46 protein-coding genes (1 of these 46 only partly in view) are annotated in these 49,074 nt (G+C 68.4%); 20 read left to right on the forward strand and 26 right to left on the reverse strand.

What is annotated here, in order from left to right:
- From AC1Q6E_RS18885 to AC1Q6E_RS18900, 4 genes are all read right to left on the reverse strand, one after another.
- On the reverse strand, positions 1–313 hold the 5' portion of the coding sequence (locus AC1Q6E_RS18885; protein WP_152798159.1) for an SPOR domain-containing protein. It extends 473 nt beyond the left edge of the window; only the first 313 of its 786 coding nucleotides appear in the window; it begins with the start codon at positions 311–313; the stop codon falls past the left edge of the window.
- A gap of 60 nt (positions 314–373) precedes the next feature.
- Positions 374–1,699: a bifunctional tetrahydrofolate synthase/dihydrofolate synthase gene (gene folC / locus AC1Q6E_RS18890; RefSeq protein WP_152798160.1), complete on the reverse strand. Its 1,326-nt coding sequence runs from the start codon at positions 1,697–1,699 to the stop codon at positions 374–376.
- Between the two features lie 85 nt (positions 1,700–1,784).
- Positions 1,785–2,552, reverse strand: coding sequence for a type I methionyl aminopeptidase (map, locus tag AC1Q6E_RS18895; RefSeq protein WP_152798161.1), 768 nt, complete (start codon positions 2,550–2,552; stop codon positions 1,785–1,787).
- 26 nt (positions 2,553–2,578) lie between these two features.
- A complete protein-coding gene (locus AC1Q6E_RS18900; RefSeq protein WP_492573281.1) occupies positions 2,579–4,429 on the reverse strand; it encodes a DUF2207 domain-containing protein in 1,851 nt (616 codons plus the stop codon).
- 355 nt (positions 4,430–4,784) lie between these two features.
- On the opposite strand from AC1Q6E_RS18900, the gene AC1Q6E_RS18905 reads away from it, so the two are divergent.
- Both AC1Q6E_RS18905 and AC1Q6E_RS18910 read left to right on the forward strand, forming a co-directional pair.
- Complete coding sequence (locus tag AC1Q6E_RS18905) at positions 4,785–5,912, forward strand: FAD-dependent monooxygenase (protein ID WP_152798163.1); 1,128 nt, start codon at positions 4,785–4,787, stop codon at positions 5,910–5,912.
- A gap of 6 nt (positions 5,913–5,918) precedes the next feature.
- Entirely contained in the window at positions 5,919–6,728 is an 810-nt protein-coding gene (locus AC1Q6E_RS18910; RefSeq protein WP_492573282.1) for an IclR family transcriptional regulator, read from the forward strand.
- Between the two features lie 5 nt (positions 6,729–6,733).
- On the opposite strand, the gene AC1Q6E_RS18915 is transcribed toward AC1Q6E_RS18910, so the two are convergent.
- Positions 6,734–7,447, reverse strand: a complete 714-nt coding sequence (locus AC1Q6E_RS18915) for a GntR family transcriptional regulator (RefSeq protein WP_152798165.1) — start codon at positions 7,445–7,447, stop codon at positions 6,734–6,736.
- Between the two features lie 145 nt (positions 7,448–7,592).
- Here AC1Q6E_RS18915 and AC1Q6E_RS18920 point away from each other — a divergent pair, with 145 nt between their 5' ends.
- The 3 genes from AC1Q6E_RS18920 to AC1Q6E_RS18930 are packed head-to-tail and all read left to right on the forward strand — an operon-like array spanning position 7,593 to position 9,947.
- Entirely contained in the window at positions 7,593–8,045 is a 453-nt protein-coding gene (locus AC1Q6E_RS18920; protein WP_492573283.1) for a carboxymuconolactone decarboxylase family protein, read from the forward strand.
- Between the two features lie 16 nt (positions 8,046–8,061).
- The gene (locus AC1Q6E_RS18925; RefSeq protein ID WP_492573284.1) at positions 8,062–8,943 is read left to right on the forward strand and encodes an amidohydrolase family protein; all 882 of its coding nucleotides are present in this window, start codon (positions 8,062–8,064) and stop codon (positions 8,941–8,943) included.
- A gap of 41 nt (positions 8,944–8,984) precedes the next feature.
- Positions 8,985–9,947 carry a tripartite tricarboxylate transporter substrate binding protein gene (locus AC1Q6E_RS18930; RefSeq protein WP_152798168.1) on the forward strand — a complete coding sequence of 321 codons (963 nt, stop codon included), beginning with the start codon at positions 8,985–8,987 and terminating at the stop codon, positions 9,945–9,947.
- Positions 9,948–10,232: 285 nt separating this feature from the next.
- Here the strand turns inward: AC1Q6E_RS18930 and AC1Q6E_RS18935 are convergent, their stop codons facing one another.
- Together AC1Q6E_RS18935 and gor are read right to left on the reverse strand one after the other, a co-directional pair.
- Positions 10,233–11,087 carry a beta-keto acid cleavage family enzyme gene (locus AC1Q6E_RS18935; protein WP_296554582.1) on the reverse strand — a complete coding sequence of 285 codons (855 nt, stop codon included), beginning with the start codon at positions 11,085–11,087 and terminating at the stop codon, positions 10,233–10,235.
- Between the two features lie 11 nt (positions 11,088–11,098).
- Positions 11,099–12,454 carry a glutathione-disulfide reductase gene (gene gor, locus AC1Q6E_RS18940; protein WP_492573285.1) on the reverse strand — a complete coding sequence of 452 codons (1,356 nt, stop codon included), beginning with the start codon at positions 12,452–12,454 and terminating at the stop codon, positions 11,099–11,101.
- Positions 12,455–12,529: 75 nt separating this feature from the next.
- Here gor and AC1Q6E_RS18945 point away from each other — a divergent pair, with 75 nt between their 5' ends.
- From AC1Q6E_RS18945 to AC1Q6E_RS18960, 4 genes are all read left to right on the forward strand, one after another.
- Entirely contained in the window at positions 12,530–13,162 is a 633-nt protein-coding gene (locus tag AC1Q6E_RS18945; RefSeq protein WP_296554580.1) for a class I SAM-dependent DNA methyltransferase, read from the forward strand.
- Positions 13,163–13,196: 34 nt separating this feature from the next.
- Positions 13,197–14,330, forward strand: coding sequence for a methyltransferase (locus AC1Q6E_RS18950; protein ID WP_492573286.1), 1,134 nt, complete (start codon positions 13,197–13,199; stop codon positions 14,328–14,330).
- Between the two features lie 20 nt (positions 14,331–14,350).
- Positions 14,351–14,653 (forward strand): Dabb family protein, encoded by a 303-nt coding sequence (locus AC1Q6E_RS18955; protein WP_152799571.1) that lies wholly within the window; start codon positions 14,351–14,353, stop codon positions 14,651–14,653.
- Positions 14,654–14,896: 243 nt separating this feature from the next.
- Positions 14,897–16,117, forward strand: coding sequence for a vWA domain-containing protein (locus AC1Q6E_RS18960; protein WP_296554579.1), 1,221 nt, complete (start codon positions 14,897–14,899; stop codon positions 16,115–16,117).
- A gap of 187 nt (positions 16,118–16,304) precedes the next feature.
- Here AC1Q6E_RS18960 and AC1Q6E_RS18965 read toward each other — a convergent pair whose 3' ends face one another.
- On the reverse strand, positions 16,305–17,132 hold the full coding sequence (locus AC1Q6E_RS18965) for an IclR family transcriptional regulator (RefSeq protein ID WP_296554578.1): 828 nt from the start codon (positions 17,130–17,132) through the stop codon (positions 16,305–16,307).
- A 118-nt stretch (positions 17,133–17,250) separates the two neighbouring features.
- Between AC1Q6E_RS18965 and hmgA the strand changes: the two genes are divergently transcribed.
- The 3 genes from hmgA to AC1Q6E_RS18980 all read left to right on the forward strand — a co-directional run bounded on the left by hmgA (position 17,251) and on the right by AC1Q6E_RS18980 (position 20,917).
- A complete protein-coding gene (gene hmgA, locus AC1Q6E_RS18970) occupies positions 17,251–18,582 on the forward strand; it encodes a homogentisate 1,2-dioxygenase (protein ID WP_152799566.1) in 1,332 nt (443 codons plus the stop codon).
- Positions 18,579–19,871 carry a fumarylacetoacetase gene (gene fahA, locus AC1Q6E_RS18975; protein WP_296554577.1) on the forward strand — a complete coding sequence of 431 codons (1,293 nt, stop codon included), beginning with the start codon at positions 18,579–18,581 and terminating at the stop codon, positions 19,869–19,871. The genes hmgA and fahA overlap by 4 nt, the downstream gene beginning before the upstream one ends.
- A gap of 71 nt (positions 19,872–19,942) precedes the next feature.
- Positions 19,943–20,917, forward strand: a complete 975-nt coding sequence (locus AC1Q6E_RS18980) for a Bug family tripartite tricarboxylate transporter substrate binding protein (RefSeq protein WP_152799562.1) — start codon at positions 19,943–19,945, stop codon at positions 20,915–20,917.
- Positions 20,918–21,204: 287 nt separating this feature from the next.
- On the opposite strand, the gene AC1Q6E_RS18985 is transcribed toward AC1Q6E_RS18980, so the two are convergent.
- From AC1Q6E_RS18985 to AC1Q6E_RS19020, 8 genes are all read right to left on the reverse strand, one after another.
- Positions 21,205–22,785 (reverse strand): sulfatase family protein, encoded by a 1,581-nt coding sequence (locus AC1Q6E_RS18985; protein WP_492573287.1) that lies wholly within the window; start codon positions 22,783–22,785, stop codon positions 21,205–21,207.
- A gap of 32 nt (positions 22,786–22,817) precedes the next feature.
- On the reverse strand, positions 22,818–23,789 hold the full coding sequence (locus AC1Q6E_RS18990; RefSeq protein WP_296554575.1) for a Bug family tripartite tricarboxylate transporter substrate binding protein: 972 nt from the start codon (positions 23,787–23,789) through the stop codon (positions 22,818–22,820).
- A gap of 93 nt (positions 23,790–23,882) precedes the next feature.
- Positions 23,883–24,809, reverse strand: a complete 927-nt coding sequence (locus AC1Q6E_RS18995) for a LysR family transcriptional regulator (RefSeq protein WP_152799558.1) — start codon at positions 24,807–24,809, stop codon at positions 23,883–23,885.
- A gap of 58 nt (positions 24,810–24,867) precedes the next feature.
- Positions 24,868–25,887, reverse strand: coding sequence for a 2Fe-2S iron-sulfur cluster-binding protein (locus AC1Q6E_RS19000; protein ID WP_152835715.1), 1,020 nt, complete (start codon positions 25,885–25,887; stop codon positions 24,868–24,870).
- Positions 25,888–25,910: 23 nt separating this feature from the next.
- A complete protein-coding gene (locus tag AC1Q6E_RS19005) occupies positions 25,911–26,918 on the reverse strand; it encodes a PdxA family dehydrogenase (RefSeq protein WP_152799832.1) in 1,008 nt (335 codons plus the stop codon).
- Entirely contained in the window at positions 26,915–27,388 is a 474-nt protein-coding gene (locus AC1Q6E_RS19010) for an aromatic-ring-hydroxylating dioxygenase subunit beta (RefSeq protein WP_492573288.1), read from the reverse strand. The genes AC1Q6E_RS19005 and AC1Q6E_RS19010 overlap by 4 nt, the downstream gene beginning before the upstream one ends.
- A gap of 3 nt (positions 27,389–27,391) precedes the next feature.
- A complete protein-coding gene (locus AC1Q6E_RS19015; RefSeq protein WP_152799829.1) occupies positions 27,392–28,633 on the reverse strand; it encodes an aromatic ring-hydroxylating dioxygenase subunit alpha in 1,242 nt (413 codons plus the stop codon).
- Between the two features lie 23 nt (positions 28,634–28,656).
- Complete coding sequence (locus tag AC1Q6E_RS19020; protein ID WP_152799827.1) at positions 28,657–29,631, reverse strand: Bug family tripartite tricarboxylate transporter substrate binding protein; 975 nt, start codon at positions 29,629–29,631, stop codon at positions 28,657–28,659.
- A gap of 116 nt (positions 29,632–29,747) precedes the next feature.
- Between AC1Q6E_RS19020 and AC1Q6E_RS19025 the strand changes: the two genes are divergently transcribed.
- Positions 29,748–30,527, forward strand: coding sequence for an IclR family transcriptional regulator domain-containing protein (locus AC1Q6E_RS19025; RefSeq protein WP_492573289.1), 780 nt, complete (start codon positions 29,748–29,750; stop codon positions 30,525–30,527).
- Between the two features lie 7 nt (positions 30,528–30,534).
- Here the strand turns inward: AC1Q6E_RS19025 and AC1Q6E_RS19030 are convergent, their stop codons facing one another.
- Positions 30,535–31,698 (reverse strand): GGDEF domain-containing protein, encoded by a 1,164-nt coding sequence (locus AC1Q6E_RS19030; RefSeq protein WP_152799823.1) that lies wholly within the window; start codon positions 31,696–31,698, stop codon positions 30,535–30,537.
- Positions 31,674–33,509 carry a putative bifunctional diguanylate cyclase/phosphodiesterase gene (locus AC1Q6E_RS19035; protein WP_152799821.1) on the reverse strand — a complete coding sequence of 612 codons (1,836 nt, stop codon included), beginning with the start codon at positions 33,507–33,509 and terminating at the stop codon, positions 31,674–31,676. Before AC1Q6E_RS19035 ends, AC1Q6E_RS19030 begins: the two co-directional genes overlap by 25 nt.
- Positions 33,510–33,746: 237 nt before the next feature.
- Here AC1Q6E_RS19035 and AC1Q6E_RS19040 point away from each other — a divergent pair, with 237 nt between their 5' ends.
- Together AC1Q6E_RS19040 and AC1Q6E_RS19045 are read left to right on the forward strand one after the other, a co-directional pair.
- Positions 33,747–34,709 (forward strand): Bug family tripartite tricarboxylate transporter substrate binding protein, encoded by a 963-nt coding sequence (locus AC1Q6E_RS19040; RefSeq protein ID WP_152799819.1) that lies wholly within the window; start codon positions 33,747–33,749, stop codon positions 34,707–34,709.
- A gap of 127 nt (positions 34,710–34,836) precedes the next feature.
- Positions 34,837–35,310, forward strand: a complete 474-nt coding sequence (locus AC1Q6E_RS19045) for an RcnB family protein (RefSeq protein WP_492573290.1) — start codon at positions 34,837–34,839, stop codon at positions 35,308–35,310.
- A gap of 47 nt (positions 35,311–35,357) precedes the next feature.
- Here the strand turns inward: AC1Q6E_RS19045 and AC1Q6E_RS19050 are convergent, their stop codons facing one another.
- Genes AC1Q6E_RS19050 through AC1Q6E_RS19065 form a run of 4 tightly spaced genes read right to left on the reverse strand, consistent with a single transcriptional unit; the run spans position 35,358 to position 39,880 of the window.
- A complete protein-coding gene (locus AC1Q6E_RS19050) occupies positions 35,358–36,344 on the reverse strand; it encodes a tripartite tricarboxylate transporter substrate binding protein (RefSeq protein WP_152799816.1) in 987 nt (328 codons plus the stop codon).
- A gap of 23 nt (positions 36,345–36,367) precedes the next feature.
- Positions 36,368–37,375, reverse strand: a complete 1,008-nt coding sequence (locus AC1Q6E_RS19055; RefSeq protein ID WP_492573291.1) for a dipeptidase — start codon at positions 37,373–37,375, stop codon at positions 36,368–36,370.
- A 19-nt stretch (positions 37,376–37,394) separates the two neighbouring features.
- Complete coding sequence (locus tag AC1Q6E_RS19060) at positions 37,395–38,141, reverse strand: hypothetical protein (RefSeq protein WP_296555109.1); 747 nt, start codon at positions 38,139–38,141, stop codon at positions 37,395–37,397.
- Complete coding sequence (locus AC1Q6E_RS19065; protein WP_152799810.1) at positions 38,138–39,880, reverse strand: hypothetical protein; 1,743 nt, start codon at positions 39,878–39,880, stop codon at positions 38,138–38,140. The genes AC1Q6E_RS19060 and AC1Q6E_RS19065 overlap by 4 nt, the downstream gene beginning before the upstream one ends.
- 162 nt (positions 39,881–40,042) lie before the next feature.
- On the opposite strand from AC1Q6E_RS19065, the gene AC1Q6E_RS19070 reads away from it, so the two are divergent.
- On the forward strand, positions 40,043–40,774 hold the full coding sequence (locus AC1Q6E_RS19070) for an IclR family transcriptional regulator (protein ID WP_152799808.1): 732 nt from the start codon (positions 40,043–40,045) through the stop codon (positions 40,772–40,774).
- Between the two features lie 8 nt (positions 40,775–40,782).
- Here AC1Q6E_RS19070 and AC1Q6E_RS19075 read toward each other — a convergent pair whose 3' ends face one another.
- From AC1Q6E_RS19075 to AC1Q6E_RS19085, 3 genes are all read right to left on the reverse strand, one after another.
- A complete protein-coding gene (locus AC1Q6E_RS19075; protein WP_152799806.1) occupies positions 40,783–41,754 on the reverse strand; it encodes a Bug family tripartite tricarboxylate transporter substrate binding protein in 972 nt (323 codons plus the stop codon).
- A gap of 10 nt (positions 41,755–41,764) precedes the next feature.
- Complete coding sequence (locus AC1Q6E_RS19080) at positions 41,765–42,796, reverse strand: TauD/TfdA family dioxygenase (RefSeq protein ID WP_152799804.1); 1,032 nt, start codon at positions 42,794–42,796, stop codon at positions 41,765–41,767.
- Between the two features lie 97 nt (positions 42,797–42,893).
- Entirely contained in the window at positions 42,894–43,640 is a 747-nt protein-coding gene (locus AC1Q6E_RS19085; RefSeq protein ID WP_296555114.1) for a GntR family transcriptional regulator, read from the reverse strand.
- Between the two features lie 287 nt (positions 43,641–43,927).
- Here AC1Q6E_RS19085 and AC1Q6E_RS19090 point away from each other — a divergent pair, with 287 nt between their 5' ends.
- Genes AC1Q6E_RS19090 through AC1Q6E_RS19100 form a run of 3 tightly spaced genes read left to right on the forward strand, consistent with a single transcriptional unit; the run spans position 43,928 to position 46,417 of the window.
- Positions 43,928–44,956 (forward strand): CDP-6-deoxy-delta-3,4-glucoseen reductase, encoded by a 1,029-nt coding sequence (locus AC1Q6E_RS19090; protein WP_152799800.1) that lies wholly within the window; start codon positions 43,928–43,930, stop codon positions 44,954–44,956.
- Between the two features lie 34 nt (positions 44,957–44,990).
- Entirely contained in the window at positions 44,991–45,524 is a 534-nt protein-coding gene (locus AC1Q6E_RS19095) for a VOC family protein (RefSeq protein ID WP_152799798.1), read from the forward strand.
- Positions 45,521–46,417 carry a fumarylacetoacetate hydrolase family protein gene (locus tag AC1Q6E_RS19100; RefSeq protein WP_492573292.1) on the forward strand — a complete coding sequence of 299 codons (897 nt, stop codon included), beginning with the start codon at positions 45,521–45,523 and terminating at the stop codon, positions 46,415–46,417. The genes AC1Q6E_RS19095 and AC1Q6E_RS19100 overlap by 4 nt, the downstream gene beginning before the upstream one ends.
- Positions 46,418–46,440: 23 nt before the next feature.
- Here AC1Q6E_RS19100 and AC1Q6E_RS19105 read toward each other — a convergent pair whose 3' ends face one another.
- On the reverse strand, positions 46,441–47,346 hold the full coding sequence (locus AC1Q6E_RS19105; protein ID WP_296555117.1) for a LysR family transcriptional regulator: 906 nt from the start codon (positions 47,344–47,346) through the stop codon (positions 46,441–46,443).
- 172 nt (positions 47,347–47,518) lie between these two features.
- Here AC1Q6E_RS19105 and AC1Q6E_RS19110 point away from each other — a divergent pair, with 172 nt between their 5' ends.
- The gene (locus AC1Q6E_RS19110; RefSeq protein ID WP_152799792.1) at positions 47,519–48,697 is read left to right on the forward strand and encodes an ABC transporter substrate-binding protein; all 1,179 of its coding nucleotides are present in this window, start codon (positions 47,519–47,521) and stop codon (positions 48,695–48,697) included.
- Positions 48,698–49,074: the final 377 nt, after the last annotated feature.

Below are 49,074 nucleotides of genomic sequence, written 5' to 3' on the forward strand. Positions count from 1 at the left end.
GCGCTTCGCTTGCGGGCGGCGTGGCCGGCGCCTCGACCGCCGGCGGCCTGGCCACCGGCTCGGGCGCTGCCAGGCTGCGATCGGGAATCTGGATGGGGATGTCGTCCGGCAGCATGGGCGGCTCGGAATCGAGCACCATGGGCAACACGACGACCGCGGCCAGGACCAGGGCAATGGCGCCTACCAGGCGGCGCCTGGCGCGGCGGCGCGCTTCCTGGGCGGGATCCTGCGATTCGGCCCCGGCTGCATAGCCGGCGCGACTGGATTTGGCCGTGGCCGTGGCGTCCTTCTTCTTGCGCTCGAGCAATCCCATTGATACGTCCGGCTGAAACAGGCGGCAGGGTCCTGCGCCGCCCCCTGCGGGGGCCCCGGCTCAGTCCGCGCGGGCGGGCCTGGCCGTACGCATCGACGCCAACACGCCTGCCACGGTAAGGAAAGATCCGAAGACCAGGATTCTATCACCCTCGCCCATCCTTTCCCGCGCCGCCGCAAAGGCTGCCGCGGGGTCGGCACAGGCCTGGACCGAGGAATCCTTGTCTTCCCTGGCGCCCCGCGCGCGCAGGCGCGCGGCCAGTTCCTCGCCGCTCAATCCGCGGGGTCCCGGCAGGCCGGCGCAATACCAGTGGTCGATACGGTCGCCCAGCCTGGCGATGACACCATCGATGTCCTTGTCGTTCAGCATCCCGAACACCGCGTAGGTGTAGGGATAGAAACCCATGTTGTCGAGGTTGTCGGCCAGCACGGCGGCGGCGTGGGGATTGTGCGCGACGTCCAGGATCACCGTCGGCTGCCCGGGCAGGATCTGGAAGCGGCCCGGCAACTGCACCTGCAACAGCCCCAGGCGCACCGCCTGCTGCGGAACGGGCAGCCGGTCGCGCAGGGCCTCGAGCGCGGCCAGCGCCGCCGAGGCGTTCAGCAACTGATTGGCGCCCCGCAGCGCCGGATAGGCCAGCGCGTTGCGGCGCTGGCTGCGGCCGCCGTAGTTCCACTGCTGCTTGTCGCCCGCGTAGTTGTAGTCCCGCCCGAAGCGCCAGAGATCGGCCCCGATGCTTTCGGCGTAGTCCACCAGCGATTGGGGCGGCATGGGGTCGGCGCAGATGGCGGGCTTGCCGGGGCGGTAGATGTGGGCCTTCTCCCAACCGATCTTCTCGCGATCGTCGCCCAGCCACTCGACGTGGTCCAGGTCCACGCTGGTCACGATGGCGCAGTCCGCGTCGACGATGTTGACCGCGTCCAGGCGGCCGCCCAGCCCCACTTCCAGGATGACCGCGTCCAGCCCCGCCTGGGCGAACAACCGCAGGATGGCGAGCGTGGTCAGTTCGAAATAGGTCAGCGAGGTCTCGCCTCGGGCCGCGTCCACCGCGGCGAACTGTTCGGCCAGCGCGGCATCGCTGGCGGGCTCGCCGTTCACGCGCGCCCGTTCGTTGAAGTCCAGCAGGTGCGGCGAAGTGTAGAGCCCGACCTTGTAGCCGGCGCTCAACAACATGGCTTCTAGCATGGCGCAGGTGGAGCCCTTGCCGTTGGTGCCTCCCACCACGATGGTGACCGCGCCCAGGTCGAGCCCCAGGCGCCCGGCCACCTCGCGCACGCGGTCCAGGCCCATGTCTATCGGCCGGCTGTGGATGGATTCGAGATAGGCCAGCCATTGCGCCAGGGGGCTGTGGGCGTCGGGACGGGGAACGGAAGCGGAAAACGGCATGGATACGACCGGCAGGACAAGAGAATGGCTAGGGTCTGTTGATACCAGCAAGCGCCTCGCACAGGCCCTAGGGAAACGGAAGCTTTCAGCGGCGGTTCGGCCACGCGGTCAGGATATCGTAGCCGTCATCGGTCACGGCCACCATGTGCTCCCACTGGGCGGACCACGAGCCGTCCACCGTCACCACGGTCCAGTCGTCGTCCAGCACCTGCACCTCCTGGCGCCCGGCGTTGAGCATGGGCTCGATGGTGAACACCATGCCTTTCTTCAAGCGCAGGCCGCTGTTGGGCCGGCCGTAGTGCAGCACCTGCGGCGCCTCGTGGTACTTGCGGCCGATGCCGTGCCCGCAGAAATCGCGCACCACCGAGAACCCGGCGTCCTCGGCGTGGCTCTGGATGGCCGCGCCCACGTCGCCCAGGGTCGCGCCCGGCCGCACCGCGGCAATGCCGCGCAGCATGCTTTCCAGCGTGACGTCGACCAGGCGCTCGGCCTCCCGCGACGGCTTGCCGGCGTAGAACATCCGGCTCGTGTCGCCATGCCAGCCGTCCCGGATCACCGTGACGTCGATGTTGATGATGTCGCCGTCGCGCAGCACGTCCTCGGGCTTGGGAATGCCGTGGCAGACCACGCCGTTGATGGACGTGCACAGCGTCTTGGGAAAGCCGTGGTAGCCGACGTTGGCCGGAATGGCCTTCTGGACCTGGGTGATGTATTCGTAGCAGCGGCGGTCGAGCTCTTCGGTCGAGACGCCGGGCTGGACATACTCGCCTATCATCTCCAGGACCTCGGCCGCCATGCCGCCCGCCACGCGCATCGCTTCGATTTCTTGCGGGGACTTCAGGGTGATTGCCATGCGGGGAACTCCGTGTTTGCCCGATTTTAGCGCCGACCGTCGGCGCTCTCCTCCGCGTCCTCGCCAAGGGCGGAGCGCGGCGCGCGGACCGGCGACGCCTGGACCGTCCAACGGTCCAGCGCGCGCATCGCCGCGCGCGGCCGGACGAGCGGATCGTGGACGCCGCCATAGCGGGCCTGCATGTCCATCCTCGCCGCCGAGGCGGCGCCGCGCGCCTGCGCGGCGTGCGCGGCCGCCCAGCGGCGATCCACGCCCAGGGCCAGGGCATGCGGCAGATAGCGTTCGTAGCGCGCCAGCGCGCCGTCGGCATCGGCCGGCGCCGTGGCGGGCGGATGGCCCAGAAAGCGCCGGAAACCGTCTATCCTGGCACGCAGCGCGCGCCCCTGCGCGGTATAGCCGCGCAGGCCGAGGAAGCCCGCGCACACCACGGCCAGCGAGACCAGCGGCGCCAGCGCGATCGACAACAGCGCGACCGACTCCACGTGGGTGGCCAGCACCGCGAGCCCGCCGGCCAGGCACAGCAGCGCCAGCACGCTCAGCACCGCGCGGCTGGCCAGGCTGGTCGCCCCCGCCCGCCACTGCGCATAGACCGCGAACCAGGCCGGCACCGCGGGCAGCGGCAACAGGATGCCCCAGGCGCCCCACGACAGCGGGCTGCCTTCGCGGATGATGGCGAGCCCGACCAGGGCCACCGTCATGACGGTCCAGATGTAGGCCCCCTTGCGCGCACGGTCGCCGTAGGACACGAACAGCGAGCGCGCATAGGCCTCGTCCAGCCATTCGCGCTGGCCGCCCTGCGCCTCGTCGTAGCAGCGCCGGTACAACCCGTCCAGGCGCAGCAGCGTGCGGCCGCCCGCGAAGAAGCGCCCCAGCATGCCGTTCAACAGCGGGTCGTGGCGGCCGTCGCCGCCGGTCTGGTTGGGCAGGCGTTCGAGATAGCGTCCGTCGGCGCGCTCCAGCACCCGCACCGAGCGCCGGGACAGCAACTCCATCATGCCGGACAGGAAGACCCAGCGGTCGTAGCCCTTGCGATAGACGTAGCGCAGCGCGGGCGCGGACAAGCCCTCCGGCGGCTCGGTCTGCGGCGCCTTCTCGCGCCTGCCGAGCCCGCGCGCCTGCGCGCCTGCGATCAGGTAGTACAACAACAGCAGCCCGACGCCCACGCTCGCGACCCAGAATTCGGCATGGTCCTGCACGCCATACCACCAGGCCTTGAGCGGCCCGGGCCGCCGCACCTCGCCCGCCGGCCATCCCAGTTCGATCGCCATGTTCTCGCCCGGCGCCAGCACGCGGGAGGAAACGAACACCACGCGCCCGGCCTCTTTTTCCTGCACCCGCCCCGGCGCGTCCGCGCCCTCGCCCGCCACCGCGGCCTGCCGGACCGGCTCCTCCGACGGCAGCACGACACGCACGCGCACCCGATCGATGGGCAGGGACCAATCCCGGCCCGTCACATCCCAGGCGAGCCTGTCCTCGCCGCCGGCCGCCTGCAGTTGCCGGGTGACCCGATAAACCAATGTGTATTGATATTCGCCGGGACGGAACACCACGTCCGGCCGGCCGGTGGAGATTCTCACCCCATCCCGCAGGCGCACCGAGGCAAAGGGCTCGGCCCGGCCGTCGCGCCGCACCGAAACGACGTCCAGCCCGGCCGCCGACCGGCTGCCGTCGGCGCGCCGGTACAGGCGCGCGAAATCACGCTGGAGGCCGTGCTTGATCTGCCTGCCTTCGGAGCGCACACGCAGGTTCTCGGTCACCAGGAGGTCGCCGCTGCGCTCGACCTTGATGTCGCTGAAGAATTCGAGGATGCGTTCGTCCGCGCGCGCCGGCCCGGCCAGAAGCAACAACCAGCACGCGGCCAGCAGCCAGCGTCTCATGCCCGGCCCCGTCACTGGCCGGATCGAGGATGCAGCCCTCGCGGCGCCGAGCCACAGGCCGGCCCGGCAGCGGCCCTTGCACGAAAAATGACGACTTGGGCCGCCTCGGCCCGGGAATGCAATCCGCTCTCAGACATGACACCAGCCTTGTTTTGGCAGGACTGTACCATCGACCGCCCGTGCGGACGCCCGAGCCCGTCTCAAGTTGTTTCCCCGTCACAGCACCGCTGTCCGGCGACTTTCCCGCCGCCGCGCGCGGTGCGTTTTTCCCCATTGACATTCCCTGGCCGTCTCAATAAAATTTTTGAACTTGTTGTTCATATTTGTACATTCAGCACGGCACAGGAGAAGTCCCATGGCATCGCCCCTCATCGGCATCAGCGGCGCAGGCATAGGCGGGCTGGCAGCGGCGATCGCCCTGCGCAAGCTCGGCCTGGAATCGGTGGTTTTCGAACAGGCGTCCAAGTTCGCGCGCGTCGGCGCCGACATCAACCTCACCCCCAACGCCGTGCTGGCGCTGGACGGACTGGGCGTGGGCGACGAACTGCGCAAGACCGCCGCCCGCCCCACGCACCGCATCAGCCGCACCTGGGACACGGGCGAGGAAACCTCGCGCCTGGAAATGTCGCAGGCCGCCGAAACGCGCTACGGCGCGCCTCAGCTGACCATGCACCGGGCCGATCTGCTGGCCGCGCTGGAACAGGCCGTGCCCGCCGCCACCATCCACCTCGGCAAGCGCACGGTAGGCATAGACGAAGGCGCGGACGGCATCACCGTGCGCTTCGAAGACGGCACGTCCCGGCGGGTGGACGTGCTGATCGGCGCCGACGGCATCCACTCCACGGTCCGCAAGCATCTGCTGGGCGACGAATATCCCGACTTCACCGGCGTGGTGGCCTACCGCGCCGTGGTGCCGGCCTCGCGCCTGGAAGGCGTGCCCAACCTGGATGCCTTCACCAAATGGTGGGGCCCCAACCCCGAGACACAGATCGTCACCTTCCCGCTCAATCTGGGCCGCGACATCTTCATCTTCGCGACCACGCCCCAGGACAGCTGGCGCCACGAGTCGTGGACCATGCCGGGCAGCGTCGAGGAACTGCGCGCCTCCTACGCCGACTTCCATCCCGAGGCGCGCGCGCTGCTCGCGGCCTGCGACGAAGTGCTGAAGTCCGCGCTGTACGTGCGCGACCCGCTGCCCTCTTGGTCGCGCGGGAACGTCACGCTGCTGGGCGATGCCTGCCACCCGATGATGCCTTTCATGGCCCAGGGCGCGGGCATGGCGATCGAAGACGCCGTGGTCCTGGCCCGCTACCTCGCCGACACGCCCGAGGCGCCCGCCCAGGCCCTCAAGCGCTATGAAGCCGCGCGCCACGATCGCACCGCCCGCATCCAGATCGGCTCGCGCGGCAACAACTGGCTCAAGGAAGGCGGCAATGCCGACTGGGTGTACGAATACAATGCCTGGACCGTGCCCCTGGCCTGATCTTCCATGTCATTTTCCGCAGCCCCCCTGGACAGCGACGAATCCGCCGGCAAGCCCGGCGCCCTGGTTTCGCCGGTGGTCAGGGCATTCCGGCTGCTGCGCTATGTCGTCGACGGCGGCAGCACGTCCAACCTGAGCGAAGTCGGCCGGACCATAGACGTCAACCGCGTCACGGTCATGCGGCTGATCGCCACGCTGGAACACGAGGGCGTGCTGGAGTCCCTGCCCCAGGGCGGGCACCGGATCGGGCTCCCGTTCCTGAAGCTGGCCACCGCCGCCACCGCGGCCAACGACATGCTGGACCTGGGCCGCCGGGTGCTGGCCGACGTGCGCCGCCAGTTGAACGTCTCCGCCTACCTGGCCGCGCTGGACGGCGGCCACGTCGTCTACCTGCTGCGTGACATGCCCGAGGCCGGCCTGATCAGCAGCGTGCGCGTCGGCAGCCGCGTCGCGGCCCACCTGACCACGCCGGGCCGCATGCTGCTGGCCTGGCAGCCGCCGGCCACCCTCGATGCGCTGCTGGACGCCGACCCCGCCGCGGCGGCCCAGGCCGGCCAGCTGCGCGCCCAGTCGGCGACCGACCGCGAACACGGCTGCGCCTGGAGCTTCTCGGGTTTCGAACAAGGTATCAACTCGTGCGCCGCGCCCGTATTCGGCGCGCTGGGCGACGCCGTCGCGGCCATCAGCGTGGCGGGGCCGGAAACGGCATTCGGCGCCGATGCCGATTCCCGCTCGCGCACGGAACAGGTCATTCTCCAGGCCGCGCGCGACCTGTCATCGCTGCTCGGCAGCCGCGGCTACCCGCCGGCCGGCTGACGCGGTCAGCGGCCGGATGCGTCGGCCGCGCCGGATTCCCCATCCGGCAGGACGCTCAACAGATTCGTTCCCGTTCGCGACAGGTGCTGCCGCAGGATGTCGCACGCCAGTTCGGCGTTGCGCCCCAGGGCGGCCTGATAGATCGCCTCGTGTTCCGCCGGCACATTGCGGTCGGGCGAATTGCTGGCCAGGAAAAGACGGCGATACCGGTCGCTCAGATCGTGCAGCGTATTGCAGAAGCGCAGCAGCAGCGGCATGCCACAGGCCGAAAACAAGGTGATGTGGAACGTCCGGTGCGCTTTCTCCCAGGCCGGCAGTCTGTCGCCGCTGCGGTCCACCGCTTCGAGCCTGCTCAGCCGGTGGTAGGCCGCCACCAGGGCATCCTCCCAGTGTTCGTCGCCGCGCCGGATGGACTCGCCCAGGGCCATCACCTCCAGGTTCATCCGCAAGGCCGTGACCTCCCGGAAATCGTCCGCCGAGACCGGCGCCACCCGGTAACCCTTCTTGTCGTTCGTCACGATCAGCCCATCGGACACCAGGCGCATCAGGGCTTCGCGCAGCGGGCTCAGGCTGACGTCGTACTGCTCGCGCAATTCGTCCAGCCTGAGCTTGCTGCCGGGCAACAGCGTGCCGCCAAGAATCGAACCCCGCAGGGCCTCGACCAGGGTGGTGGACAGCGTGGGGCCGCTTGCGGAAGGCGTATCGGTCAGTGTGGTCATGCGTGGAACCCGGATTGAAAGCGCGTGCGCGCAACGCGCATTCTAGCGGCTTCCGCCCTGCTTCGCGAAAATTATCGATCAAAACAAAAAATTGAATATTTAAAAAATAATCGATTACTATATTTAAATCGATCAAGGAGATTTCATGACGACGCGTTCGCGCCCCGATCCTGCTTTCGTCCAGCAGACCTTCGGCCCCTATGCCGACCCCCTTGCCACCAAGGAAGACCGCGCCGCCAGCTACCGCCAGATGGCGGGATTCCTGCCCCCCCGGGTCGAGGCCCGGCTCGATGTGACCGGCGCGCTGGATCCGCTCATGGTCGAATTGCAGGAGAAAGTCCGCGCCCACGCGCTGGAAACCGCCCACTTCGACGACAAGCAGGTGCAGTTGCTGATCTTCGCCATGCTGGTGGCCGAGCTGAGCGATGCCGCCATCATCCATGGCGTGGCCGCCCGCCGCGCCGGCGCGAGCTGGCAGGAAATGCAGGCCGTGGTGAACCTGGCCTTCGTCTTCCGGGGCGTCTCGGCCGCCAACCGCGGCGCCGAGATGCTGATACGCATCGCCGAACGCGAGCGCGAACTGGCCGCCCAGGCCTGAACGCAAGGAGCCCGCCATGCAAGCCTGCCCAGGCCCGGACCGCCCTACGCGCGCGCCCGCCTTCGCCGTTCCCCGCGGCGCCTGCGACTGCCACGCCCACATCTTCGGGCCGCAAGACCGCTTCCCGTTCTCGCCCCACCGCAGCTACACGCCGGAAGACTGCACCACGGACGAATACCGCGACATGCTGGCCACGCTGGGCTTCGACCGCGGCGTGCTGGTCCAGGGCGGCGCCCACGGCACCGACAATGCCGCGATGCTGGACGCCATGGAGCGGCTGGGCCCCCGCATCAAAGGCATCGCCGTGCTGCCGCCCGGCACCCCGCTGCGCGAGCGCGAAGCGCTGCATGCCAAGGGCGTGCGGGGCTTTCGCATGTCGACCGTCGTATCGGGCGGCGTAGGCTTCGATCAACTGGAAGCGCTGGCCGCCGAAGCCGAGGAAATGGGCTGGCACCTGTTGCTGCATTTCCACCGTTCCGAGGAACTGGTCGCCGTCGCCGACCGCCTGCGCCGGCTGCGCTGCCATTACGTGCTGGATCACCTGGCGCGCATCCGCGCGGACGAGGGAATGGATTCGCCAGCCTTCGCGACGGTGATGTCGCTGCTGGACACCGGTCACTGCTGGATCAAGCTGGCCAGCCTGTATCGCTTGTCCAGCGAACCCTATCCGCACGCCGACATGCTGCCCATGATCCACCACGTGGTGGCCGCGCGGCCCGACCGCATGATCTGGGGCAGCAACTGGCCCCATCCCATCCACACCGGTCCCATGCCCAACGACGGCGACCTGGTGGACCTCATCCCGCTCTGGGTGCCCGACGCCGGGCACCGGCACCGGATGCTGGTCGACAACCCGCAGGCGCTGTACGGCTTCGAGCCGCCGCTTCGGCAGGCGTGACCCTCGCCCCTTCCCCACCATAAAGATCCAGGAGACACCCCATGCCCTTGAACCCGCGCTTTCTTCTGGCCTCGGCCATGCTGGCCGCCGGCGCGTCCGCCCATGCCGGCTACCCCGAGAAGCCCATCACCTTCGTCGTGCCCTTTCCCCCGGGCGGCACCACGGACATCATCGCCCGGTCGCTGGCCGCCCGCCTTGGCGCGGAGCTCAAGCAGACCGTGGTGGTCGAGAACCGCCCGGGCGCGGGCGGCAATATCGGCGCGCAGGCGGTCGCCCGCGCCCAGCCCGACGGCTACACGCTGCTGCTGTCCACCGCCGGGCCGCTCAGCATCAACCAGCACCTGTACAAGAACCCCGGCTACGATCCGGCATCCAGTTTCGCGCCGGTCGCCCTGGTGGCCGCGGTGCCCATCATGCTGGTGGCCAATCCGTCCGCGCCGTTCAAGACCGTTGCCGAACTCGTGGACTATGCGCGCAAGCATCCGGGCAAGTTGTCATATGGCTCGCAGGGCAATGGCACCACCAGCCATCTCACGATGGAGCTGTTGAAGACCCAGGCCGGCATCGGCATCCAGCACATTCCCTATCGCGGCAGCGCGCCGGCGGCGACCGACCTGATGGGGGGCGTGGTGCAGGTGATGTTCGACAACTCCCCCAGCACGCTGCCCTTCGTCAAGGGCGGCAAGATGCGGGCGCTGGGCGTGGCTTCGCCCAAGCGCGTGAAGGGCATGGAAGACATTCCCGCGGTGGCCGAGACCCTGCCGGGCTTCACCTCCGAGGCCTGGTTCGGCCTGGTGGCCCCGGCCGCCACGCCGGCCGCCACGGTGGACATCCTGAACAAGGCCGTCAACAAGATCCTGTCCAGCGCCGAATACAAGCAGGAACTGGCCACCTCGGGCACCGAACCGTTGGGCGGCACGCCGGCGGATTTCGCCAAATACCGCAGCGCCGAAGCCGCGAAGTGGGGGGAAATCGTACGCGCCGCGGATATCCGCCTGGATTGATCCGGCGGGCGCGGGCTCTAGCCATGAATCGGCATTCATGATGGCTAAGGGGGGTGTCGAGCAGGAGTTGGGTTCTTGAGCCGTCCTTGACCGGTGGGGCGGGGCGGCCCGCGGTGGGGCGCCCCGCCCCACCGGTCAAGAACTACGGCAGCTATCAGTGACGGACGCAGGTCCAGGTCCGGCGAAAGTTCTTTATCTCATTCAAGAAAACGACCGCACTGAAGCTCTTGGATCTATGTGACTAGCGGTGCAGGTCTTGTCCGGGGCCAGGACACGAATGCCGAACTAACGCTCGTCGCCCAGGAACAGCGCGCGCACCTGGTCCGCAGTCGCCAGCCTGCGCCCCAGCGCGCCGGCGACCTCGGCCACCTGGCGCACCAGCGCGGCATTGTCGGGCGCGATCGAACCGTCGCGCAGGTACAGGTTGTTCTCGAAGCCCACGCGCGCATGCCCGCCCAGCGCGGCCGCCGCCCCGGCGCAGGCGTGCTCGTGCCGGCCGAAGGCGCACATGGCCCAGGGATAGGCATGATCGTGGACGGCCAGGAAAGGCAGCAGGTCGGACGGCGACGAAGTCTGGCCCGCGCTGTAGCGGCCCAGCACGAACAACAGGAACCACGGCGCATCGGGCACCACGCCCTGGCGGCGATAGGCCTGCCAGCGCTCGACGTCGCCGGTGTCGTACAGGATGACCTGGGTCATCACCCTTTCCCGGGCCAGCCAGGAAAACAGCGAGGCGACGCGGGCGTCGGCCTGCGGGCCCAGGGCGATCTCGCGCAGCCCCACCGACACGGCCTCGGGCTTGACCGCCATCACCGACGCGACCTGCTCGTCGGGCGCATACACGCCCGCGGCTTCCGTGGTGATCTGCACCACCAGTTCGTTGCCCACCGCCTGCCGCACCGCGCGCGTGGCGGCCAGGTAGGCGTCGGGCTCCAGGCTGTGCGACTGGTCGGCCTTGCGCACGTGCATGTGCAGCATGGACGCCCCGGCGTCCAGGCACAGCTTGGCGGTCTCGGCCAATTGGCCGGGCGTGACCGGCACCGCGGCGTGGTCGGCGATTTTCTTGTAGGCGCCGTTGGGCGCCACGGTAACGATCAGCGGGGCATCCAGGCTGGATGAAGCGGGAGCGGGCATGTTCATCGTTGCTTCCCTCAGGCGCCGACCGGCTCGCGCATGGTGACGAACTCCTCGGCCGCCGTCGGGTGCAGTCCTATGGTCTGGTCGAACTGCCGCTTGGTGGCGCCGCATTTCATGGCGATGGCCAGGCCCTGGATGATTTCGGGACCGTCGGGCCCCACCATGTGGCAGCCCACCACCCGGTCGCTCGCATCGTCCACGACCAGTTTCATCATGGTCTGCTCGTCGCGTCCCGACAGCGTGTTCTTCATCGGGCGGAACCGCGAGCGATAGACGCGGATGCTGCCGTAGCGCTTGCGGGCGTCCTCTTCGGACAGGCCGACCGTGGCCACCGGCGGCTGGCTGAACACCGCCGCGGGCACGTTCTCGGCATCGGCCTGCATGGGATTGTTGTTGTAGAGCGTCTCGGCCAGGGCCCGCCCTTCGGCGATCGCCCAGGGCGTCAGATTCAGGCGGTCGGTCACGTCGCCCACGGCATAGATGCCGGACACGCTGGTGCGGGACTGTCCGTCGACCTTGATCTCGCCCTGCTCGCCCAGCGCCACGCCGCAGGCCTCCAGCCCGAGCCCTCGGGTGTTGGGCGCGCGGCCCGTGGCCATCATCACCTGGTCGACCACCAGGACCTCGCCGCCGTCGAGTTGCGCGGCGATCCGGCCATCGCGCCGCGCCAACCCCACCACGCGGGTGTGCTGACGGATGACGACGCCGCGCCGCTGCAGTCCCTCGGCCACCGTCTGGCGGATGTCCTGGTCGAATCCCGCCAGCACCTGGTCACGCCGGATCGCCAGGGTCACGCGCGCTCCGGCGCCGCGGAAAATGCCCGCGAATTCCAGCGCGATGTATCCGCCGCCCACGATCAGCACGTCGTCCGGAAGCTTGTCCAGCGACAGCGCCTCGTTGGAGGTGATCGCCAGTTCGATGCCCGGAATGTCGGGCAGCACGGCATGGCCGCCGGTGGCGATCATGATGCGTTCGGCCGTATGGCGCTTGCCGGCGACCTCGACCGTATGCGGGTCCACCATGACGGCGCGGCCCTCGATCAGCGTCACGCCGGCCTGGTCCAGCATCCGGCGGTAGATCCCTTCCAGGCGGTCGATCTCGCGGTTCTTGGCGGCCACCAGCGCGCCCCAGTCCAGGTTCGCGCCCGGGACGGTCCAGCCGTAGCCCGCCGCGTCCTGGAAGGCGTCGGCGAACTGCGACCCGTACATCAGCAGCTTCTTCGGCACGCAGCCGCGTATGACGCAGGTACCGCCCACCCGGTTGTCCTCGCAGATCGCCACGCGCGCCCCGTACGACGCGGCCCGGCGCGAGCCGGCCACGCCGCCCGAACCGGCGCCAATGGTGATAAGGTCGTAGTCGAACGCAGGCATCAGGCAGGTCTCCGCAACAAGAAACGATACGTAGGCCCTGGATCATAACCCGCACGGCCCACGCCGCCGAACCCCATGACCGAACCCAACCGCGACATCTCAGCCCCCACCCTGGACTACTACGAACAGAACGCCGCCGCCTTCTGGGAAGGCACGCGCGGCCACGACGTCGGGCAGAACATCGACGCGCTGCTGCGGCACATCGCCGCGCCCGCGCCCCTGTCCATCCTGGACTTCGGGTGCGGGCCGGGCCGCGACCTGAAGGCCTTGCGCGAACGGGGCCACGAGGCCGTGGGCCTGGACGGCTCGCCATCGTTCGCCGCCATGGCGCGGACGCACAGCGGCTGCGAGGTATGGTGCCAGGACTTCCTGGCGCTCGACCTGCCGGCCCATCGCTTCGACGGCATCTTCGCCAACGCCTCGATGTTCCACATCCCCAGCCAGGACCTTCCACGCGTGCTGGCCGCCCTGCGCGCCACGCTCAAGCCAGGCGGCGTATTGTTCTGCTCCAACCCCCGCGGCAACAACGAAGAAGGCTGGAACCGGGGCCGCTACGGCGTCTACCATGACCTGGAACAGTGGCGCCGATACCTGGACGCCGCCGGCTTCGACGAGCTCGAGCATTACTACCGGCCCGCCGGCCTGCCGCGCGCCCAGCAGCCCTGGCTCGCCACCGTCTGGCGCCGCCGGGCCGCGCCGATGGAGTAGACTCGGCCCCCTTCGCCCTTGCCTTTTCCCCACCGTGACGACCGCCGACGACATCCTGCACTGGAACGATCCCGACCCCCGCGAGGCAGCCTGGCTGTCGGCCGGCGGGCATCCCCCTCCCCGACGCGTCGAGACGGCGGACGACCGCATGCCGGCCGACCAGGCCTATCGCCTGGCCTGCGAAGGCACGGCGCTGCTGTGGCGCGGCGACTTCCAGAACGCCCGCCTGCTGCTGCAGGCCATGGCACGGCGGGTGGACCGCCGGCCGTTCAAGCCCGGCGCCACGGTCACCCAGACCTTCCATCTGTATCGTCAGGCGCAGTTGCAGCGCGCCCGCGTGCTGGGCATGCTGCTGGTGCCCCTGGACGCGGATTTCGGCATCCCGCTGCGGCGCGCGCCCGACGTGAGACAAGCCTGCCAGGAAGCCTATGGCGACATCGGCCGCGCCGCGGTGGTCTCGCTGCGCGAACTGCAAGGCGTGATCGGCGCCCACGAGTGGCGCAAGAAAGGCGTGCCCGTGGCGGCGCTCGGCGCCCGCATCCATCCCCATCACGGGGTCTTTTCGCCGATACGCGGCGAATACGTGGAACTGGTGGCGCGGGCGCCGCTGCCGGGACAGGACACCGCCTTTGACATCGGCACCGGCACCGGCGTGCTGGCCGCCCTGCTGGCGCGGCGCGGCGTGCGCCGGATCGTGGCGACCGACGCCGATCCCCAGGCCCTGGCCTGCGCACGCGAAAACGTCGACCGGCTCGGCCTGGCGGACCGTGTCCGCGTCGAAACGGCCGACCTCTTTCCCAAAGGCCGCGCGCAGCTCATCGTCTGCAATCCCCCCTGGGTACCCGGGCCCGCGCACTCCAGCCTGGACCGGGCGGTCTTCGATCCCGACAGCCGCATGCTGCGCGGCTTCCTGGCCGGATTGGCCAGCCACCTGGCGCCCAAAGGGGAAGGCTGGCTGATCTTGTCGGACCTGGCCGAACACCTGGGCCTGCGCCCCCGGTCCGAACTGCTGGCGCTGATTGAAAACGCCGGCCTGCAGGTAATCGACCGCATCGAGACCCGCCCCCGCCATCCCAAGGCGCAGGACGGAAACGATCCCCTGCACGCGGCCCGGTCCGCCGAGACCACGGTGCTGTGGCGGCTCGCGGCGCGCCCGGCGCAGCCCTGACCTTCACCTCGAGGACTCCCATGATCAAGCACATCGCCATGTGGCGTTTGAAACTCGAAGATGGCGACACCCGCGAATCGGTTTTCGCGGTCATACGCGAAACCATCGCGGCGCAGCGCGGGCGCATTCCGGGCCTGCTCGAATCCGAAGCCGGATTGAACTTCAGCACGTCGAGCAAGGCGCTGGACGTGGTGGTCTACACGGTGTTCACCGACCGCGAGGCGCTGCAGGGCTACCACGCCCATCCGGTCCACATGGAAACGCGCGCCAGGATGGATCGCTATCTCAGCTCGGGCTGCATGGTCGACTACGAAGTCGCCTGATCCCCCCGCCGCGCCTTCGCGCGCGGCGCCCCCTCCTCCATTCAGCCTAGTCCCGGCCCACCGTTTGCCATATTCAGCGGCTTGCGGTTCCTCCCTACCATCCCCTGCATGAACCCCTGGCGCCATCCGGACCGGGGTTCGACACCAGTCCGCGCCGCACGGCCCACCCTCTCTGGTCAGGATGGTCCGCGCGCCGCGCATTCATGCCATGCACCCCCTGGGGGGGAATTAGGGAGCACGACGATGAAACTGTTTTCCAGGAATGGACTGATGGCGCTGCTGGTCGCGGGATTCCTCGCGGGCTGCGGCGGCGACGGCGCGGTCACGCCCAGCGGCGGAGGCGGAGGCGGCACCACCCCGCCGCCACCGCCTCCCGACCCCTATGCCGACAGCACGGCCAAGCCGCCCGCGACGATCACCGACCCGACCATCACGGCAGCCGCGTCCATCGCGGCGAAGACCGACGGCAGCGGCCTGTACGACATCAACGTCGCGGGCTTCGCCGCGCCCACCGCCACGACCCTTTCCGCGCGGCAATTGTCCATGCGCTCCGGTCCGAACAAGTTCGCGGCGACCCGCGCGAACCTGACGCGCGCGGCCGTGCCGGACCTGACCGCCAACGATTTCGTCGTGGTCGAGGGCGGCATCGTCAAGGGCCACACCGTGCGCCGTATCGGCGAAGACTCGACGCGTGCCAAGGCTGACGTGGTGTTCGTGTTCGATACGACGGGCAGCATGAGCGGCGCGCTCACGAGCGTGCAATCTTCCATCATCGACTTCGCCGACTTCCTCGGGAAGAGCGGCCTCGACGTCCAACTGGGCGCGGTCACGTTCGGCGATGCGTTCGACACCAAGGCCACCGGCTCCAGGCGGATCGGCACGGGCAGCACCCAGCCCCCCGCCTTTGACTCCAGCGAACGACAAGTCTTCGCGCCCACCACCGACTTCACCAAGTTCAAGCAGTTCATCAGCGAGGAAACCGCCACCGGCGGCAACAACGAGCCGGAGAATGCGATCGGCGCCTTGCAGTTCGCGTTCGACAACACACCTTGGCGCACCGGTGCCCAGCGGGTGTTGATCGTCATCACCGATGTCGTGTCGCACAACTCGATCAGCTATAGCGAGGACAGCATCAGCGGGCGCTGGATCCCCCCGTCGGCGGCCGACCTGATCGCCAAGCTCAAGGGCAAGGCCGTGGTGCATGTGGTGTCGCCCAAGATCAGCAATCCTGGACAACACACCGACATGAAGGTGTTCGCGGGCACCGAAGGAACGGGCGGCGCCTACTTCGAATGGGACAAGAGAGCGTTCAGCCTGGTCGATCTGCCCATCGCGGAGGTAGCGGCCGGCGGCTACGTCATCACCTATCGCGCCAAGGCCGACGGCAAGCCCAAGACCCTGCGCGTGGTGATCAACGACGGCGCCGGTATCCGAGGCGAAATCCTGCTGCCGGTCGAGTATTGACCCCCCCTGCGCGCTGGCGCGCGCCCCGAATGGTGGGCCCCCAGCCGCTACGCGGCAGCCCCCCAAGGGGGCCGGGACCCGCCTTGGGGCGGCCCGGCGCCGGGTCCCGTGGGGCGCCGCGGGTAGAGGGTGGGCTCTCCCAGTGTTGGGTGCAGTCTTTCGCCGCTCTTTTCGAGCGGCTTTTTCTTTATGACGCCGCGGGGTCCCCGGGGTAGCCCAGGCGATGGGACAGGGTCCGGGCGGCCTGGCGGATGGCGGTGGCGACGGGGCCGGCGGGGTCGGAGTCGAAGCGGGCACTGTTGCCCAGGGCAGTGATGGCCAGCACCATGCGCGAGTCGTAGTCGAAGACCGGCGAGCTGACCGAATCCACACCGGGCAGGACATCGCCGGTGACGCGGCCCAGGTGCAGCGCGCGCACGCCGTGCAGCAACTCGTCCACCTCGCGGACGTTCGACGGGTAGGCCCCCTCGGCGGCCCGCTCCTTCAGCTCTTCCTCGACCAGCGAGGCTGTCAAGGGCGCTTCCATGAAGGCGGCGAACACCCGCCCGGTCGCCGACGACAGCAGCGGCAGGACCGAACCGGGACGCACGTTCACCATCACCGGCCGGGGTGAGTCGCGCCATTGCACGACGGTGGGTCCGCGATTGCCCCACACAGCCGCCAGCACGGTCTCGCCCAGCGCGTTGCTCAGTTCGTCCAGCAGCGGCGTGGCCAGCCGGACGGCGTCCAGCGAAGCCAGGCTGGCCAGGCCGATGCGCAATGCCCCGCGCCCCAGGCTGTAGCGCCCCTGCGCGTCCTGCTCCACATAGCCGCGCTTGACGAAGCTCGCGAGGTAGCGGTGTACCTTGGCCGGGTGCATGTCGGCGGCCTGGGCGATTTCCTTGAGCATCATGGGGCGGATCACGTCCGCGAATGCATCGAGCACCGACAGTCCGGTTTCCAGGGCCTGCACACCGCTGCCGGCGCGTGCCGGTGCCTCGTCCTCGCCTTCGCCCGTTCTTTCCCTGGTGGCCACGCCGCCCTCGCTTGAATTACGCTTAACGTAATCCTAGCACGCACAACGTAATAGCTTGACTCGGCCATCAACAGAAATTACGCTTATCGTAAATGGATTACTTTCAACGTAAATTGCCATGAACACGACCTCCCCTCCCGCCGACACCGCCGCCGGCCCCGGCTACATGTCGGGCTTCGGCAATGAGTTCGCCACCGAAGCCCTGCCGGGCGCCCTGCCCGTGGGACGCAATTCCCCCCAGCGCGCGCCCTATGGCCTCTATGCCGAACAATTGTCCGGCACGGCCTTCACCGCGCCGCGCAGCCACAACCGGCGGTCGTGGCTGTACCGCATCCGCCCGGCCGCGGTGCACCTGCCCTTCGAACCCATGGAAAGCCCGCGCCTGGTAAGCGACTTCAGCCAGGTACCGCCCACCTCGCCCAACCAGTTGCGCTGGGATCCACTGCCCATGCCTCAGGCCCCCACCGATTTCGTCGACGGCTGGGTCACCATGGCGGGCAACGGATCGGCCGATGCCATGCAGGGCTGCGCCATCCACCTGTACGCCGCCAACCGCTCCATGCAGGACCGCTACTTCTACAGCGCCGACGGCGAACTGCTGATCGTGCCCCAGCACGGGCGCCTGCGCATCGCCACCGAGCTGGGCGTGATCGACCTCGAACCGCAGGAGATCGCGGTCGTGCCGCGCGGCTGCCGCTTCCAGGTATCGCTGCCCGACGGCGAGGCGCGCGGCTATATCTGCGAGAACTTCGGCGCCCTGCTGCGCCTGCCCGACCTGGGCGTGATCGGCTCGAACGGCCTGGCGAACCCGCGCGACTTCCTGACCCCCTGCGCCAGCTACGAGGACCGCGAAGGCCGCTTCGAACTGGTGGCCAAGTTCGGCGGCCGTCTCTGGCGCGCCGCCATCGGTCATTCGCCGCTGGACGTAGTGGCCTGGCACGGCAACTACGCCCCCTGCAAGTACGACCTGCGCCGCTTCAACACCCTGGGCTCGATCAGCTACGATCATCCCGATCCGTCCATCTTCCTGGTGTTGCAGGCGCCCAGCGACACGCCGGGCGTGGACTCGCTGGATTTCGTCATCTTCCCGCCGCGCTGGCTGGCGGCCGAGGACACCTTCCGCCCGCCCTGGTTCCACCGCAACGTCGCCAGTGAATTCATGGGGCTGGTTCACGGCGCCTACGACGCCAAGGCCGAGGGTTTCGTGCCGGGCGGCGCCAGCCTGCACAACTGCATGACCGGCCACGGCCCCGATGGCGACACCTTCGAGAAAGCCTCGCGCGCGGACACCTCGCGGCCGCACAAGGTCGGCGATACGATGGCGTTCATGTTCGAGACCCGCCACGTCATCAAGCCCACCCGCTACGCGCTGGACACCGCCCAATTGCAAAGCCAGTACTTCCAGTGCTGGCAGAACCTGACCAAGCATTTTTCCCCGGAGACCCGATGAATCCCGCCGATCCCACGATCGCCCCCAGCCTGAGAAGCTGGGTCGAATCGGCCAATGCCGCCGACAGCCACTTCCCCATCCAGAACCTGCCCTACGGCGTCTTCAAGCCGTCCGCCGACGCGCCCGCCCGGGTGGGCGTGGCCATCGGCGACCAGATCCTGGACCTGGCCCGGCTCGAACAGGCGGGCCTGCTGCGCACGCCCCGGCCCCTGTTCGCCGCCGCCAGCCTGAACACCTTCATGGCCGCCGGCCGGGACATCTGGCGCAGCGTGCGCGGCCAGGTCAGCACGCTGCTGGCCGCCGATACCGCCACCTTGCGCGACGACGCCGCGGCACGCGCCCAGGCGCTGGTGCCGCAGGCGGGCGCGACACTGCTGCTGCCGGTGGAGATCCCCGGCTACACCGACTTCTATTCCTCCAAGGAACACGCGACCAACGTCGGCGCCCTGTTCCGCGACCCCAAGAACGCCCTGCTGCCGAACTGGCTGGAAATCCCCATCGGCTACAACGGCCGGGCCTCGTCGGTGGTCGTCAGCGGCACGCCGGTGCGGCGGCCCAACGGACAGATCAAGCTTCCCAACCAGGAGCGGCCGGTGTTCTCGCCCTGCCTGAAGCTGGACTTCGAACTGGAAACCGGCTTTTTCGTCGGCGTGCCCAACGGCATGGCCGAACCGGTATCCAGCGCCGATGCCGAATCGCACATCTTCGGCATGGTCCTGCTGAACGACTGGAGCGCCCGCGATCTCCAGGCCTGGGAATACGTCCCGCTGGGCCCCTTCAACGCCAAGAGCTTCGCCACGACCATCTCGCCCTGGGTGGTCACGATGGACGCCCTGGCGCCCTTCCGGGCCCAACAGCCCCGGCAGGAGCCCGAGCCCCTGGCCTACCTGCGCCACGACGGCCCGCATGCCTTCGACATCCGGCTGGAAGTCTCGCTGCGTCCGCAGGGCCGGCCCCAGGCCAGCTCCATCGCCGCCACCAACTTCAAGCACATGTACTGGACGATGGCTCAGCAACTGGCGCACCATACGGTGTCCGGCTGCAACACCCGGGTGGGGGACCTGATGGGATCCGGCACGATCAGCGGCCCGGACGCGGGCTCGTACGGATCGCTGCTGGAGCTCACCGCCAATGGCAAGAATCCGATGGACATCGGCGGGGCGACCCGTGCCTTCATCGAGGACGGCGATGAAGTCATCCTGACCGGCTGGTGCCAGGGCGACGGCTACCGCGTGGGCTTCGGCTCGTGCGCCGGCACCATCCTGCCCGCCCTGCCCATCGCCGGCTAGGCCTGTTTTCCACGCGGCCCGGCCTTGTTCCCAAGCCCGGGCCCAAGCATGACAATCTCAAGGAGACAACCATGAAAAACACGTGGACGACGGCACTGGCGGCTTCCGCGCTGGTGCTCTGGACCGGCGCGGCCGCGGCGGCCGACGCCTATCCCGCCAAGCCCGTCCGCTGGATCGTTCCCTACGCGGTGGGCGGCGGCTCCGACTTCCTGGCCCGTACCATCGGCGCCCAGCTGTCCGAGATCGTCAAACAGCCCGTCGTGGTCGACAACAAACCCGGCGGCAACACGGCCATCGGCGCGGTCGAGACGGCGCGCGCCGCGCCCGACGGCTATACGGTGCTGTCGGCCGACAACGGCACGCTGGTGTTCAACCCGGCCCTGTACAAGAACCTGAGCTACAACCCCTCGCGCGACCTGGCGCCCGTCACCCTCATGGGCAAGTTCCCCATGATCCTGATCGTGGGCCCGAACACCGAGTTCAAGGACGCCAAGGACTTCATCGCCAAGGTCAAGAGCCAGCCCGGCAAGTACAGCTATGCCTCGGCCGGCGCGGGCAGCCCGCACCACCTGGCCATGGAACTGCTGAAGGAACGCACCGGCATGCGCATGCTGCACATCGCGTACCGCGGCGCGGCGCCCGCCCTGGTCGACGTGGCCGGTGGCCAGTTGCCGGCCATGATGACCGACCTCGCCGCCGGCAACGCCTTCATCAAGGGCAACAAGGTCCGTCCGCTGGCCGTGGCCAACCCCACGCGCCTGCCCCAGTTGCCCGACGTGCCCACCTTCGCCGAACTGGGCATCCAGAATGTGGAAGCTTCGGCCCAGGTCGGCATGGTCGCCCCCGCGAACACGCCGCCCGAGGTCATCGCCGCCCTCCAGAAACAGGTCACCGCCGCCATCAAGACCCCGGCCGTGAACAAGAAACTGGTGGAATTCGGCATCGAACCCGTGGGCAGCACGCCCCAGGAATACGCCGCCCTCGTCAAGAGCGAAAGCGAACTCTGGCAAAAACTGATCCGCGACCTGAAGATCACCCTGGACTGAGCCGTAGTCGCCCCCCCTACGCGCTTCGCGCGCCCCGAACGGTGGGCCCCAGCCGCTACGCGGCAGCCCCCAAAGGGGGCCGGGACCCGCCTTGGGGCGGCCCGGCGCCGGGTCCCGTGGGGCGATGCGGGTGAACCGGCAAAGCCGGATCCACTGTGCCCGGGATCAAAGCAAGCATGCGGTGCTTCGCACCGAGATGACCCCACCAGACCCAGGATGCGGTGGATCCGGCTCCGCCGGTCCACCCGCATCGCCCCCTGGGGGGCGCGCGAAGCGCGTAGGGGGGATCAAGCTAACGCGTCAGGATAGGGACTGGTGTCGATGTGATAGAGCATGTCGCGCGCCAGGGCCTGCATCATCTCGGCCTTCACGCCCGCGTGTCCGGCATCGTCCCACAGGTTCCGCGCCTCGATGGGATCCCGCTCCAGGTCATACAGCTCGCCCCACTCGGCGCCGTCGTAGATCGTCAGGCGATAACGGTCCGAGCGCAGCGTGCGGCAGCGGATGCGGGCATCGAAGCCCAGGATGACGCGCTGGCCCTCTTCCTCGATCATCAGGTGTTCGCGCACGCGTTCGGCCTTGCCCTCCATGACATCCAGCAGGCTCTTGCCCTGGATGCCGTTGAAGCCCGCCACGCCGGCCCGCGCCAGGATGGTCGGGGCGACGTCGATGGTGCTGGCCAGCGCGCTGCCGGCGCCCCGCGCCGGCCGCCGGGGGTCGTGCCAGATGAACGGCACCCGCACCAGGCCCCGGTAGTGGATGGGTCCCTTCAGCATCAGTTGATGGTCGCCCAGGTAGTCGCCATGGTCGCTGGTGAAGATCACCACCGTATCGTTCTCCAGCCCCAGTTGCTTCAGCGCCGCCAGCACCCGGCCGATCTGGTGGTCGATGTTGGTGATGGACCCATAGTTCAGCGCCAGCGCCTCCTTGGCCTCGCGCTCGGTGCAGGCGAAGATCGCGGGCGTGTGCTTGACCGCCTTGCCGCCGTCGCGCTGGCGGTACAGCCAGTCGACGTGGGGCAGCGGCGCCTCGCCGGTATGGAAGGACGGCGGCAGCGCCATCTCGTCGGGGTCGTACATGTCCCAGTACTTGCCCGGCGGCGTGAAGGGATGATGGGGATCGGGAAACGAGCACTGGATGAAGAACGGCTGGCCGCCGGCGCGCGCCAGGCGCTCGATGGTCCGGTCGGCGATGTAGGCGCTGGGATAGAGCTCCTCGGGCACCGCCGTGCGCCAGGCCTGGCCGAACGAGGTCAGCACGTAGTCCGGCGCGGGCGTGGCGGCCTTCGGTCCGATCAGGGCCTCCACCTCGGGATGGTGGCGGCGCAGCCACTGGCGGTAGTGGCCGTGGACCGAATCGCTGTGATCGTCCACCAGGTCCACGTCCTCGAAACCGTAGAACGGATAATCGAGGTCGTAGCCCTCCCGGGTCAGCCACTTGTTGCGGTTCTCCTGGTCGTAGCGCCCGGGCCCGCGCACCTTCGCCTCGCGCGCCAGCCGGTCGGCGGGATTGGGCGGCCAGGGCGGCGGGTTGTCCGTCATGTTCTGGAAATGCGCCTTGCCCACCAGCGACGTGCGGTAGCCGGCCTGGCGCAGCACGTCCACGAAGGTGGACGATTGCAGGTCGAGCGGAATGCCGTTGTGGCGCGCGCCATGGGCCGACGGATAGCGGCCGGTCAGCAGGCTGGCGCGGTTGGGCATGCAGATGGGGGTGGCGACGTGCATCTCGTCGCCGCGCCAGCCGGCGGCGGCCAGCGCATCCAGGTTGGGCGTGGCGACGACCCGGTTGCCATAGGCGCCCAGGTGATCGGCACGATGCTGGTCGGTGATGAAGAGCAGGAAATTGACGGGGCGTTGCGATTGCGGCATCGGGGATTCCATCGAAGCGTTGTCGTCCGGACTCATTCGGCGGTGGCGCCGGAAACCTGCACCGCCCGCTTCCACTTGGGCATCTCGGCGGCGATCTGGCGGCCCATGTCGGCCGGGCTCATCGGGCGTGGCACCATGCCGATGTCGGCCATGGTCTGCGCGAAGCCCGGCTTGTCCAGCGCCTTGCGCACGTCGGCGTTGATGCGGTCCACCACGGCGGCGGGCGTGCCGGCCGGGGCCGTCAACCCCATCCACGAGGTCACCGACACATCCGGCGCCACGTCCTTGAACAGCGGCACGCCGGGCAGCGTGGGGAACGGCTCGGGATTGGCCACGGCCAGCACGCGCACCGCGCCCGACTTGATGAACGGCGCCGCCGGCGCGATGCCGCCCATCATCAGCGGCACGTGCCCCGCGGCCAGATCGGCCATCGCCGGGCCGGCGCCCTTGTAGCCCACGTGCACCACGTCCAGGTGGGCGGCCGCCTTCAGCAGTTCCATGCCCATGTGATGGACCGTGCCTGATCCCGGCGAGGCGTAGCTGTACTTGCCCGGCGTCTTGCGGATCAGGGCCACCGCTTCCTGGAAGTTCGCCGCCGGGAACGACCGGTGCGCCAGCAGCACGACGACGTTGTCGGCCACCATGGCCACCGGCGTGAAGTCCTTGACCGGATCGTAGGGCAGTTGCTTGAACAGGGCGCTGTTCACGCCATGCGTGTTCGAGGTCGCCATCAGCAGCGTGTAGCCGTCGGGCGCGGACTTGGCCACCGCCTCCGACGCGATCAGGCCGGAGGCGCCAGGCTTGTTCTCGACGATGACGGTATAACCCTGCTGCTCGGACATCACGCGCGCCAGTTGCCGGGTCATCACGTCCACGGCGCCGCCCGGGGCGAACGGCACGACGATGCGCACGGGCCGGGAGGGAAAGGCCGCCGGCTGCGCGGCGGCGGTCGCTGCCACGGCGAACGTGGCACAGGCCGCGACGAGGATACGGGTCGCACCCATGTTGTCTCCTTGCATGATGGACTTGTGCCCGGAGTATGGATGCGCGGGCGCCGGCCGGATAATGACTATTGGGCCCGCTGTCATGAATTCTGGTTATTCCGGCCGGTGGCCCTCGGGCAGGGCGGCGTTCCGCAGGCAGGCCAGGAAGTCCGCCAGCACCGGCGCCGGCATCGTGCCGGCGCGTCGCAGCACCCCGACCGTGGCCCTGCGCCCCAGCGCCAGGGGCAGGACTTTCAGGCGGCCGAGCCGGGACAAGGCCTTCACCACGGCGTCCGACATCACCGCCAGCATCTCGCCGTCCTGCAACAGCGAGGCGATCAGGACCACCGACGACGCCTCGATGGCCGCGCGCGGCGTCGGCTCGCCCACCGCGGCCAGCCCCAGCTCCAGCTCGCGCCGCAGCGGCGTTCCGGCCTGCGGCATGGCCCAGGGATAGTCGCGGGCCTGGGCCCAGTGCACCTTGCGCAGCCGCGCCAGCGGGTGGCTGCGGCTCGCCACCACGCATATCCCCTCTTCATGCAGCGGCTCGGCCACGACCGCCGGATCGACGGGCGCCTCGATGCGGGACACGATGCAATCGATCCGGCCCTCCTTCAAGAGGGGCAGCAGCTTCTCCAGGGAGTTCTCCTGCACCCCCACGCAGATGCCTGGCCGCAGGCGGCGGTAGTGGCCCAGGCACGCCGGCAGCAGCCCGCTGGTCCCGATGGGCGTGGTGCCGACCAGCAACTGCCCCACTGCCCCGTCGCTCATCGCGCGCAGCGCCTCGCCGGTGCGTTCGAGCTCCCCCAGCACCGTCCGGGCGTGCTCGACCAGCGTGTCGCAGAAGCGCGTGGGCACCAGTCCGCGCGAATGCCGCTCGAACAGCTCCACGCCCAGGTCCGTTTCCAGCTCGCGCAGCCACTTGGACAAGGCGGGCTGGGTCATGTGCATGCGCGCCGCGGTCAGGCTCAGGTTGGCCGTCTCGTGAAGCGAGACCAGCACATATAGTTGCCTGACACGCAGGCGTTGAATCCAATCCATGAAAGCTCCGCACCCCGACGACGCCTCATTCTGGCACAGCCGGGAACGGGCACGGGCGCTATGCCGCCTGCGGCGCCATGGGCACGAAGGCGTCGCAGTAAAAGCGGTCGGCGGCCAGCCCCCGCTCGTGCACGAAGTCCTGGCGCGCCGCGCTGATCATCGCCGGCGCGCCGCAGGCATAGACCTCATGCCCCGCCAGCGAGGCAAAGTCGTCCAGCACCGCCTGGTGGACGAAGCCCTGGCGGCCTTGCCAGCCGCCGTCCGCCGGACTGTCGGACAGCACGGGCACGAAGCGGAACCAGGGGTGCTTGTCGGCCCACTTGCGCGGCAGGTCCGCCAGGTACAGGTCCTCTTCCCGCCGCGCGCCCCAATAGAGGGTCATGGGCCGGTCGAGCTTGCGCCGGATGGCGTCCTCGACGATGGACTTGATGGGCGCGAAACCGGTGCCGCTGGCCACCAGCACCGCCGGCAGGCCGGTCTCGCGCAGGTAGAAGTCGCCAAAAGGCAGCGACACGTCCAGCAACTGGCCGGCCTGCGCCGACTCCGCCAGATAGCCCGAGAACTTTCCACCCGGAACATGCCGGATGTGCAGCTCCACGCCGTCGCTCTGCTGTGGCGGGTTGGCCATCGAGAAATGGCGGATGGTGCCGTCCGCCATCCGCGCGTGCAGGTACTGCCCCGCCTTGAAGCGCACCCGTGTGCCGGCGGGAAAGCGCAGGTGCAGCACCGTCACGTCGTGGGCGGCGCGTGCCAGCCGGTAGACCTTGGCGGCCACGGTCTTGCTTGCGGCGGGATCGCGGCGTTCGATGTCGCGCACCGCCACGTCCAGGTCGGAACAGGGTCGGGCCTGGCACAGCAGCGCCCCGCCCCCGCGCCGCTCGTCCTCGTCCAGCACGCCCTCGCCGGCCCCGCCGCGCACGTCCCCCCGCACGATGCGGCCCCGACAGCTGCCACAGATGCCGGTACGGCAGGAATACGGGATCTCGTAGCCGGCGGCCAGCGCGCCGTCCAGCACGGTCTGGCCTTCCTCGCAGGGAAACTCGATGTCTCGCTGGTCGATGCGTATGGTGTATTGCATGGGTTCCATTCCTGTCCCGCGAACTAGTGGTCGGCCAGCCCGGCCAGCAGGCGCACGGTACGCAGCACGGCGGAGGCGTCCGCCGTGCCCAGGCCGGCGATGTCGAAGGCGCAGCCATGCCCGACGCTGCTGAAACGCACGCCGCCCCCCAGGGACAGCGCGCTGGCCTGCCGGGGACTCAGCAGCTTGACCGGAATGTGGCCCTGGTCGTGGAACATGGCCAGATACACGTCGTGCGCGCGCTGGGCCAGCATCAGGTCGGCCCCCTGCGGGCCGTCCACGTCCAGGCCCATGGCACGCAGGCGCGCCACCGCCGGCTCGGTGATGGCCTGGTCCTCGTCGCCGAACAGGCCGCCCTCGCCCGCGTGGGGATTGATGCCGAACACCCCCAGGCGCGGCCGCGCGATGCCGATCGCGCGCGCCCCGTCCATGACGGCCAGCGCCGCGTCGACCACCAGTTGCGTGTCCAGCCGGGCCAGCGCCCGCCGCACCGGTTCGTGCAGCGTCACGTGGCCGATCCTGAGATCGGGCGTGGCCAGCATCAGGAACACCCGATCGGCCGGCGTCCCGGTCAGTTGCGCGATCAGCCCCGGATAGCCCGAGAACGGAATGCCGGCCCGTGCCACCGAGGTCTCCGAATGCGGACAGCCGACCACGGCATCGACCAGGCCGGCGCGCGCCAGGCGCACCGCCTCGCCGACATAGGCCACCATGGCCGCGCCCGCGGCGGCCCGCACCTCGCCCGGGGCGTAGTCCGATGGCGGCAGGCCCGCCACCTCGGCCCACAACATCTGGTCCGGCAGGCGTGCCGCGCCCGGCTCGAAGGCGGTCAGCGCCATGCCGGGCGCGTGGCGGGCCATCTGCTCGCGCAGCACGAAGCCATCGCCCACCAGCACGCAATCGACCGGGGCGTCGCGCAGCGCGCGGGCGGCCTTGACGGCGATCTCCGGGCCGATGCCGTTGGCATCGCCCAGCGCGACCGCGATACGCTTGCGCGCCGCTTCCCCGGACGGTTGGACGGTCGCGCTCATAGCGGTATCGCCAGCAGGGTATCGATGTTCCGGCTGTCGCAGATGACCCGCCGCTCGGCGAAACCGAGCTGCCCGTTCGCGGCTTCGACCACGCGGTCCAGGTAGCGGCCGGAGGCGAACACTTCGGTGGCGCCGTCGCGCATGATGCGCACCACGAGGAACGGCGTCTCGACGCTGGCCGCGCCGTCCTCCTCGCCCAGCACGAACGGCAGTCCGACGATGTGGCGATAGCGATGGCGCTCGTAGACGTTGGCATCGCGCAGCGCCGAAACACGGTCCTGCAGCATGGCGCGCGAGTCGGCGTAGATCACGCCGGCTTCCATGCCCGCCGCGTGGTTCTCGGCGGTATTGACCACGTACAGGCAGCGTTCCTCGAAGAACGCCGGCCAGGCCTCGACCTCGTCGTTGTCGATGCAGCGCGCGTAGGCGGCGTTCAGGGTGCCCAGCCGCTCTTGAGTGAATCCGGCCATGCTTCAGATCTCCATGTAGCCGCGATAAGCGTTCCAGAATCCGCGCACCGACGCCTCGGTGGTGCGGTTCTCCTGGGTCTCGATGCCGCCGCCGCCCATCTCCAGCACGGCTTCCCGATCGCGGCTGGCCGCGATGCCGCGCTGCACGAAACCGCCCACCGCGCCATCCTCCATGGACACGAAGCCGGCCGGCCCCGTCAGGTTGGATTGCTTGAGCCGCATGCGCCGCAGCTCCGGCGTGTCGTCCTGGAAGCCCAGGTAGGTCCAGTTCAGCACCGTCCGGTCCAGCCCGTCGGGCAGGATCTGGCGCACGGCCAGGGTGTTCTGGATCTGCGCCAGCACGAAACCCGGAAACACCGACAGGATCTGCAAGGTCACGCCGTCGCCGAACTCGTCGCAGCCGTCCAGCATGCTGGGGTCGGCCAGCGCGTAGCCTTCCTTGTCCGAGCGCAGTTTCTCGGCGCTGTACTCGGCGTTGGGCTGGGGCTGGTGCGACACCTTGGAATAGCTGACGTGGTGGGCCCCGGTCTCGCTCACGATCACCCCGCCCTTCTGCGACAGGCGGTTGATGTTGAAGGTGGTGAAGAACACGTGCAGCAGGCTGGCATGGTAGGAGTCCTTGACGTTCTCCATGTACAGCTTCCAGTTGTTCGGGATGGTCTGCTTGAAGCGGCCGATCACCTCCACCGGCTTGCACAGCACGCGTTCGATGCGTTCCAGGATCTCGTCGCCCAGATACTCCTCGATGGGCGGCACGTCCTCGTCCAGGCTGCCGAACACCATGCCCGCCACGCTGGCGGTGCGCAGCTTGCGCGGGTGGTGGTCCTCCATGCGGAAGTCCGGCGGCATGCCGCCCTTGCCGTTCACGCCCTGCTGGAACGCCACGCCGCGCAAATTGCCTTGCAGGTCGTAGCGCCAGGCGTGGTAGACGCAGGCGAAGTCGCGCGTCTTGCCGCCATCGTCCAGCGCGATCAGCGCGCCCCGGTGGGCGCAGCGGTTCTCGAAGGCCTGCAGTTCGCCGTCTTCGTCGCGGGCAACGATCACCGGCATGTCGCCCACGAAGGTGGTGCGGTAGGCGCCCGGCTCGGCAATCTCGGCCTCCAGGCACAGGTAGTTCCAGGTCGGTCCCTGGAAGACGCGCCGCTGTTCGGCGTCATGGATCGCCTGGTCGCGATAGAGCCAGTAAGGCACGCGCGTCAGGCCCGGCTCCCAGGTCCGGGGTTCTTGGGTGTCGCTGCTAGACATGGACTTCCTCGTTGCTGCAAGCATCAGTTGATGGTGACCTCGGCCGTGTCGATGGCCTTCTTCCACTTGGCGCGCTCGGCCTGCATGAATTCGGCCATCCGGGCCGGCGTGTCGCCGGCCACCTCGGCCCCCTGCTCGATGAATTTCTGCCTGACGTCGGGCATCTTCAGCGCCTCGACGATGGCGGCGTTGAGCTTGCGCACCACCTCCGGCGGCGTGCCGGCCGGCGCGACCACGCCGAACCAGGTGCTGACGTCGAAACCGGGCAGCCCCGACTCGGCCAGCGTGGGCGTCTTGGGCAGCAAGGGGCTGCGTTGCGCGCCGGTCACGGCCAGGATGCGCACCTTGCCCGACTCGTGCTGGCGGAAGGTCGAGCTGATGTTGTCGAAGAAGGCATCGACCTGCCCGCCCATCAGGTCGGCCAGCGCCGGCGCCGTGCCCTTGTACGGCACGAACACGAACTCCAGGCCGGCCTGGGCCGCGACCAGCGCGCCGGTCAGGTGCGAGGTCGTGCCGTTGCCCTGGGTCGCCACCGTTACCTGCCCGCGGTTCTTGCGGGCGTAGTCGATGAACTCCTGCGCCGACTTCACCGGCAGCCCGGTCTTGACCGCCAGCACGTTGGGCACGCGCGCCAGCACGGTCACCGGCGCGAAGCGCTCGGGGTCGAACGGCAGGCTCTTGTACAGGTATTGGTTGATGGCCAGCGGCGCCGGCGGCGTGGCCAGCAGCGTGTAGCCATCGGGCGCCGCCTTGGCCACCATGTCGGCGCCGATGTTGCCGCCCGCGCCGGGCCGGTTGTCGATGATGACGGGCTGGCCCCAGGCCGCGCTGAGCTTCTCGCCCAGGATGCGCGGCAGCACGTCGGCGGTGCCACCGGCCGAATAAGGCACGACGATGCGTACCGGACGATTGGGGAAGGTGCCTTCGTCGGCCTGGGCCGGGCTGGCGATCGCCGCCCACGCCGCGATGGCACAGGCTGTCCATGCAGGTTGTCTCATCCTTGACCTCTTTTGGATAAATCGAACAGAAAGTCGCAAAGCGAACGTTAGTTCGCATATATCCAGCGATCAAGAAAAGTGGTTAGAATGTTCGCAAAACGAACACCACTTCGACCATGAATAGCCTGCCCGAAACCCGCAGCAAGGAAGACAAGGAATACGTGGCCGGCCTGGAGAAAGGCCTGGCCATCATCGAAGCCTTCGGCCTGCGCAGCGGCCCGCTCACCCTGAGCGAAGCGGCCGAGATCACCGGACATCCGCGCGCCACGGCGCGCCGGTCGCTGCTGACGCTGCAGCGGCTGGGCTATGTGGAAAGCGACGGCAGGTATTTCCGGCTGGCGCCCCGGACGCTGCGCCTGGGACACGCCTATGTCAGCTCCAGCCCCCTGCCCAAGTTGGTCCAGCCGGTGCTGGAAACCATCAGCGAACGCACCAAGGAGTCGAGCTCGCTGGCCGTGCTGGACGGCGGCGAAGTCGTGTTCGTGGCGCGCGCCGCCACCCGCCGCAGCCTGTCGGACGGGCTGGGCATGGGCTCGCGCCTTCCGGCCCATTGCGCGGCCACCGGACGGGTGCTGATGGCCGCCCTGCCCGACGAGGAAGCCGTCCGCCTGCTCGCCCGCATGCCACGGCGCGCGCTCACGCCGCGCACCCGCACCGGGATTCCCGAACTGACGGCGCTGCTGGAAGAAGCACGGCGGCTCGGCCATGCCACCAGCGACGAGGAACTCGAACTGGGCCTGCGCTCCATAGCCGTCCCCATCCATGACCAGGCCGGACGCACCGTCGCGGCGATGAGCCTGGTGGCGGCCACCAGCCGCTACACCCTGGAACGCATGGTGGATGTCCTGCTGCCGGAACTGCTGGGCGGCCGCCGGATGCTGAGCGCGATGCTCTAGCCTCCGTTCAGACCACCGCCTGCCTGACGCGGTTGCGCCCCGCCAGCTTCGCCAGATAAAGCGCCCGGTCGGCCCGCCGGAACACGTCGTCGAAATCCCGGTCGCGGGATTCGCAGCTTGCCACCCCCGCGGAAATCGTGATGGGAATGGGCACGCCGTCGATAGTGAAGCAACTGTCCGCCACCGCGACACGGATACGCTCCAGCGCCGCGGTCGCCGCCTGCAGGTCGAGATCGTCCATCAACACCACGAATTCCTCGCCTCCCGTGCGCGCGACCAGGTCGCCCTTGCGCGCCGCCTGCTTCAGGCCGTCCGCGGTGAAAGCCAGCACCTCGTCGCCCACCCCGTGGCCATGGGTATCGTTGATCGCCTTGAAATGGTCGATGTCGATCACCCCGACGGCCAGCCCCGCGCCGGTCTCGCGCGCCCTGCCGAACGCCATGTTCCCGTCCGCGACCAGCGTGCGCCGGTTGGGCAGGCCGGTCAGGTAGTCGGTGGCCGCCGCGATCTCCAGCTGGCGCTTCACCCGCTCGGTGCAGAGCAGGACGAACGCCGTGGTGCCGATCACCGGCAGCAGGGCCACGAACATGGGCGAGATCAGGTTGATGCCATAGTCGTTGGTCGCTATCGTGGTCTCGCGCGGCACGTCGAGATGCAGGTAGACGACGACCCGCCCGACGACATAGACCACGACCAGGCCATAGATAACGATCAGCATGCGCCGGCTGCGGGACTCATCTTCCGTGCGCATCCCGTGCAGCAGCCACATCGACCTGAGCAGCAACAGGGTCCACGCCGCCGACGTCAGTTCGACGCGGCAGATGAAGCATGGCTGGATGGCCGACAGCCAGAGCGTGCCCGCCACCGCGACCAGGGCGATCGCGATGTCAGCCGGTGACGAACGGCGGCCATAGAAGCGCTCGAACGCCCGGTGGTAGGCCCCCAGGCCGAGCAGCAGCGTGCCGTTCGCCAGCGTCACCATGACGGGCACCGGCATGATGCTGCCGAACGCGAAGACGCCGCTGCCCAGCGCGACCAGGGCGGTTCCGGCCTGCCAGCGGATCGCCGCGGGCCGCAGCGCCCCGGGAAGATCGCGGTAGACGTTCGCCAGCACGGCGCCGTTGGCCAGCACCATCAGCGCAACCGTCACGAAGATCGATTTGGCGTCCATTCCCTTGCCGTTCTCCCCGCCCAGGACGAGGGCTCGCCCACGGGCGGCATCATGTCGAGGACATCGGACAGGCCCCCAGCCTCGCAGGCCTTGCCGAAATACCAACCCTGGAGCAGGTCGCAGCCCATGTGGGACAGCAGCCGGACCTGCTCCCTCGTCTCCACACCCTCGGCCGTCACGGTCTTGCCCAGGCTGTGCGCGATATCGATGATGCCGCGCACGATGGCCTGGTCCTCGGCCGAGGCGACCAGGTTGGCGACGAAACTGCGATCGATCTTCAGCCTGTCGATGGGAAGCTGGCGCAGATGCGTCAACGACGCGTGGCCGGTTCCGAAATCGTCCAGCGCGATCTCGACGCCCGCATCGTGCAGGCGATGCAGGCCATGTTCGACCCGCTTCTGGTTCAGGCCCAGGAACATGCTCTCGGTCACTTCGACGCAAAACCGGTCCGGACCGATGCCGCTATCGCGGAACAGCGCGAAGAAGCGGTCCAGGAAGACCTCGGAACGAAAATCGGAATTCGTCAGGTTGATCGCCACGCGGCCGAGCGGGATGTTTCTTGCGCACAGCGCGTCGACATCGCGGAACACCCGTTCGAGCATGAACATCCCCAGCGCCGCGCGGACCGCCGGATCGGCGAAACCCTCCTGGAAAGCGGCCGGCGGCAACAGGCCGCGCAGCGGGTGCCGCCAGCGCATCAGCGCCTCCAGCGCCACCCTGCCCCCCGGCGCGACGGGAACGATGGGCTGGTAGTGCAATTCGAAAGCCTCGCCACGCAGCCCCGTCTCGATCTCGGCCAGGAGTTCCGACTTGCGTTCCGCGGTTTCCCTGAGCCCGGGCTGGAAGCACTCCAGCCGATCGCGGCCCAGCGACTTGGCATGATAGAGCGCGAGGTCGGCCGCCCGGAACATGCTTTCGCCGTCCTCGCCATGCCCGGGATACACGGAAACGCCCAGGCTGGCCGAACATCGCCGCGACGTCTCGGCGATACGCACGGGATCGCGCACGCGTTCCAGCACACGCTCGAACACCGCGGCGGCCTCGTCGTCGGTCGCGCCGGCCAGGACCAGTCCGAACTCGTCTCCCCCCATCCGGGAAACAGACAGGCGGGGGTCGTCCACCGCGCTCAGCCGCCTGGCGACCTCCCGCAGCAGTTCATCGCCGGCGGGATGGCCGAAAAAATCGTTGATTTCCTTGAACGCATCGACGTCCATCAACCCCAGGTGGAATCCGGTGCCCGCCAGCCGGCACTCGCCGACCAGGGACACCACGTGCTGGTGGAACCAGCTGCGATTCGGCAATCCCGTCACCGGATCGACGTAGGCGATGCGCCGCAGGCTCTCCTTGCTGGTCCTCAAGGCATCCTCGAGCAGCTTGCGCTCGGTGATGTCCAGGCAGATCGAGGTATAGCTGTCGATCGTGCCGTCCTGCAGGACATGCGGCACGATGGTCGTTTCCATCCAGTAAAGCGAGCCGTCCTTGCGCTGGTTGCAGATCTCGCCATGCCAGACGTGGCCTTGCGCGATCTCCCGGTACATCGCGCGGAAGAATGCCGTGCCGTGGAGGCCGGACTTCAGCATCCTGTGATTGGAGGCAAGCAGTTCCTGCCGGGAATAGCCGCTGATCTCGCAAAACCTCGCGTTGACATAGGTAATCGTGCCCGTCGCGTCGGTACTGGCCACGATGGCGGCGCAGTCCAGCGCGTAGCGTATGAAATCCGTCTCCGGCTCGATGCCGCCCGGGAATTTTGCATCGTTGGCGGGTTCCCTCGGGCCGGCTTTCCGCCGGCTGTTGTTGTACTGCGGGGGCACGCGCTTCCTCCTCCACGGCAGGCCCGCTCTCCCATCCGGACGTGCGCGGCCGGTCCGGCGCGACGAGGAGAATGCGGTCCGCCCGATATTCTATTGACGGGACTTTTCGCATGATCCAGGAAATGACGCTTGTTTTCCATCGCTCCGTGCAAGGCCAGCCGGTCCGGCGGCCAGGACGGGCCGGGGGTGGAGGCGGATTCCGGTATGCTTGACGCCCCCAGGACAAGGAGACATCCCATGTTCCGCAAATGCCTTGCCGTCGCCGCGCTGGCGCTGGCCGCCACGGGCGCCCACGCCCAGGCCTATCCGTCCAAGCCCATCCGCCTGCTGATTCCCTTCCCGCCGGGCGGCGGTACCGATATCCTCTCGCGCCTCATCGCCACCAGGCTGGGCGAAGCCGAGAAATGGACCGTCGTGTCCGAAAACCGCGCCGGCGCGGGCGGCACCATCGGCATCGCCGCGGCCGTGCGCGCGGCGCCCACCGGCTATGAGATGGTGATGGGCCAGAAGGACAATCTGGTCGTGGCCCCCTGGCTGTACAAGAGCGTGACCTACGACCCGACCAAGGACCTGGTGGCCGTGGCGCACGTCGGCTATACGCCCATCGTCATCGTCACGCAGGCCAACTCCCCCTTCAAGACCCTGGCCGACGTGGTCGCGGCGGCCAAGGCGGCGCCCGGATCCATCACCTACGGTTCGCCCGGCAGCGGCACCACCATCCACCTGGCCGGCGAGATCTTCAAGGAAGCCGCCAAGATCGACATCCGGCACATCCCCTACAAGGGATCGAACGCCGCCATGATGGACGTGCTGGCCGGCAACGTGAACCTGATGGTGTCATCGGTGCCGTCGGCCATGGCGCAGATCCAGTCGGGCAAGCTGCGGCCGCTGGCGGTCACCAGCGCCAAACGCAGCACTTCGCTGCCCGACGTGCCGACCGTCGCCGAACTCGGCTACAAGGGATTCGACGTCAGCACCTGGTACGGCCTGTTCATGCCGGCGGGCACGCCCGGGGAAATCGTCGCCACCGTCAACACCGCGGTCAACCGGCTGCTGGCCATGCCCGAGACCCGCGAGGCCATCCACGCCCAGGGCGCCGAGGCGCAGGCCATGTCGACCGACGAGTTCGCCCGCTTGCTCAAGGCCGACTACCAGAAATGGAAGGACATCGTGCGCGCGGCCAACGTCACGGTGGAATAACCGCCGCCGGCCCCTGAAACAGGCTGCAATATCTGCATCACGGATGGGGGTGGCGCGGTCCCTCGCCAGGCATAGAATCAATGCCACGCCCGTGTTCCCGGCGTGGCACTGCCTCAAGGAGATCATCATGGCACCCAAGCGTCTGCTGGCGCATCTGCTGACCGGTATCCTGCTCGCGGCCTCCACCGCCTCCTATGCACAGGGCGGGCCTCCGGGCGGACGGCCCGGAGGCGGCCATGGCGCAGGCGGACCGGGACACCCGGGCATGGGACGCCCGGGCATGGACCATCCTGGCATGGACCGTCCGGGCCCCGGCCCGCGCCATGACATGAGACGCGGCCCGGGCCGCGCGCCCGGCCACGATCACCGCGGCCCGCAGGGACGCGGGCCGGGAGGCCCCGGCGACCCCGCCTATCGGCACTGGGCCAAGGGCGAGCGCGTGCCCTTCCCCTACCGCGGGCCGCAGTACGTGGTGGACAACTGGCGCGGACATCGCCTGGCCCCGCCTCCGCGCGGCTACCACTGGATCAACGTCGGCGCCGACTACTTCCTGATCGGCGTGGCCACCGGCGTCGTGCTCCAGGCCATCCTCAACCCGTAGTCCCGGGACGCGCGCATCCCGCGGCCACCGCGGAGTGCGCGCCCCGCCTAATCCACCCGGACCCCCGCCGCCTTGACCAGCTTGCCGAACCGCTCCGTGTCGGCGCGGACCAGCGCCGCGAACTCCTCCGGCGTCCTGGTCTCGGTCCCGTCCACCCCCATCTTCACCAGTTGCTCGCGCACGTCGGGCGCCGCCATGGCCCTGGCAATACCGCCGTGCAGGCGGTTGACGACGGCGGCCGGCGTGCCCCTGGGCGCGAAGACGCCGTACCAGGTGGCGAAACGGTAGTCGGGCAGGCCCGCTTCGGCCACCGTGGGCAGGTCGGGAAACTCCGCCAGCCGGCGTGCGCCGGTCACCGCCAGGGCACGCAGCTTGCCCGTCTTCACATAAGGCGCGGTAGTGGGATAAGTATCGAACCCGACCTGCAAACGCCCCGCCAGCAGGTCGGGCATCGACTGCCCGGTGCTCTTGTACGGCACGTGCAGCAATTGCACCCCGGCCATGCTCTTGAACATCTCGCCGGCGATGTGCGGCGTGGTGCCGCTGCCGGCGGACGGGAAGCTCAGTTCACCCGGATGCGCCTTGGCGTAGGCGATCAGTTCCGCCACGCTGTGCACCGGCAAGGAAGGATGCACCGCGATGAAATGCGGCACCGACGCCGTCAGCGTCACCGGCGCGAAGTCCGCGGCGGTGTCGTAGGGAATGTTGTTGAACAGATGCGGCAGGATGGTATTGACCGACACCACTCCCATCATCAGCGTGTAACCGTCGGGCGGCGCCTTGGCCACCATCCCGCCGGCCACGATGCCGCTCGCGCCCGGCTTGTTCTCCACCACCACCGACTGGCCGAGGATCTCGGACAGCCTGGGCGCGATGACCCGCGCCACCACGTCGGTCCCGCCGCCCGGCGCGAACCCCACCAGCAGCCGGATCGGCCGGCTCGGAAACGCCTCGTCCTGCGCCTGGGCGGAAGCAGCCGCGCCCAGCACCGCCATCACTCCCACCCCCAACACACACCGCAGCAATCGGTTCATGGCCCAGCTCCTCAATCGACGAATCAGCCTATCGTTTCACGCAACAGCCTCATCCAGTTCCCCCCCATGATCTTGTCGATGTCGGCCTGGCCGAAGCCGCGCCGGTCCAACTCGACAATGATGTTCTGCAAGCCGGCGGGCGTACGCATCCATTCCGACCAGCCTTCGTGCGGCGCGATCTCCATCTCCTTGGCGGGCGCGCTCTGGCGCGACCACTTCGCGTAGCGCCACCAGGTGCGCACCGAACGCGGGTGGCCGGGGCAATAATCCGTGCCGATGGCCACCGCGTCGATGCCCAGCAGGTCCACGGTCCAGGCGACCATGTCGCCGAACTGCTCCAGCGTGGTCGCGGCGCCGTGCCGGGTCATGTTGCGGTTCGGCGTCAGGCCGATCACGCCCCCGCGCCGGGCCAGCTCGCGCAAGGCCTCGGTCTGCTTCAGGCGGCCCGCGCCGTATACCGGCGTGCCCACGTATTCGCGCGGATTGGCATGGGTGATGGCCACCGGCTTGCCGGACATCTGGATGGCCTCCAGGGTCGTGCGCTCGCCGCAATGGGACAGGTCGACCAGGATGCCGAGCTGGTTCATTTCCTCCAGCGCCAGCTTGCCGAAGCGCGACGAGATCCCGGTGTCCTTTTCCTCCCAGTAGCCGCAGCCGATGTAGTTCTGCAGGTTGTAGGTCAGCTGCATCACGCACACGCCGAGTTCGCGGAACATGCCGAACAGGTCCAGGTTGTGCTCAACCGGCGCCGTGTTCTGGAACCCGAACATCACCGCCGTCCGGCCCGAGGCGGCCACGGCCTCGATCTCGGCCACGCTGGCGGCCGGCGCGACGAGATCCTGGTTCTGTTCCAGCACGACGCGCCACTTGCCCAGCAGGCCCAGGGTCTCGGCCGCGTTCTCCCACACCGCCACCGTGGTGTTGACGCAGCCGATGCCGGCCTCGCGCCACTCCTCGAACCAGCGCCGCTCCGGCACCGGCATCGACAGTCCGTCGACGATGATGCCAACCTGCTTGTTGAGTGTGTTCATCTGCATCGTCCTTCGCGCTTCACGCGCATCCTTGGCTGGAGGGGACATGGCGGAGCATGTTCAGGTCCATGTCGTCGTCGGCGGGCGGGCGGCCTTGCAGCGTGCCGTCGTCGCGCAGGATGACCGGCCCGGCATGGCGGCGCGAGACCACCGAGTCCGGCGCCAGCGCCTGGTTCGACAAGGCATGGATGGCGCGCCACAGAGCGCCGTCGACCGGGTAGCCGTGGCGGATGGCCTGGGCCAGCAGCGGATCCCATTCGTCGATGCCCTGGGGCCGCGCGGTGTTGAACAGCGTCACCACCGCCTTCTGTTCGCGGCCCGCGCCCTCGTCGGGCTGCGAGACCTCGGCGCCTGTGCCGTAGCGGCGGCCCAGCCCGGCCATGATGTGCAACTCGTGCAGGTCCTGCACGCCCGACACGCGCAGCGTGGCGCGGCCCGCCGACCGGACACGCTCCACGCCCAGGTCCATCAGCGTGGGCAGCAGCACCCAGGCATGGATGCCGCCGCCGTCCACCACCAGCGCGCCATCGTCGGCATCCTGCACCGATACCCGGTCCAGCGACCCTTCGCGCAGCCGCTCATAGCCTTCGCACAAGGCCTGGAAGCCGCCCAGTCCCATGGACTGGGACAACAGCACCACTTCCCTCACGCTGTGCACGTAGCCTGACGGCAGGCGGCACACCAGCAGGATGCGGTCGATGCACATGCGCGCCTCGCGCACGGACACATCGAACACGCGGGGAGAATCGACGACTTCCCTGTTCATAGGACGGGCTCCTGGGGATAGAACCAATGGGGATCGGCACCGGCGGCGATATCGGCGGCCGTGGGCGCGCCCTGGTAGATGACGCCGCGCAGGTTGCGCTGCAGGTAATCACGCGTCTTGTCGATGCCGTGTATGCCGATATTGATGAAACGCGTGATCTCGCACGGCACGAAATGCTCGCCCATGATGTTGGCGTGGGGCGAGTGGAAGGCCATGCCGCTGAGCGTCTGCACGCGGCTCACGATGAAGCGGTACTCGGGCTTTTCCAGCAGGAAGCGCGCGACGCTGGTGGCTGCCGGACGCTGGGCGATCTCGCGGTCCAGCCCCGCCACCAGGCGCGGCAGGTCCAGCCCGAGGTTGAAAACCTCGCCCGCCTCGGCCCTCGGGCCGCGGCGCGGCTCCTCGGCCGTGGCCGACTTGTACCAGACGAACTTCGACGCCCCTTCGGCCTCCAGGTCGATGTCGAAGGCCCAGCCGTATTCGGCATGCAGCAGGTCGCGCAGATGGCCGATGGACATCGACGGATCGGTGGCGTATTCCTCGTCCACCGCCAGCCCCTCGGCCAGGCGGTCGCACAGTTCGGGAACGAGTTCCGTCAGCAGGCCGAGGAAGGTCTCGAAAGCCTCCTCGTGCACCGTGCCGTCCAGCGTGTCGCACAGCGCCGACAAGGGATGGCGTTCGGCATTGCCCCGCACCGTGCCGGTGTCGTGCAACGCCTGCACCTGCGTCCGGATCGCCGCGAGATCGGCAGCGATGTCGGCGCTGGACGTGAACTGTTCATAGTCCATCCGGTCTTCGCGCCGGAAGGCGATGACCTTGTCCAGCAACTTCAGCAACAGCGCCAGCTTCGCATCGCCGGCCGCCACGCGCAGCCGCTTGGCGCCCACGATGGCCTGTTCGCGCGCCAGCACCCAGTGATGCACCAGCTTGGGATGATTGTTCACGTACAGGATCAGCCCCAGCGCCGACGCATTGCCCACGCCCAGGAAACGCTCGATCTCGGGCGCCAGCCGCGCAGCGGCCGGCGAGGCGCAGCGCGCCAGGTGGTTGACCAGGTCCACCGAGAACACCCGCATCATGTAGGCGCACAGCATCTGCGCGTCCAGCGGCCGCCGCAGCGGATGCGTGCTTTCGAGCGCGCGGAACGACCGGGTGCCGAATGTACCGTTGCCGTCCAGCCCGGTATTGCGCATCAGGTAGCAGACGTCGGCCAGCGTGGGCACATCGGGCTGGCGCCCGCGCGCCAGCGATTCCACCGTATGGTTGAACACGCGCGCGCTGCGGTTCGAGCGGGCCCAGATCAACGTGCCCGGCGTGGCGCGGCCGGCGTAGAGCTTGGGAATTTCCTCGCCGGTGATGCGGATGTCTCGTTCCGAGACGGGCCCTTCGACCAGCGCGGCCATCATGTCCCAGGCACGGCCGATGATGCGGCCCGCCCGCCCTTCCATCTTGGGTTCGAACGAATGGACGATGAAATCGAACGGCATCGCGCCCGTATCGATGCGGTACAGCGCGGTCCCGCGCGCCTTGTCGTCGATCTGCCAGCGTACCCGCTCGATGGTCCAGCGCTCGCGTATGGCCTTGGCCATCAGCAGCCGGGACACGCTCAGGCGGCTGGCCTGCATCACGCCCATGCGGGCGGGCGTCATCAATAGCTCCGCGCTGCGGATGCGGGGCTCGCGCCCGGCCGCTGCGCGCGCCTGGGCCGGGGCGGCCTCTTCCACGTCGGCAAAGTCCATGCATGCTCCTGTCGTCATCGCGCCAGCCGTGCGGCGCACCGTGAAAACCCGGCCGGCTGTGCGGCCTTGAAGTATTCTATTAGAATACATATGATTCTATTTAAATCATTCTATACTCCCCAACCGGGATTGCAAGAATTTTTCTGACAAGGAAGCTGCGCCATGCTCGAAGCGCGCGAAGCCGGCGGCGTCCGGCCGCTCAGTTCGGTACTGAAGACGCTGCAATTGCTGGATCTGCTCGGCAAGTCCGACCGGCCCATGAAGCTGATGGAACTCGCGGCCGCCTCGGGCAGCAGCCGGGCCACGACCTACCAGAAGCTATTGACGCTGATGGAAGCGGGTTGGCTGGAACAGACGGAACAGGGCAGCTACCGCCTGTCGCTGCACGCGGCACTGGTGGGGGAAACGGCGCTGGTGCAGGCCAACCTGGGGGAACGGTTCGCGCACGTGATGCAGGAACTGGTCCTGCAGGTGGGGGAAACGGCCTCGCTGGCCGTCCTGAATGGCAATTGCGTGCGGCTCGTGCGCCGCGTGGAGGCACAGCAGGTGGCGGTGCGCGCCGACGTCAAGGTCGGCACCCTGCTATCGCTGAACGACAGCTCGTCCGGCCGGGTGCTGACCGCGTTCTCCAGCCCGGCCTACCGGGAAATGCTCCAGCGCCAGGGCGCGGTGCTGGCCAGGCCGGCCCTCTTGAAGCAGATCGCGGCGCAAGGCCATGCCATCTCCGAAGGGACCGACACGCCCGGGGTGCAGTCGGTGGCCATGCCGGTATTCGATGCCAAGGGCGCGTGCATCGCCGCGCTGTCCCTGGTCACGCCGGCCTCGCGCTTCGCCCCGGACAAACTGATCGGGCCGCTGCGCGAGGCCGTGCAAACGCTCAACCAATTGAAATAAGCCGGCGGCTAAAGCTGGATGTTCAGCTTCTCCACCAGCCCGCCCCACTTGCGTTCGCCCTCGGCGATGGAGCGCCGTGCCTCGTCGACCGAACCTCCGGCCGGCTCGGCCCCCTCGCTCGCCAGGCTCTCCCGGATGGCGGGCGACTTCAGCACTTGATTGACGTCGCGGTTGATGCGGTCCAGGACGGCCTTGGGCGTGCCCGCGGGCGCCATCAACCCGAACCATCCCACCGCCTCGTAGCCCGGCAGGCCAGCCTCGGCCACCGTGGGCACGTCGGGCAGCACCGGCGAGCGCCGCGCGCTCGTCACGGCCAACGCCTTCAGCTTGCCGCCCTTGATGTGCTCGCGCACCAGCGGGAACGGCGCGAAGTTCAACTGGATCTGCCCGGCGATGGTGTCCGACACGGACGGACCGCTGCCCTTGTACGGCACATGGATGAGCTTGATGCCGGCCATCGAAGCGAACAATTCACCGAACAGGTGATTGGACGAGCCATTGCCGGATGAGCCGTAATTGAGCTTGCCCGGGTTGCGCCGCGCATACTCGATCAGCCCCTTCACGTCGTCGAAAGGCATCTTCTCGTTGGCGACCAGCACGACCGGCGGCGTGGCCAGCAGCGCCACCGGCTCCAGGTCCTTGGCCGGATCGTAGCCCAGGCTCTTGTACAGGCTGCGCGCCACGAGGATGTTGCCGAACGAGCCGAGCACCGTGGTATAGCCGTCCGGCTTGGACTTGGCCACCATCTCCACGCCTATCGTGCCGGCCGCGCCCGGCTTGTTCTCGACCACCACCGACTGCCCCCAGGCCTGGGACAGCCCCTGGGCGATCACGCGCCCCAGCAGGTCGGTGTTGCCGCCCGGCGTATAGGGCACGATCAGCCGGCTGGGCCGCGAGGGAAAAGCATCATCCGCCTGCGCCGCCGGCGCGGCGAACAGCAGGCCGCCCAGGGCCGAAGCCAGCAAGTACTTGACCATCATCGCCCTCTCCTCACGAAGCCGAGACAGCGGCTTGGCCGTGGCGGCGCTCGTACGACGTGCCGAACTCCCGCGTCTGGCCGAACACCTCCGGCAGCGGCCGGCCGTTGGGCAGGGTCAGCCAGGCGCGCAGCAGATGCCGGCGGCGGGCCGGCTCGTCATGGTCCTGGTACTTGGTGCGGGCGTGCAGCACGGAATAGTTGTTGCCGATCTGGATATCGCCCGGCTCCATGCTGAAGCTCAGCTGGACCTCGGGATCATTGCAGATTTCCTCGACCAGCTCGATGGCCTGGGCCTGGGCATCGGTCCAGCGCGGCACGCCGGGCAGGTCCTGCGCCAGCTTCAGGTAGCGGCGCTTGTACAGGGCGCTAAGCCGGCCTTCGAAGAAGTTCAGGATGGGCACGGTCTGGATACGCAGGCCGCCGCGGTGCTGTCCGCGCGTGTCGAAGTGGAACGGCTCCTGCAGCACGCCGGCCAGGTCCGGCCGGCGCCGCAACACCTCGTTGTACAGCGCCGCGACACTGACCAGCTTGCTGACGCCGCCGGACACCGCGGTGCGCAGGCACAGCAGCATGAACGCATCGCCGCCGTCGTTGTGGAAGGTCAGCTCGTCATCGGTCTGGTAGCTGCGCACCGAGTTGTCGTTCGACACCTTCATGCCGGTATTGGTCACGCTGTGCATGCGGTTGCCGGCGCCGTCCTGCTCCTGCGGCTCGCCCAGGTGCACGGACAGGCCCCAGAACAGCAGCCGCGCCTCGTCGTCCGTGTAATCGGCGATGGGCAGGCCGCGCAGCAGCGCGAAGCCGCGCCCGCCTTCCAATTCCGCGCGGACCTGCTCCAGGCGCGCGGCCATGCGCGGGATGGGGAAGTCGCGGGCTTCGAATCCGGTCGGCTTCAATCCCTTGGCGCGCGCCGCCGCCGTGGCCTCGGCCAGTTCGCGGGCCTCCTCCGGCGCCAGGCGCCAGATCCAATCGGTCGTGCCCGCCAGGCTGGTGCCGCTCCACACTTCGGGACCGGTGATCGGTGGGGTCGTTCGGGCGTTCATGTCGTCTCCTCGATGATTGTAAGTTTTGAACATCTTAACATTGTCGACAATTTAGAGGAAACCTCGCCGTGAGAAACGCCCGTCCGGGCGCCCCGGCCTACACCGTGCCGCTGTCCTGCAACAGACGCCGTATCTCCCGGCTGTTCTCGTCCAGCCGGGCGCCCCACAGCCGCTCGGCCTCGTCCGCGTCGCCCTTGCGGATCGCCTGCAGCGACTTGCGCCACAGGGCCAGCGAACGCTTGCGACGCTCGACCGAGCGCAGGCCGAGCCGGGTATAGCGCGACATCTGCAACGACAGCGATGTGATCAGCGTGAACAGGCGGTCGTTGCCGCTATGGGCGGCGCAGCACAGCGTGAGACGGGACAGGGTCTCGCCGAAGGCATCGCCGCCCGCCGGATCCTCGGCCAGCGGCGCGAGCTGGGCCACGCCCGCCTCCAGGATCGCCACCAGTTCCGGCGATGGATGGGCGGCCACCCGCCGGGCCACCACGCGGACCAGGGCCTGGCGCACTTCCTGCAGATCCTCGATTTCCTTCAGCGACAACTGCGTGGCCTGCGCCCCGCGGCGGGGATGGATGCGCACGATCCCTTCCTTCTCCAGCAGCCGCATCGCCTCGCGCACCGGGCTGCGGCTGACCGCGAACTCGTCGGCCAGGTCCTGCTCGCGTATCCATTCGCCCGGTTCGATGGCGGAATTCAGGATGCGGTCGCCCACGTGGGCGGCAATCTGCTCCGGCAGCGTCAGGGTCTTGGACTGCCCCAGCAGCCAGCGGAAACTGGTCGCGCTGCCTTCGTCGTTGGATTGCAGGAATGCGGAAGATCGGGTGATAGCGGACGGCTCCATCGAATGCCCTGGTTGGTTGTCTGCGTCTGGCAAGCGGGCAGTATACGGCGCGGGCACGGGCCGCCCGGCCGCGAGGCGCATCATCTATTGCTGAAATCAATAGTTCCGCCGTCTCGAAAATTGCGGAGAGTCAGCGTTCCTCCAGATCCAGGGGGATGGCACCTACATTAATTTCATTAATAACAAGCCTTCTCTCCCAACGATAGTTCCCCGGCGCGACCCTCATTAGACTGGCGTCGGACACTATGACTGCGCGGCGGCCACGTACCCGGCGCAGGTGGAGAGACATGGACTACACCATCACCCTGCATCCCAGCGGACACGCCTACGCCTGTCCGCCCGGCACCCCGGTCCTGAAGGCCGGCCTGGACAACGGGCTGTTCATGCCCTACAGCTGCCGGTCCGGCATCTGCCGCACCTGCCGCGCCACCCTCGTCGAAGGTCGGGTCGACTACGGCGACGTCCACCCCAGTTGCCTGGACGAGGACGACAAGCGCCAGGGCTACGCGCTGCTGTGCAAGGCCACGCCGCTGAGCGACCTGGTCATCCGGGTGAACGAGCTGGACCCGGCCGATGCGATCCGTTCGAAATACATGCCGGCCCGGGTCCTGAAGATGGAACGTGCCGCCGACGACGTGATGATCGTCACGCTGGGGCTGCCCATGAACGAGCCCACCCTGTTCCGCGCCGGCCAGTACCTGGACATCCTGCTGCAGGACGGCACCCGCCGCAGCTACTCCATCGCCAGCGTGCCGAACAACGAAGGCGTCCGGCAGGTCGAGCTGCACATGCGCCACCTGCCCGGCGGACGCTTCACCGATCATGTGTTCGGCGCGATGAAGCTGCGCGAGATCCACAAGCTGGAAATCCCGCTGGGTTCGTTCTTCCTGCGCGAGCACGGCGACAAGCCCATGATCATGCTGGCCTCGGGCACGGGCTTCGCCCCCATCAAATCCTTGATCGAGCACGCGCTCGAGCGCGGCATCCGCCGTCCCATCACGCTGTATTGGGGCGGCCGCAGGCGCGGCGACCTCTATCTGCACGACCTTGCGCAGTCGTGGGCCGACCGGCACGATCACGTGCGCTTCGTGCCGGTGCTGAGCGAGCCCACGCCGGACTGCGCCTGGACCGGCCGTACCGGCTTCGTGCATCGGGCCGCGATGGAAGACTTTCCGGACATGTCCGGCCACCAGGTCTACGCCTGCGGCGCGCCGGTCGTGGTCGACGCGGCGCGCCGCGACTACGTGGCGCGCTGCGGCCTGCCGGAGGACGAATTCTTCGCCGACGCGTTCCTGACCGCGGCCGACAAGCGCTGACTTCCGAACCCACGCCTTGGAACAAGGAGACATCATGCTGCCCGACAATTGCAGGGTCGATACGCCGGCCCACGACTCCGTGGTCAAGCCCTTCTGCCTGGGCCACGGCACGCTGGAGTGCTATAGCCTGAAGGCCTCGCGCCGGTTCTACGAGGAATTCCTCGGGCTGGAGTGCGTGCGCCACGGCAAGCCCGCCATGGCGGTGCGCCTGGCCATGCGCTTTCACATCATCTGCGTGGAAGTGGGCGACCAGGTCCACCCCGCCAACCTCCTGAACCACTGGGGCCTGGACCTGCCCAGCCGCGAGGCCGTGGACCAGGCCCACGCGGATGCCGTGCGCCTCCAGGACAAGTACGGCATCCGCCAGGTGCTGCCGGTGCAGGACATGCACGGCGTGTACTCCTTCTACCTGGAGGACCTGGACCACAACTGGTGGGAGCTGCAGTGCTACGACAACGGCTTCCAGCACGACGATCTGTTCGACTTCGGCGACCGCTTCTCGATGGACGACGCGGCCGACATCGGCTCGCTCGAAGAACTCAAGATCCGCAACCAGGGGGACGCATGATCCAGCTCGTGACCTTCCTGCACGACGGCCAGAGCAGGACCGGCCTGCTCCACGAGGGCAACATCTACGCCTCGCCGCGCTATGCCCGCGTGCAGGACGTGCTGGACGACTGGCCGCGCGCCGACGGCAAGCTGGCCGTGCTGGCCAGCGACCTGCCCGGCCGCGAGCCGGTCCGCGGCGCCACCCTGCTCGCGCCGCATCCCCACCCGCCCACCATCTACTTCGCCGGCGCCAACTACCGCGACCACGTCGAGGAAATGCAGCGCGAGCTGTCCATGCCGCTGGAGATCGATCCCAAGGGCGCGGGCCAGTTGCCCTGGCACGCCATCAAGGCCTCGGGCACCACCGTGGTCGGACCCGACGCCCGGGTGCGCGTGCCGCGCGGCGCGCCGCTGCTGGACTGGGAACTGGAACTGGGCGTGATCGTGGGCAAGACCGCCAAGGACGTGGACGTCGACCAGGCGATGGACCATGTGGCCGGCTACGTGGTGGCCAACGACCTGTCGGCGCGCGGCCATTTCGGCCGGCCCGGCGTGCAGGACGGCTCGCCCTTCAAATGGGACTGGATCGGCCAGAAATCCTTCGACGGCGCCTGTCCGCTCGGCCCCGCCATCACGCCGGCGCGCTTCGTGCCCGACCCCATGAACCTGGCCATGAAACTGTGGGTGAACGACGAGCTGATGCAGGACTCCAATACCTCGCGCATGCTGTTCGGCATCGCCGACCAGATCGCCCACCTGAGCTCGCGCCTGACGCTATTGCCGGGCGACCTGATCCTGACCGGCACGCCGGCGGGCGTGGGCGCGGCGCGCAAGCGCTTCCTGAAACCGGGCGACGTCGTGCGGCAATGGATCGAGCACATCGGCGAATTCCGCTTCACCATCACGGAATGAATCCGCGCGCCCGCTCCCGCCGCTCAGGGCCGGAAGCCGATGCCGTCGATGCAGTCGACCACCTGCGCCCGGAACCACTGGCTGGCCGGATCCTTGTGGAAACGGTCATGCCAGTACAAGGCCACCTCGAAGTGGCCCAGCGGCAGCGGCACCGGCTTGACCGCCAGCGGGAAATACTTGCACAGCTCCACCACCAGCGACTCCGGGCAGGTCCAGATCAGGTCCGAGTTCAGCACCAGGTGCGGCGCCGCCAGGTATTGCTGCATGCGGACCTGGATCCGGTCGCGCGCGCCCACCTCGTTCAACGCACGCTCCAGCAGGATGTGGCCGCTGCCCGCGTACTCCACCAACAGGTGCTGCTGGGCCACGAAGCGCTTCTGCGTCAGCTCCTGCCGGGCGATGGGATGGTCCCGCCGCATCAGGCACAGGTAGCGCTGCTTGAACAGCACCTTCCTGTGGATGTTGCGTTCGAGCGCCGGCAGGTAGCCCAGCGCCACGTCGATGCGGCCGGTCGACAAGCCCTGCACGGTCTCGTCGATGGGCGCGAACACGACGTTGAGCTTGACGTCCGGCGCTTCCCGGGCAATGCGGGTAAACAGGCTGGGAAGCACCACCACCTCGCCCACGTCACGCGTGCGTATCGTGAACGCGCGCCCGGACTGCGCGGCGTCGAACGACGACAGCATGCCCGAGGTCTTGCGTATCGTATTCAGCGATTCGAGCAGCGCGGGGGCGATCTCGGCCGCCAGCGCCGTGGGTTCCATGCGGCGGCCGGCCAGCACGAACAGCTTGTCCCGGTACTCCAGGCGCATGCGCTTCAACGCGCTGCTGACCGCGCCCTGGGTCACGCCCAGATTCTCGGCTGCGAGCGTGACCGATCGATCGCGCCACAACGCCTCGAACACATACAGCAGATTCAGGTCTTTCATGTCTCGGCCCAGGAAGAACTATCAACTCTGCTAATAGTTTGGAATCACCGCTGGCCCATGGATGACGGACCGGCTGGCGTGGATACTCATCAACCAGTGGCACAACTATAAAGCAGGGTGATGCCTGATCCGCAGGCATGCCGGCCAGACATCCGAAAAAAGGGAGACATTCATGCGACACACTCTGGCATTGACCCTGGGCCTGGCCGCCGCGGCCGCCTGCGGCCCGGCGGCGGCCGACCTCCGGATAGGCTTCCTGGCCACCTTGTCCGGCCCGTCCGCCGACGTGGGACAGGACCAGTACGACGGCTTCATGCTGGCCGTGGAACAGATGCAGGGCAAGCTGGGGGGCATCGCCACCCGGGTCATCCGCGAGGACGACCAGATGAAGCCCGAGGTCGCCGTCCAGGCATTGACCAAGCTGCTGGACCGCGACAAGGTGGACGTGGTCACCGGGCTGACCTACGCCAATGTCCTGATGGCCTTGCAGGGCAAGATCGCCGGCACCGACGTCCCCTTCATCGGCTCGGTGGCGGGCCCCTCGCCCACGGCCGGCGCGCAGTGCAAGCCCAATCTTTTCATTACCTCGTGGCAAAGCGACACCACCGCCGAGGCCATGGGCAAGTATCTCCAGGACACCGGCGTCGACCCCATCGCCATCCTCGCCCCCAATTTCCTGGGCTCCAAGGACAAGGTCACCGGCCTGAAGCGCTTCTACCGCGGCAAGGTCGCCCAGGAAACCTATACCCCGCTCACCCAGCTCGATTTCTCGGCCGAGCTGTCCGCCACCGGCTCCTCGGGCGCGAAAGGCCTGTTCGCCTTCTTCCCCGGCAGCCAGGGCGTCGGCTTCGTGCGCCAGTACCAGCAATTCGGCATGCTGCAGAAGCTGCCCATGTACTCGGTGCATACCGTCGAACCCGGCAGCGTGAACGCCATGGGCAAGGCGGGCATCGGCGCCATCGTGGCCGAATCCTGGCAGCCCGGTGCCGACAACGAGCAATCACGCCGCTTCGTCGCGGCCTTCGAGAAGAAGTACAAGCGCACCCCGACCTCCTACGCCGCGTTCAGCTTTGATGCCGCGATGCTGATCGATGCCGCCGTCCGCGCCCGCGCGGGCGACGTGTCCGACCGCCGGGCGCTGGCCGCCGCGCTGCGCGGCGCGCCGTTCAAGTCGGTGCGGGGCCCCTTCCGTTTCAACCGGAACAACTACCCCATCCAGAACTACCACATCTATCAGGTGGTGGAAGGCGGCGGCGGCAAGCCCGCTTTCAAGGTACTGGTGCCCAACGTCCTGGCCGACCACGAGGATGCCTACGCACGCGACTGCGCGCCCAAGCCGGAAGGCGCCTGAACGTCGCGCGCGGGCCGTCCCAGGGGCTGGCTCCTGGCCTGTGCGAGGTGCCTTTTGGCGGGAACCGACGCCAGGCTGAATTGACATTCGTTTTCTTGACCCGGTCTTGTCCGGGGCACCGGGGCCGGGGGGCGGGCGGGTCGCAGCGAAGCCGGTCCCGGCACCCCAGACAAGACCTGCACCGTTAGTCACTTAGCCCCGTGAGTTTCAGCACGATCGTCTTGTTCGATAAGAAAAAAACTTGCCATCTCTGGACCTGCGATCGTCACTCATCACTGTCGGTAGTCCTTGATCGGTGGGGTGGGGCGGCCCGCGGTGGGGCGCATTCGGAGCCGCCGGAGTTGGCGCGGTTGGCGGGGAAGCAAGGGCGTGCATGT

It is taken from the genome of Pigmentiphaga sp. MLSB6-MA01 (genome assembly GCF_058793475.1).

Excerpts from the sequence above, each read along its gene's own strand:
- AC1Q6E_RS18930 (WP_152798168.1), top strand. The coding sequence starts at position 8,985 with ATGCCCTTGAACCCGCGCTTTCTTCTGGCCTCGGCCATGCTGGCCGCC.
- AC1Q6E_RS18920 (WP_492573283.1), top strand. The coding sequence starts at position 7,593 with ATGACGACGCGTTCGCGCCCCGATCCTGCTTTCGTCCAGCAGACCTTC.
- AC1Q6E_RS19000 (WP_152835715.1), bottom strand. The coding sequence starts at position 25,887 with ATGCAATACACCATACGCATCGACCAGCGAGACATCGAGTTTCCCTGC.
- AC1Q6E_RS19005 (WP_152799832.1), bottom strand. The coding sequence starts at position 26,918 with ATGAGCGCGACCGTCCAACCGTCCGGGGAAGCGGCGCGCAAGCGTATC.
- AC1Q6E_RS18990 (WP_296554575.1), bottom strand. The coding sequence starts at position 23,789 with ATGGGTGCGACCCGTATCCTCGTCGCGGCCTGTGCCACGTTCGCCGTG.
- AC1Q6E_RS18910 (WP_492573282.1), top strand. The coding sequence starts at position 5,919 with ATGTCATTTTCCGCAGCCCCCCTGGACAGCGACGAATCCGCCGGCAAG.
- map (WP_152798161.1), bottom strand. The coding sequence starts at position 2,552 with ATGGCAATCACCCTGAAGTCCCCGCAAGAAATCGAAGCGATGCGCGTG.
- AC1Q6E_RS18900 (WP_492573281.1), bottom strand. The coding sequence starts at position 4,429 with ATGAGACGCTGGCTGCTGGCCGCGTGCTGGTTGTTGCTTCTGGCCGGG.
- folC (WP_152798160.1), bottom strand. The coding sequence starts at position 1,699 with ATGCCGTTTTCCGCTTCCGTTCCCCGTCCCGACGCCCACAGCCCCCTG.
- AC1Q6E_RS19105 (WP_296555117.1), bottom strand. The coding sequence starts at position 47,346 with ATGAAAGACCTGAATCTGCTGTATGTGTTCGAGGCGTTGTGGCGCGAT.
- hmgA (WP_152799566.1), top strand. The coding sequence starts at position 17,251 with ATGAACACGACCTCCCCTCCCGCCGACACCGCCGCCGGCCCCGGCTAC.
- AC1Q6E_RS18915 (WP_152798165.1), bottom strand. The coding sequence starts at position 7,447 with ATGACCACACTGACCGATACGCCTTCCGCAAGCGGCCCCACGCTGTCC.
- AC1Q6E_RS18925 (WP_492573284.1), top strand. The coding sequence starts at position 8,062 with ATGCAAGCCTGCCCAGGCCCGGACCGCCCTACGCGCGCGCCCGCCTTC.
- AC1Q6E_RS18995 (WP_152799558.1), bottom strand. The coding sequence starts at position 24,809 with ATGGATTGGATTCAACGCCTGCGTGTCAGGCAACTATATGTGCTGGTC.
- AC1Q6E_RS19085 (WP_296555114.1), bottom strand. The coding sequence starts at position 43,640 with ATGGAGCCGTCCGCTATCACCCGATCTTCCGCATTCCTGCAATCCAAC.
- AC1Q6E_RS19100 (WP_492573292.1), top strand. The coding sequence starts at position 45,521 with ATGATCCAGCTCGTGACCTTCCTGCACGACGGCCAGAGCAGGACCGGC.
- AC1Q6E_RS19055 (WP_492573291.1), bottom strand. The coding sequence starts at position 37,375 with ATGAACACACTCAACAAGCAGGTTGGCATCATCGTCGACGGACTGTCG.
- AC1Q6E_RS19015 (WP_152799829.1), bottom strand. The coding sequence starts at position 28,633 with ATGTCTAGCAGCGACACCCAAGAACCCCGGACCTGGGAGCCGGGCCTG.
- AC1Q6E_RS19030 (WP_152799823.1), bottom strand. The coding sequence starts at position 31,698 with ATGGACGCCAAATCGATCTTCGTGACGGTTGCGCTGATGGTGCTGGCC.
- AC1Q6E_RS19060 (WP_296555109.1), bottom strand. The coding sequence starts at position 38,141 with ATGAACAGGGAAGTCGTCGATTCTCCCCGCGTGTTCGATGTGTCCGTG.
- AC1Q6E_RS19065 (WP_152799810.1), bottom strand. The coding sequence starts at position 39,880 with ATGGACTTTGCCGACGTGGAAGAGGCCGCCCCGGCCCAGGCGCGCGCA.
- AC1Q6E_RS19025 (WP_492573289.1), top strand. The coding sequence starts at position 29,748 with ATGAATAGCCTGCCCGAAACCCGCAGCAAGGAAGACAAGGAATACGTG.
- AC1Q6E_RS19045 (WP_492573290.1), top strand. The coding sequence starts at position 34,837 with ATGGCACCCAAGCGTCTGCTGGCGCATCTGCTGACCGGTATCCTGCTC.
- gor (WP_492573285.1), bottom strand. The coding sequence starts at position 12,454 with ATGCCTGCGTTCGACTACGACCTTATCACCATTGGCGCCGGTTCGGGC.
- AC1Q6E_RS19020 (WP_152799827.1), bottom strand. The coding sequence starts at position 29,631 with ATGAGACAACCTGCATGGACAGCCTGTGCCATCGCGGCGTGGGCGGCG.
- AC1Q6E_RS18945 (WP_296554580.1), top strand. The coding sequence starts at position 12,530 with ATGACCGAACCCAACCGCGACATCTCAGCCCCCACCCTGGACTACTAC.
- AC1Q6E_RS19070 (WP_152799808.1), top strand. The coding sequence starts at position 40,043 with ATGCTCGAAGCGCGCGAAGCCGGCGGCGTCCGGCCGCTCAGTTCGGTA.
- AC1Q6E_RS18955 (WP_152799571.1), top strand. The coding sequence starts at position 14,351 with ATGATCAAGCACATCGCCATGTGGCGTTTGAAACTCGAAGATGGCGAC.
- AC1Q6E_RS19080 (WP_152799804.1), bottom strand. The coding sequence starts at position 42,796 with ATGAACGCCCGAACGACCCCACCGATCACCGGTCCCGAAGTGTGGAGC.
- AC1Q6E_RS18960 (WP_296554579.1), top strand. The coding sequence starts at position 14,897 with ATGAAACTGTTTTCCAGGAATGGACTGATGGCGCTGCTGGTCGCGGGA.
- fahA (WP_296554577.1), top strand. The coding sequence starts at position 18,579 with ATGAATCCCGCCGATCCCACGATCGCCCCCAGCCTGAGAAGCTGGGTC.
- AC1Q6E_RS19090 (WP_152799800.1), top strand. The coding sequence starts at position 43,928 with ATGGACTACACCATCACCCTGCATCCCAGCGGACACGCCTACGCCTGT.
- AC1Q6E_RS18980 (WP_152799562.1), top strand. The coding sequence starts at position 19,943 with ATGAAAAACACGTGGACGACGGCACTGGCGGCTTCCGCGCTGGTGCTC.
- AC1Q6E_RS19095 (WP_152799798.1), top strand. The coding sequence starts at position 44,991 with ATGCTGCCCGACAATTGCAGGGTCGATACGCCGGCCCACGACTCCGTG.
- AC1Q6E_RS19010 (WP_492573288.1), bottom strand. The coding sequence starts at position 27,388 with ATGGCCGGATTCACTCAAGAGCGGCTGGGCACCCTGAACGCCGCCTAC.
- AC1Q6E_RS19050 (WP_152799816.1), bottom strand. The coding sequence starts at position 36,344 with ATGAACCGATTGCTGCGGTGTGTGTTGGGGGTGGGAGTGATGGCGGTG.
- AC1Q6E_RS18905 (WP_152798163.1), top strand. The coding sequence starts at position 4,785 with ATGGCATCGCCCCTCATCGGCATCAGCGGCGCAGGCATAGGCGGGCTG.
- AC1Q6E_RS19110 (WP_152799792.1), top strand. The coding sequence starts at position 47,519 with ATGCGACACACTCTGGCATTGACCCTGGGCCTGGCCGCCGCGGCCGCC.
- AC1Q6E_RS18935 (WP_296554582.1), bottom strand. The coding sequence starts at position 11,087 with ATGAACATGCCCGCTCCCGCTTCATCCAGCCTGGATGCCCCGCTGATC.
- AC1Q6E_RS19075 (WP_152799806.1), bottom strand. The coding sequence starts at position 41,754 with ATGATGGTCAAGTACTTGCTGGCTTCGGCCCTGGGCGGCCTGCTGTTC.
- AC1Q6E_RS18985 (WP_492573287.1), bottom strand. The coding sequence starts at position 22,785 with ATGCCGCAATCGCAACGCCCCGTCAATTTCCTGCTCTTCATCACCGAC.
- AC1Q6E_RS19040 (WP_152799819.1), top strand. The coding sequence starts at position 33,747 with ATGTTCCGCAAATGCCTTGCCGTCGCCGCGCTGGCGCTGGCCGCCACG.